We start from the raw sequence: 57,076 nt of genomic DNA on the forward strand, positions 1-57,076 counted from the left end.
GGCCCGGTCGAGTGTCGCTCACGCGGCTCTCTATGATTTCTCCAACAAGGCCGAACCTCAGCGCCGCCAGCGGCGTGCCGCCCTCGTTGGTGAGGCGTATATAGGCCGGACCCAGTTCGACTGTCAACGAGGAATTTGCAAGTTTTGTGAATTTCTTTGCCGCCCCCGGAAACCGCGCCCCTAATATGATGGCAAGACATTGATTTATAATCATTATAGACTTTCATTCACAGGCCCGATTTCGCTCGAAAGCCTTCGTTTTCAGGGGTTTTCCAGAGCATGCCGGCAAAATTTCTTCAGTTCCTGTGACGACCGGCCCGCGCGGTCGTCCGAGGGTCCCCAGCGCCCGGTCGAAGCACCCCTTGGCCGCGGCCAAAACCGGCCTTATTCAAGCCCAGCCAGCCGCCTTTCCAGAAATCGGCGCTCTGCCGACTGGCGTGCAAGGGCCATTGCGCGACGGTAGGCATTCTTCGCCTCGACGTCCCGTCCCAGACGGCGCAGCATGTCGGCGCGGGCTGCATAGGCCAGGTGATAGGCATCGAGACCACCGTCAGCCATCGCAGCTTCAATGGCGGCAAGTCCTGTCTCCGCTCCATCGCGCATGCTGATCGCGGCGGCCCGGTTGAGTGCCACGACGGGAGATGGATCAACCAATGCCAGAATATCGTAGAGTGACACGACCTGCCGCCAGTCGGTGGATTCGGTACTGGCTGCCGCAGCATGCTCGCCTGCAATGCCCGCCTGCAAAAGATAGGGGCCGAGCCGCCCAGCCTTGAGCGCCCGGTCGATCAGCGCCCGCGCCTCGTCAATCATGGCACGATCCCAGCGCGAACGGTCCTGCTCTTCCAGAAGAACGATGTCCCCCGCCGCATCAACCCGGCTTTCGCGTCGTGCTTCATGAAGAAGCATGAGAGCGAGAAGACCTTTCACCTCGGGGTCATCCATAAGCCCGGCCACCAGCCGACCCAGCCTGATTGCTTCCGCTGAGAGGTCTGCGCGCGTCAGCTCCGCCCCGGATGTGGCCGCGTAGCCCTCATTGAAGATGAGATAGATCACGCGCAGGACGCTCTCGATCCGCGCAGGCAGTTCGGCCGGTGGCGGGATTTCGAAGGGTATGGCCTCGTCACGGAGTTTCGCCTTTGCGCGGACGATCCGCTGCGCGATCGTCGGGGCGCGGGTGAGGTAAGCGCGGGCAATCTCCTCGGTCGTCAGCCCACCGACCTCCCGCAATGTGAGCGCAACGCGGGCATCGGCTGGAAGATCCGGATGGCAACAGATGAAAATCAACCGCAATTCGTCGTCGCGGATATGCTCGGGAATGGCCGGTTCCGATGCGGGGTCAGCGAGCAGCGCCAACTGCGGCAGGGCGTTTGCAAGCCGCGCCAGTCGCCGCCAGCGATCCACGGTCTTGAAACGGCCGGTGGAGACCAGCCAGGAATAGGGATTGGCCGGCAACCCCTCGCCCGGCCATCTCTTCGCCGCGGCGGCAAAGGCCTCGTGGAGCGCCTCTTCCGCCGCGTCGAAGCTGCCGAGCAGGCGAATGAGCGTGGCAAGCACGCGCCGCTTCTCATTGCGGTAAACCGCTTCAAGGGCGGCGCGTGCCTCCACCTCGGTCACAGCTGCGGCGGCGGGCTCGAGAAGTCCACGAGCGGGCGGACTTCGATGGAACCGATCTTCGCCAGCGGATGGCCGCTGATAGCGCGCACGGCGTCGTTGAGGTCCGGCGCCTCCACGAGCACGATGCCGCCAAGCATGTCCCGCGTTTCCATGAAGGGGCCGTCCACCGCCGACATCTTGCCGTCGCGCATTGTCACCGTCATGGCCGTCTCGGGCAGTTCCAGCGCCTCGCCCATGACAAAATGGCCCGTTTCCTTCAGCTTCTCGTCATAGCCGGCGCATTGGCCCAGTGCTGCATTCGCTTCCGGGCTTCCGCCGAAAAGCACCTTCGGATCGTAATAGATAAGGCAGGCATAGCGCATGGTGTCTCTCCTTGATGAGCGCTTCGAACGCCCATGGTCGTTCTCGTACGACCGGATTCGACACCACCATGCGAAATTTTCTGCGCCGTGTCGAAACGAACCTCAATCCATCAGGCTTGGCAGTCCGGTTGCCAGAATGGGGAACGCGCAGACCAGGATGAGCACTGCAAATGGCGGGATGAGCCAGGGCAGGATCGCCTTGGCCAGCCGGTGGTAGGGCACATTGCCCACCTGCGCCACCACGAACAGCGCCATGCCCATGGGCGGGGTGAGGATCGAGATCATCAGGTTCAGCACCACGATGATGCCGAAATGGATCGGGTCGATGCCATAGCCCATCGCCACAGGCACGAGGATCGGCACCACGATCAAGAGAATCACCAGCGATTCGATGAAGCAGCCGAGCAGGAAGATCATCAGATTGACCGCGATCAAGAAGCTGAGCGGCCCATCGGTCAGCGTCAGGAAAAGCTGTGTGATCTGCTGCGGCGCCTGCTCGCGCGCGAGGATGAAGCCAAGGAGCCCCACGCCCGCGACGATCGTTGCGATCGAGGCGGAGGTGGTTGTCGTCTCGTAGATTGCATCCCAGAGCCGCTTCAGCGTCAGCTCGCGATAGAAGGCGAGATCGATCAGGATGGCATAGAGCACGGTCACCGCCGCCGCTTCTGTGGGCGAGAAGAGGCCGCTGAAAATGCCACCGACGATCACGAAGGGTGTGGCGAGCGCCGGGAACGACTTCACGAACAGCACGCCGACATTGCCCACACCCTGCCATGCGTCACGCGGATAGTTGCGCCGCCGCGCGATCACATAGACCATCACCATCAGCGAGACGGCGCAGAGCACACCCGGCACGATGCCGCCAAGAAAGAGCCGCCCGATGGAGGTGTTCGACACCACACCATAAAGCACCATGGTGATGGAAGGCGGCACCAGCGGGCCGATCATAGACGAGGCGGCGGTGACGGCTCCGGAGAAGTCGTCGTCATAGCCGGCCTCGCGCATCGATTCGATTTCCATCTTGCCGAGCCCGCCCGCATCGGCAAGCGCCGAGCCGGACATGCCGGAGAAGAAGAGCGAGGCGAGCACGTTCACATGGCCGAGCCCGCCCGTGATGTGCCCCACCAGCGCGCGCGCAAATCCGAAGAGATGGCGCGTGATGCCTGCCGAATTGAGGATCGCCGCCGCGAGGATGAAGAGCGGAACCGCCAGCAGCGGAAAGCTGTTCAGCCCGTCCACCATGCGCTGCATGGCGAAGGAAATGCCCATGCCCGAATAATAGAAATAGCCCATCGAGACGAAGATCATGGCCACGCCGATGGGCACACCCACCAGCACCATGACGAGCCAGGCGGCACCAATCGTTGCAAGGATCATTTGTGGACCTCCCCGGCACCCCCGCCGCGCACCAGCATGGCAAGCCGCCGCGCAATGCGATGCAGAATGAGGACCGCAGCCACCAGCCCCGATGCATAGAGAACCGCATCGCTCATGGGCAGTGTCACCGCTTCATTGTTCCAGGTCCGCAGAACGGTCTTGTAGGAGATCCAGACGAGGTGGGCGACGATCGCCAGATAGACCACGTCAATCAGGATAAAGAGCAGGCGGCGCCAGGAGAGTGGCAGGGCGTCCGCGATAAAGCCCATGCGCAGCTGGCCGTTCTGGCGCTCCACCTCGGCGATGCCGATGAAGGCCATCCACACCCAGAGCCAGCGCGCCGCTTCCTCGGTCCAGACCGGCCCGGTGAAAAGCGGTGTGCGGCCAAAGATCTGGATCAGGAGCACGCCAAACAGAATGATGAAGAGAATGGAAGCGACACAGCCTTCCAGGCTGTATCTGCGCAGAAACGACATCCGATGACCCCACCTATCGAGGGAAAAGTGGCGGGGCCGGCGCCCCGCCCCATGTTTCAGTCGCCGATGACTTCGGCAATCGACCCTTCGCCGAACTCGGCTTCGAGTTCGTCGTAGTAAGGCTTCATGGCTGCCCGGAAGGGCTCGAGATCAGGCTCGGTGATGGTCAGGCCACGCTCCTTGAAGGTTTCCAGCAAGTCCTTTTCGGCCTTGAAGGTCAGTTCGTCGGAGACATCGCCGCCAGCCTCGACAGCCGTCTGCACCCATTCCTTCTCCTGATCGGACAGGCCATCCCAGACCGATTTGGAGATCTGCACCGCCGAGGACGCCACGAAGTGATTGGTGAGCGCAATGTGGCTCTGCACCTCGTAGAATTTCATGGCCTCGATGGTTGGCAGGGGGTTTTCTTCGGCATCCACCTGGTTGGTCTGGAGTGCGAGATAGACCTCCTGAAATGCAACCGGCGCCGGCGTCGCGCCCACATTCTCGGCATAAGCGATGAGGAACGGCACATTCGGCGTGCGCATGCGCAGGCCCTTCATGTCGTCCATGGATTCGATCGCCTTGTTCGAGGTGGTCTGGCGCGTGCCGTAGTACCAGGTGTCGAGCAGCTCTATGCCCTGAGCTTCAAACTTCTCGTCCATCTTTTGACCCCAGGGCCCGGCGACGATCTTTTGCAGATGATCGAAATCGCGCACAACATAGGGCGCGCCGATCAGCTTCAGCTCGGGGATGACATAGCTCATGTCCGGATAGCCGGTCATGACCATGTCGAGCTCGCCGGCCTGCACCTGCGCCACCATGGCCTTGAAGTCGCCCAGCTGCGAAGACGGGAAGATTTTCACCGTCATTTCGCCGCCCGAAATCTCGGCAAGTTTTTCCTGAAACGCCTGCGCGCCGCGGTAGACATTCGACACCTCGTTGTCCTGCATGCCGAAGGTCAGTTCCTTCGCCTGCAGTGCAGCGGAGCTGAGGGCGAGCGCTGCCGCGCCGAGCATCAGTTTCGAAATCAGTTTCATGCAATCCTCCCTTGGAATGTTGAACAGGCTTCCCGGCCTGCCAAGTCAGTCAGTTTTGTCTTCTTCTTTCTGGAAGTAGTCGGAGACCTTCCGCGGGCTTTTCAGCCGCGCGCGATAGGAGCGCGCCAGATGTCGGTCCATGACATCCGTCGCGGTGATCATGTCGCCATCGATGATGGCCTGATAGATCGCCCGATGCTCCTCATAGGCGACCGTGTCGTGCTTGGCCGGGTCATCCGTCGGCGGTCGTTGCGCAAGCATGGCGCTGACGAACATGTCGTGCAGGCTGAGAATCACCGGATTACCCACCACCGAGACCAGCACACGGTGAAAAGCGCTGTCCGTTCGGGCAAAATCGCTCGTGCCGATTGCCTCGAAATTCTCCTCCAGCGCCGCGCGCAGCTTCGCGATCTGCACATTGTCGGCGCGTTTGGTGGCTTCGCGGGCTGCACCGGCCTCGATGAACTGGCGCATCTGCTCCAGATGTGCGCCGCTTTCCGCATCGCCAAAAATGTCGCGGATGTGATCGCCTGCCAGTTGCAGCACGGTTTGCAGGGAAGGGCGCGCCACACGTGGACGACGGCCCGCACCTGCCTCAGCATAACCGCGCGCCTGCATCTGCTGCAGCGCTGCACGCACCGTGGGGCGCGAAGCGGAGAAGCGCTCACAGAGCTCCCGTTCGGTCGGCAAAAACGTCCCGGTTTCCAGAAGGCCCTCGCGCGCTTCCTCGATCAACGCTTCGGCGATCTCGTCGGAGACGCGCCGCGTTTCGACAATGTCTTCCGGTTGGGCAGCGGACACGTTTCTCAACTCCCATATAGCCCTGCCTCCCTCACTGAACGGCAGGTCTGCTTGTCCAAACTCATTTTTTGGTATTACCAAATATAATTCTTGTCAAACAAAAATCCCCTTCTATGCTGATGCAGCCTGCCAAAGGGACGATTCCACGGCAGACAGGACAAGAACGCCGCTTCCAGAACGCAAGGAACAGCCGCATGACCAATCCGCTGGCGGGCATGTATGCCGCCCTCCTCACCGGCCTCAGCGATACGGGCGATTTCGATCCCGGACGCCAGAAGGCGATCGATGCCTATGTGCTGGGGCAGGGGCTCGACGGGCTATATGTGGGCGGCAGCAGCGGCGAATCGGGTCTCCTGGGCGTTGATGAACTTCTGGCGCAGCAGGCGATCGTCGCCGAAGATGCGCAAGGCTCCGCCGCAACGCTGATTGCTCATGTGGGCGTTCCCAATCTTCGCGATTCGACCCGGCTCGCACAGAATGCGCAGAAGCTTGGCTATCACGGTCTTTCGGCCCTGCCGCCGCATTCCTACCCTTTTTCGGATCGCGAGATCTTCGCCTATTACGAAGCGCTGTCAGCCGCCACCGACCTGCCGCTCATTGTGTATGAAGTACCAGTCCGCACGGGACGTCCTTTCAGTCTTGACCTGCTCGGCCGCATTCTCACCCTCCCCGGCGTCGGTGGCATCAAGTTCACTTCGATGGACCTCTTCAAGTTTGCCACACTGCGGCGGCGGTTTCCCGAGAAGACGTTTTTCTTCGGTTTCGACGAAGTCTATCTCTCAGGCGCGGTCATGGGCGCGCATGGTGGCATAGGAACCACCTACAATCTGCTCGGCAAGCTTTACGCCGCGCTCAACGAGGCGGTGAAGAAAGGTTCGCTGGAGCGCGCCCAGGAACTGCAGACGATCTCGCAGCGCTTCGTGGAAACCCTGATGGAAACCGGCGTGCTGCCGGGCATGAAGGCCGCACTCCGCCTGCGCGGGGTCGACTGTGGCCCAACGCGCCTGCCGCTGGCCCCGCTGGTTGACGATTGCGAAGCGCGCATGAGTGCCATTCTCGCCGATCCGGAAATCGCCGCCTGGGTGGGGTGATTTTCGCTCTCTCCGCGCCTTGCCGTTTCCAGCCCGACGGTTAGAACAATCGGCACTGTTTTCGGAGAGGCGGGAGTATCATGATCGTGACAATCGAAATCACCGATACACCGGATGAGGCGGCGCTCGCACGGGTGGAAACCGAACTTGCCACATTCAACGACGCCGATGTCGGCCCTTCGGAAAAGGCCACACTTGCCATCCTCGTGCGCGATGAACGCGGTGCGGTGGTCGCCGGCATCTCCGGCTACACCGCATGGGGCTGGCTTTACGTTCAGAAACTGTGGGTGGATGAAAGTCTGCGCGGGCAGGGCATGGCCGGGCGCATGCTGACTGCGGCGGAAGAAGAGGCAGAGCGACGCGGCTGCCACGGAGCCTACATCGACACGTTCAATCCCGGCGCGGAAAAGGCCTATACGCGCCAGGGCTATAAAGAGTTCGGCCGGATGGATGACTTTCCGAAAGGCCGCAGCCGCATCTTTCTGCAGAAACGGCTTGGCCCAGCGGCCAGCGATTAACGGGCGATCTTTCCGCCGCGCAGCGGCTCGGGCGCACCCGTTGTCGTGGGGAAGCTGATCGGCAGATCGCGCAGCACGCGCACCGCCAGAAAAGCGAAGCACTCGGCCTCGATGGCGTCACCACGCCAGCCAACCGTTTCGGCGGGGGCTGCGTCCACCCCGGCGCGTTCGCCCAGCATCTTCATGATGGTCGGGTTGTGCCGGCCACCGCCGCACACAAGAAGCCGCTTGGGCCGAACCGGCAGAAGATCGAGCGCCTTGCCGACCGCCGATGCGGTGAAGGCCGTCAGCGTCGCAGCGCCCGTGCTGGCGTCGAGACCATCGGCCATGGACGCGCCGAAGTCGAACCGGTCGAGCGATTTCGGATAGGGCGCGGTGAGATAGGGATGCTTCAAAAGCTCCGCCAGCCGCGCCTCGTCCACCGTGCCGGAAGCGGCAAGCGCGCCGTCGCGGTCCATGTCGCCAAGGCCCTGCGCTTTGACGAAATCGTTGATCGGCGCGTTTGCCGGGCCAGTGTCGAACGCGATCACCCGGTCCGCACCATCCCACCAGGTCACATTGGCCACGCCGCCCAGATTGAGCACCGCCGTCTCGCCGCACGCATCCACATCGCGCAAAAGAGCCGCGTGGTAGGCTGCCGAAAGCGGCGCGCCCTGCCCGCCGGCGCGCATGTCCGCCGAGCGGAAATCATAGACCACCGGACAGCCCAGAATGGAATGCATCAGGTCGCCGTCGCCAAGCTGCCGCGTCTCGCCGAGACGCCCTTGCTGCGGCGCACGGTGAAGCACGGTCTGCCCGTGAAAGCCGACAGCGCCGATATCGCCCATGGTCAGACCATGGCTTTCCACCAGCTCTCGCACGGCGTGCGCCTGTGCGCGCGTCAGAACCTCTTCCGCCTCTGCAAAGATCGCCGGTTCATCGCCCTTAAAATTCCAGGCCCGCGCCTGCTGCAGCGTTTCTTCCAGAAGGTCGCGCGTCGATTGTGGATAGGGCGCCAGCGTGTAGGCGCCAAACGCCTCGATGCGCTCGCCATCCGTTTTCAGAAGCGCCACGTCGATGTTTCCGTCGAGCACGGTTCCGGTCATCAGGCCGACGGCCCAGATCGGTTCGAATCCCTCAGCCATGTGCGCTCCTATCCTGCGTTCATGCAATCGCCGACCGCCTGTCGCAGCGCAGCGATGCCGCTGTCGAAATGCCGGGTCGGATGTATGCGGTTGGTGAGAAGGGTCCACGCAAGGCCATTGTCGAAATCGACCCACAGCCCTGTTCCCGTGAAACCCGTATGCCCGATCGTGCCGGCGCTGGCCAGCGCCCCGCCGGGCCAGTTTTCATAGGGCCGTTCCCAGCCATGGGTGCGTTTTTCGGAAAGCGGCGTGCGCATCAGCGCCACCGTCTCATCCCCATCGGCGTCGCCTGCAAAAAGCCCTGCCGCGAAATCGAGCACGGCGTCGGCCGTGCCGAAAAGCCCGGCATGCCCCGCGCCCTCAAGCGCTGAACAATTGTCGTCATGCACCTCGCCGCAAAGCACCCGGTGCCGCCATGTGCAGTCCTCGGTCGCCGCCGTCTTTTCTGGATCGGCGGCAAAGGCGAAGCCCGGCCCCGGATCGAAATCGCGCAGCCGCTTGCCTTCAAGCCGCTCCAGCGCGAAACCGAGCAGAATGAAATTGATGTCGGAATAAACAGGCGGACCTTTTTCCCAGCGCCGCTGGAGAATGAAGGCGCGCAAAAGGTCCGCATCACGGCCATAGGTGTAAATCGGCTCCACCGCCGGAAACGGCGTCTGGTGGCCGAGGCACTGGCGAAACGTCACCTGCCGTTCCCACGCGCCCGGATCATATTGGCGCAGATCCGGCAGGAGCGTGGTGAGCGGCGCATCGAGATCGATCACGCCCTCTTTCGCCAGTTCGAGAATGCGCGTGGTGGTGAAGATCACCTTGGTCAGCGATGCGAGGTCGAACCAGGTGTCGGTGCGCATTTCACGCTCATGCGGCACGCGCTGCGCGAAGCCGGTGGCGCGCACCATGCGCCCGCCATCCCGGTCGATCACACCGAGCACCCCGCCGGGAATGCGCCCTGCCCCCACCGAAGCGTTCAGCAGGTCAAAGGCGCGCTCGAAGCGCGGCGCAAAGGCAGGCATATCCGTCATGCTCATGCCTCCGCCCGCGCCATATGGTCGGGACCAAAACTCTGCCAGTTGGCCGGCTCCGGCTCAAAGCTCAGTGGCCGCACCAGCGAGGGCACCTGCCGCGTGTCGACCTCGAAGGTTTCCTTGCGCCGGTCGACGCTCGGCACCGCCGAGATCAGCCGTTTCGTATAGGCGTGTTTCGGGTCGGAAAGAACCGATGCCGCATCGCCGATCTCAACGATCTGCCCCGCATACACCACCGCAATGCGGTGCGCGATGCGCTCCACCACCGCCATGTCGTGCGAGACGAAGAGATAGGCAAGGCCGAACTCGCGCTGCAGGTCTACCAGAAGTTCCAGCACCTTGGCCTGCACCGAAACGTCGAGCGCCGAGACGGCCTCGTCCAGCACCACCACAGACGGGTTCAGCATCAGCGCGCGGGCGATGCACAGGCGCTGGCGCTGGCCGCCGGAAAACTCGTGCGGATAGCGCTCCAGCGCATTCTCCGGCAGGCCCACCCGGTCGAGCAGCATGCGCATGCGCGCCTGCGTTTCACCATTCAGCCCGCGGCCGGCGGCAATCACCGGCTCGGCCAGAATGCTGTCCACCCGAAGCCGCGGATTAAGCGAGGCATAGGGGTTCTGAAACACCATCTGCACCGGCTTGCTTCTCTGCCGCGCCGCGCCATTCGTGTTCGCGGAGAACGTGCCGCGCGTCGGCTCGACCAGCCCCAGAATGGCGCGTGCCGTGGTCGATTTGCCCGAGCCGCTTTCGCCGACAATGCCCAGCGTCTCGCCCGGCATCAGGTCGAAATCGACCCCGTCCACCGCATGAACCGCGCTGGTCTGCCGGCGCAGGAGACCGCCGGTCACAGGAAAGCGAACCGTCAGCCCTTCCACTTTAAGCGCAGGCGTGGCCTTTGGCTTGTCGGCCCGGCGATAATCGGTGCGCGTGGCGCGCCCGGCCTCGAAATGCGGCACGGCGCTCAGAAGATGCTTCGTATAGGGATGCTGTGGCGCGTCGAGCACAGCGTCGAGCGGGCCCTGCTCCACCGCCTCGCCGTTCTGCATCACCATCACCTTGTCGGCGATGCCGGCCACCAGGCCGATGTCATGGGTGATGAAGATCATGCCCATGCCGGTCTCGCGCTTGAGCTCGGCCAGCAGCGCCATGATCTGCGCCTGCACCGTCACGTCGAGCGCCGTGGTGGGCTCATCCGCGATCAGAAGACGCGGATTGCACGACAGGGCCGTGGCAATCATCACGCGCTGAAGCATGCCGCCGGAAAGCTGATGCGGACAATATTTCAGCCGTCGCGCGGCATCGGGAATGCGCACCCGGTCGAGCGCATCCTTCGCCGCTTCCCGCGCCTGCCTTCCGGTCATGCCACGATGCAGGCGGAACGATTCCTCGATCTGCTCGCCAATGGTCAGAACCGGGTTGAGCGAGGTCATCGGCTCCTGGAAGATCATGCCGATCTCGCCGCCGCGGATCTTCGTCAGCTCCGGCTCGCCGGCTGCTTCCAGATCGAGCGTGCTGCCGTCCTGCCGTGTGAACTGGATGGAGCCATCCAGAATGCGCCCACCACCGAAATCCACCAGCCGGTTGATCGACAGCGCGGTGACGGATTTGCCCGAGCCGCTTTCGCCGACAATGGCGAGCGTCTCGCCGGCTGCGAGATCGAAGCTCACGCCATGGACAATTTCATTGTCTTCGGGCTTGCGGCCAAAACCGACGCGCAGGTTTGAAACGGACAGAAGCGATGTCATGCGACCGACCTCCGCGTTCTGGGATCGAGAATGTCGCGCAGCGCATCCCCCAGAAGGTTGAAGCCGAGAATGCCGATCATGATCGCAATGCCCGGGAAGATCAGGAGCCATGGCGCCATCTCCATCAGATTGCGGCTGTCGGCGAGCATCAGGCCAAGCGACGAGGCCGGCGGCTGCGTGCCGAGACCGAGAAAGCTCAGGCCTGCCTCCGTCAGAAGCCCCCATGCGAGCGCCAGCGTCACCTGCACCGTCAGCGGCGCGACGAGGTTCAGCATCAGATGGCGCGTCAGAATGTAGTTGCGGCTCGAACCGAAAGTGCGCGCGGCGTCCACGAAGTCGCGCGTCTTTAAGGAGAGCGCCGGCCCACGCACCACGCGGGTGAAGATCGGCGTGTAGACGATGGCGATGGCCATCACGCTGGTCCAGGTGCCCGGCCCCACAATGGCGATGATGAGCAGCGCCAGAAGGATCGCCGGGAAGGCCAGAAGCACGTCCATGAAACGCATGATCGTGCCGTCCCACCAGCCGCCGAACCATGCGGCGGCAAGACCGAGAACGATGCCCGCCACGGCCGCCAATGCCACCGCGGCGAAAGCGACGATGAAGGACTGGCTGATGCCCAGCATCAACCGGCTCGCCACATCGCGGCCAAACAGGTCCGTGCCCATCCAGTAGGTCGCGTCGGGCGCATGCAGGCGGTCGACGCGGAACTGCATCAGCGGGTCATGCGGCGTGATGCCGAGAAGCCCGAGAATGGCGATGATGATGTAAAGGCCAACGATGGCGCCGCCGATGCGGCCGCTCGAATGGCTGAAAATGGCGCGCAGCAACTGCATCACTTGGCCCCCAGCCGAATGCGCGGGTCGAGCATCGCATAGGCGAGATCGACCAGAAGATTCACGATCATGAAGTTGAGCGCGATGAACAGGACCGAGCCCTGCACCAGCGCGTAGTCACGCTGCAAAATGGCGTCGAGCACCATGCGCCCAAGGCCCGGCAGCGCAAAAATCTGCTCCACGATCACAGCGCCGCCCAGCAGATAGCCGAACTCGACGCCGCTCAGCGTCACCACCGGGATCAGCGCGTTGGGCAGCGCGTGCCGCCAGATCACCTTGCGCGCCGGCACACCCTTGGCACGCGCGGTGCGGATGTAATCGTCGCTCAGAATGTCGAGCATGGCCGAGCGCGAAATGCGCGTCACGGCAGCCGCGAAGGCAAAGCCCAGCGTTAGCGCCGGCAGGATCATCTGCCCCAGATTGCGCAGCGGATTTTCAAGGAAGGGCGTGAACTCGCCCATGGCCGGCAGCACCCCGAAGCCCACCGACAGCACATAGATCGCCAGAAGCGCGAACACGAAATTCGGCGTCGACTGGCCGATCATCGCGAAGATGCGCACGGCGAGATCGGAAGGCTTTTCATTGCGCGTGGCGGCAAATATGCCCGCCGGCAGGCCGATAGCGAGCGCAATCAGCATGGAAAGAAGGGCGAGTTCCAGCGTCAGGGGAAAGCGTTCGAGGATCACGTCGAGGACCGGCTTGCCAAAGGTCACAGACACGCCGAGATCGCCCTGCACCGCACCCGCAAGCCAGCGCCAATATTGGGTGAACCAGCCCTGATCGATGCCGAAATAGGCCTCGAGCGCCGCGCGCTGGTCGGGCGTCAGAAGCCCGGCCTCTGTTCCCAGCATGGCGGTAATGGCGTCTCCCGGCACCAGCCGGATCGAGACGAAGACGAGGATGGACACCCCGAGCATGACCAATGGAAAGGTCATCAGCCTTCGGGCCAGGTAATTCATGAAGCTTTCACTCCGTGTCCTTCCAGATGCAATCGTCTTGTGCGGTTGGTGTTAAAGGCCGCGCCCTTCATGCCGCCCCGTGGTTCGACAAGCTCACCATGAGGGCTGGGGATGGCGCCTGCCCGGGCTGGCAGGTTCAACCAGTCTGAAGCGCTCCAACACCCCTCATGGTGAGCTTGTCGAACCACGAACCACGAGGGCGCTGGGAGCAAACGGGGCAACGCTTCCAAGCGCAGCCCCACATCACAATCACTCGCCCACACTCACCTCGGTCAGGCCAAACAGCGTGCCGGTCGGGGAAGGCACAAAGCCTTTCACGTTCTTCTGCTGCGCGGTGTAGGTGTAGCCCGTATAGAGCCAGATCCACGGCGAAACCTCGGCAAGATGCGTCTCGAATTTCGCGAAGATCTCCTTGCGCTTGTCGAAGTCGGTCTCCACGCGGCCTTCCTGCATCAGGCTGTCGAGCGTGTCGTCGATATAATTGGCGACATGCTGGAGATTGCCGTCCTTGGTCCAGTAGCGGTTGTACATGGAATAGGGGTCGGCGCGGCCACCGTTCAGCGCCACCGCCATGTCGAAATCACCCTTCAGCCAGGTGTCGACATAGACATTGAGCTCCATCATCTTGATGTCGAGCTTGATGCCGATCTCGGCAAGCTGCGACTGGATGACCTGCGCCTCGGCCGCGGCTGTGGGCGGCTCGCCCGTGGCGGCGATCACCGTGGCGGAGAAGCCGTCTTCATAGCCGGCATCGGCCATCAGCGCCTTGGCCTTCTCCACGTCGCGCTCATAGCAGAACAGCGCGCCCGGATCAGAGCGGTAAGCCGGCATGGTCAGGGGGCCGGTCACCGCACCCTCGCCCAGAAGCGCGGTGTCGAGCACATCCTGACGGTCGATGGCGCAGGAGATGGCCTGACGCACGGCCAGTTCCGTCATCGGCTCGCGCGACGGATTCAACTGCAGCACGTGATAGGCGAGCACCGGCGTGCGGCTCAGCTCAAGGCTTGCCTCGTTCGGCACCAGCGTCGCCACGAGCGGATCGTTGATCAGGGCGAAATCCACCTGCTTGGTGCGCAGCGCCGCCAGAATGGCGGTCTCGTCCGGCAGAACGGAAATGTTGATGCCGTCCACCTTCACCTCGCCGCCGGCCCAGTCCGGATTGGCGCTCAGAACCTCTTTCTGGTTCGGCTCCCAGCTGTCCAGCTTGAACGGGCCGGAGCCGATCGCCTTCGTGCCGATCGTGCCGGCCTCGATCTCGCTTGCCGGAGCAACGGCGGCGTTGATGCTCGTCATCGCCGTCAACATCGGAACGTCCGGCTGCGACAGGTTGAAGACAACGGTGGTCTCATCCGGCGTGTCGATGCTCTCGATGGAGGTGAAGTTGGCGCGTGCGGCTGCACCCGTGGCCTCATCCAGAACGCGCTCGAACGATGCCTTCACATCCGCTGGCGTCACCTTTTCCCCGTTCTGGAATTTTGCATCAGCATCAAGCTTGAAGGTCAGCGTCTTGCCATCCTCGGAGAACTCCCAGGATTCGGCAATGGCAGGAATGATCTCCAGATCCGCATTGAGACGCACCAGCGGCTCATAAACCAGCTCCAGAAGACGCAGCGAGGAAAACGCCGTCTGCTTGTGCGGGTCTAGGCCGGTCGCATCCTGCGACCAGGCCATGCGCAGCGTCTCCGCCGATGCCGGCACCACCGCCGAGGCCGCGCCAAGCGCGGCTGCGAATGCCACCGAGGTGGCGAACTTCTTCATCAAAGACTGTCCCATGATCTTCTCCCTCCGAGAGCGTTTGATGCCTGCAACCGCCCAATGAACGGTCGCACAAATGGCTGCTTCACCTGTTTGCAGCTTGCTGCTGCCTTTCGTTTATTGCCTTGCGCAAGAACCCGCCAGCCCTTGCAAGGGCGGCGCGCGCTTCCTCCACGTCCATATCCGTCAGCGCGATGAAGATGGCGAGCTTCACATCATTGCCGCTGCGTTGAAGCAGCGTCTCGGCCTCATCGGCAGAACACCCCGTTGCTTCCATGACGATGCGCGAGGCGCGCGCCATGAGCTTCTGGTTGCTGATGTTAACGTCCACCATCAGGTTCTGATAGATCTTGCCCATGCGGATCATGCTCGCCGTGGAGAGCATGTTGAGGATGAGCTTCTGTGCCGTTCCCGATTTCATTCGCGTCGAGCCGGTCAGGATTTCCGGTCCCACCACGGGCGCGATGGCGATGTCGGCAATAGCGCCGATGGCCGAATCCGGATTGCACGAAAGTGAAACGGTCGTCGCGCCAATCTCTTTGGCGTAATTCAGCCCGCCGATCACATAGGGCGTGCGGCCGCTCACAGCGATACCAACCACGACGTCCTCGGCCGTCAGACCGCGCTCTTCCAGCGCCTGCCGGCCCTGTGCCGGGTCGTCTTCCGCGCCTTCAACGGCATGTCGCAGCGCGTGGTCGCCGCCAGCGATCACACCGGTCACCATGTCTTCGGGCACGCTGAAGGTGGGCGGGCATTCGGAAGCGTCGAGCACACCGAGCCGTCCACTCGTGCCCGCGCCCATATAGATCAGCCGTCCACCATTCTGAAACGCCTCGACAATCCGGTCGACCGCCTCGGCGATCTGCGGGATCACCTTTTCGACAGCCAGCGGTACGTCCCGGTCGGCGGCGTTGATGAGTTTCAGGATTTCGGTCGTCGGCTGCAGATCGATCTGCATCGTGTCCGGGTTGCGGCCCTCCGATACAAGCTTTTCAAGCTCCGACATCAGCGTCTGCGCGTTCATGGACACTCCGAAATAACCACACTGCCTCTGGCGGGGCCCGCATCCCGCGATGCCTGACGCCTTACGGAAGTGTTAAAATTGATAATTCCAAGAGTCAATTCCAATCAAGAATAATATATTCCATTTCGGATAAGCCGCCACCGTGCGGGCACGTGCTGCGCCCGCCAAATTGCGATCAGGGTTGGAGTTGAAAACGACGGCGGCGGCTCTCTCAGCCCTTGCGGAGCTCCATCACCCGGTTCACCATGCCCGCCGTCGCTGCATCACGGCTATCGGCGCCCGCCTTGCCTTCCACCACGGGCAGAAGCTCGGTCGCCAGTTCCTTGCCCAGCTCCACACCCCATTGGTCGAAGGCATTGATGCCGAAGAGCTGCGCTTCCACGAAAACCCGATGCTCGTAAAGCGCGATCAGGCGGCCAAGCGCAAACGGGTCTAGCTTGCGATAGAGAAGCGTGAGCGAGGGTCTGTTGCCGGTGAACACACGATGCGGCGCAAGGCGCTTCGCCTCGGCTTCGGGCACGCCCTTCTCCAGAAGCTGCGTCTCGGCTTCTTCCAGCGTGCGCCCTTTCATCAGCGCTTCCGCCTGCGCCAGGCAATTGGCGACGAGCAGGTCGTGGTGGTGCCCCAGCCCAGCCTCATGTCCTTCCGCCGCCAGCATGAATTCGACGGGGATGATGTCGGTACCCTGATGCAATAGCTGGAAGAATGCGTGTTGCCCGTTCGTGCCCGGCTCGCCCCAGACCAGCGGGCCCGTGGGCGTGATCACCGGCGAACCGTCAAGCTGCACGCCTTTGCCGTTCGATTCCATGTCGAGTTGCTGCAGATAGGCGGGCAAACGCTCCAGCCTCTGATCGTAGGGAATGATGGCCCGGGCCGGATAGTCACACACGACGCGATGCCAATAGCCAATCAGGCCGAGCATCACCGGAAAATTCTCTCTCAGCGGCGCCGATTTGAAATGCCGGTCCATGGCCTCCGCGCCCGCGAGCAGACGGCGGAAATCGTCAGCGCCGATGGCGATCATGATCGGCAGGCCGATGGCAGACCAGAGCGAATAGCGCCCGCCGACCCAGTCCCAGAAACCGAACACGCGCTTTTCGTCGATGCCGAAATCCGCAACCTTGTCGAGCGCTGTGGAAACGGCTGCAAAGTGATCGCCCGTGGCCGACTGGCCAAGCTTTGCCGCGATCCATTTCTGCGCGGTGCGCGCATTGGTCATCGTCTCGATGGTGGTGAAGGTTTTCGATGCGATGATGAAGAGCGTGGTCTCGGGATCGAGCCCGGCCAGTGTGTCGGCGACATGCGCGCCATCAACATTGGACACATAATGAAGGCGCGGGCCGTCACGATAGGGGGAGAGCGCCCGTGTCACCATCACCGGGCCGAGATCGGAACCGCCAATGCCGATATTCACCACATCGGTGAAGGCCTTTCCGGTCGCACCGCGAATCGTGCCGCGACGCACGCCATCGGCGAACGCATCCATCGCCTCCAGCACCTCACGCACCTCGGGCATGACATCGTAGCCGTCATTCTCGATGGCCCCGCCCGAAAGCGCCCGCAGAGCGGTGTGCAGCACGGCGCGATCTTCGGTGACATTGATGCGCTTGCCGGCAAACATGTCGTCACGTGCTCTCTCCAGCGCGGCCACTTCGGCCAACCCGATCAGCAGGCTGATTGCGGTCTCGTCCACCGCCGTGCGCGAAAAATCGAGTGTCAGATCATCCAGTGAAAGCGAGAAACGCTTGAACCGCTCGGGATCTGAAGCAAAGGCGGATCGCATGTCCATGGGATCGGTTTTTGCGCGATGCTCGCGAAGGGCAGCGAGTGCATTCTGAAAATCCGTGTCCATGGAGAACCTCCTGCGAAAAGAAACGGTGTTCTTTTAGCAAACAAAACGAGGCGAAACAGGGGTTTGCTGGCATTCATCAATTTTCTTGTTGGAACAATCAATTGTACCAGGGTTGACATGCATTGACCCAAGGGTAGGCTCCCCCGCCGGAGAGGAAAGCCAAATGCCAGCCAGAAATGATACCGCCCTGTGGACGGGCCTGTTCAAGATTTCCCCCGAATCGGGACAGACCCTTCAGGCTCAGATTCGTCAGGCCATCGTGTCGGCCATTCTCGACCGTCAGATCGCGCCTTCCATGCCGCTTCCGTCTTGCCGCATTCTCGCGGAAAAACTCGGCGTCGCGCGTGGGACGGTGGTGCTCGCCTTTCAGCAGCTCGTTGATCAGGGGTTTCTGATTGCCCGCGAACGCCGCGGTCATTTCGTCAATCCCGAAGTGCTGGCCGCACCTCCGCGCCCGCCCCGCAAGCAGGATCACGTCAACGGTGTGAACTGGAACAGCCGGTTTCAGGTTCTGGCGAGCGAAATGCCGGAACCGCGCAAGAACGAAGACTGGATGAAGGCCTCCTACCCCTTCGTCTACGGCCAGTTCGACCCCTCGCTCTTCCCCACCGCCGAGTGGCGGGAGTGCAACCGCATGGCGCTGGCCGTTCTGGAAATCCGCAACTGGGCGGCAGACATGGTCGATCGTGACGACCCGCTGCTTGTCGAGCAGATCCAGGCACGGCTCCTGCCCCGGCGCGGCATCTTCGCCAATCCCGATGAGATCCTCGTCACGCTCGGTTCGCAGCACGCGCTCTACATGCTCGCCACGCTCCTCATGGCCCGTGGCAAGAAGGTCGCGGTGGAAAACCCCGGCTATCCGGATGCACGTTCCATCTTCCAGCTTGCTGGCGCGCAGATCGCTCCCGTTCCCGTTGACCGGCAGGGCATCGATGTCGCGCAGATCCCCGCCGACGCCGATTTCGTCTTTGCCACGCCCAGCCATCACTGCCCGACCATGGTGCCGCTCAGCCAGGCGCGGCGCGAGGCGCTGCTGGAAGCGGCAGAGCGCAATGACTGGATCGTCATCGAGGATGATTACGACAGCCAGCTCGCCGACGAGCGCCCGCAGGCCGCTCTCAAGGGGCTCGACCGCAATGGCCGCGTGGTGCATCTGGGCTCCATGTCCAAAACGCTCGCGCCCGGCCTGCGCATGGGTTACATCGTGGCACCGGCGGACCTGATTGCCGAGCTGCGCGCGCTGCGCCGGTTCATGCTGCGGCATCCGCCGGCCAACAACCAGCGCGCCGTGGCCCTGTTCCTGTCGCTCGGCCATCACGATACGCTGGTGCGGCGCATCTCCTCAGCCTTCGAGGAGCGGCGCGAGAAGCTTTATCAAGCCGTTGGCGAAATCCTGCCCGACTGGAAGGCCGCGGACATTCGCGGCGGTACCTCGCTCTGGCTCGAAGGCCCGCCCGGTCTCGATTCGGCGGTGCTTGCAAAATCAGCGGCTCGCCGCAGCGTGCTGATCGAGCCTGGCGCGCGCTTCTTCCTCGGACGCACCCAGCCAACGCCCTTCATGCGGCTTGGAATCTCGTCCATCGCGGCGCAGCAGATCGAGCCCGGCATCCGCGAGCTTGCAGCAGCGGCCTCCGAATACCGGCGCGTGGCGGCATAAAGGCAGACAGCGTCAAAACGCAGCCAGCCCCACGCCCGATACCGCACAAAGCGCCACCACCACCCATGGTGGCGCCTTCCATATGCTGAGCAGAATGAAGCCGACCGCCGCCACGGCAAAGTCAGCCGGCGCAAGAATGGCGGTCGTCCAAAGCGGATCATAAAGGGCCGCCCCCAGAATGCCGACCACGGCGGCATTTGTGCCCATCATAGCAGCCCGGGCGGCATCGAATTGCCGAAACCGGTCCCAGAAGGGCGCGACGCCCAGGAGCAGAAGAAACCCCGGCAGGAACACGGCGATCAGCGCAATGGCAGCGCCGGCAAGCCCATTCGGCGCAGGCCCCAGAACCGCACCCAGATAGGCCGCGAATGTGAAAAGCGGGCCGGGCACGGCCTGTGCCGCGCCATAGCCTGCCAGAAACGCGTCGCGCGTCACCCAGCCGGGCTCGACCACCCCCGCCTCAAGGAGCGGCAGCACAACATGCCCGCCACCAAACACCAGCGCGCCGGCACGGTAGAACGTGTCGAACACGGAAAGCCCCTGCGCCATGGGCGCGACAAGCGGCAGGCCGAGGAGCAGAATTGCAAAGAGGATCAGGCAGGTAATACCGGCGCGTTTCGACAGGCCGAACGCGACAACTGCCCCATCGCCGCCTGCCTTTCCGCGACAGAGCAACCAGCCAAGCAGCGCACCGATCGCGATGGCACCGATCTGCGCAAACGCGCTTGCTGAGACCGTAACGAGCACAAGCGCGGCAAGGGCAATGCCGGCGCGCTCGCGATCCGGGCATAGCGAGCGGGCCATGCCCCAGACCGCCTGCGCCACCACCGCTACGGCCACGATCTTCAGCCCATGCAGCAACCCCTGACCGAGCGGATTGTCGAGTGCGGAAGCAAACAACGCAAAAGCGAAGAGCAGAAACGCGGATGGCAGTGTAAACGCCGTCCATGCCGCCGCCGCACCCAGCGGCCCCGCGCGCATATAGCCCAGCGCGAAACCCACCTGACTGCTTGCCGGACCCGGCAAAAACTGGCAGAGCGCCACGAGGTCGGCATAGGCCTTTTCATCGAGCCATCTGCGCCGCAGGACGAGGGCGTCGCGAAAATAACCAAGATGCGCGATCGGGCCACCGAAGGAGGTCAGGCCCAGACTAAGAAATGCGCCGAAGACCTCCGCGGGTGTCCCCGACCTCTTTTCATCTTGCGTTCCGCTCCCCGTCATTGCCCGCCTCACCCCGAAACCGATTCGTGTCGAATAAATGCGACACATGTCACGCACAAGACAACCATGCTGGCCGCCACACGGATGGACAAGACGCCATGGCTGGGTTAGCCAGATGGCAGACACCGTCTCAGGAGGAACGTGCCATGGCCATGGTCATCGAAGGTGAGGAACGCATCGAAGCGCCGGTGGAAACGGTCTGGCAGGCGCTGAACGATCCCGAGGTCCTGAAGGACTGCATTCCCGGTTGTCAGGAGCTGAACAAGACGTCCGACACCGAGTTCGAGGCTGTCGTTACCTTGAAGATCGGCCCCATCAAGGCGAAGTTCAACGGTGCGGTGGAGCTTACCAATCTCAATCCGCCGCACTCCTACACGATCACTGGCGAAGGCAAGGGCGGCGTGGCCGGCTTTGCCAAGGGCGGGGCAGATGTTTCGTTAAAGGAAGACGGTCCCGATGCCACGATCTTGAGCTATAGCGCCAAGGCAGATGTCGGCGGCAAGATGGCCCAACTGGGCAGCCGCCTCATCCAGTCCACGTCGAAGAAGCTGGCTGGCCAGTTCTTCTCCGATTTCAACGCCCGCGTGACCGGCGGCGATGCCGAGGAAGCCGCAGCCTCCTGACCTACCCCTTGAAGACGGGCTTACGCTTTTCGAGAAATGCCGAGACCCCCTCGCGGTAATCGTCCGAGCGGCCGGCCTCGCGCTGCAACTCGCGTTCCAGTTCAAGCTGCGCATCGAGCGAGCTTCCAGGTGCGGCGTGGATCGCCTTCTTGATCAAGCCATAGGCGTGGGTCGGGCCACCGGCAAGCTTCTCCACCAGCGCCTCCGCCTCGCTCATCAGGGCGTCGTCCTCGACCGCACGCCAGATCAGTCCCCAGTTTGCAGCATCCTCCGCCGAGAGCGGCTCGCCCGTCAGCGCAAGGGCCTTGGCGCGCGGCTCTCCCAGAATGCGCGTCAGAAACCAGGTGCCCCCCGAATCGGGCACCAGCGCGATCTTCGCAAAGGCCTGAATGAATTTTGCGGATTTGGCGGCCAAGACGATGTCACAGGCCAGGGCAATGTTGGCGCCAGCGCCGGCAGCCACGCCATTCACCGCGCAGACAATAGGCTTGTTCATGCCGCGAAGCTTGCGCACCAGCGGATTATAGAAGTTTTCGATTGTATAGCCGAGGTCAGGTTTTTCCTCGAGCTTCGCCGGGTCGCGATCCCCCAGGTCCTGCCCGGCGCAGAAGCCTCGCCCCGCACCGGTCAGAAGCACGGCGCGGCATGTTTCGTCTGCAGAACAGGCTTCCAGTGCTTCGCGCAATGCCGTGTGCTGCTCTTCGTTGAAGGAGTTCAACTTTTCCGGCCGATTGAGCGTGATGCGGTGCCATCCATCGTGGCGTTCGTGAAGCACGGTCTGCGAGGTCGCGGCGCTCATGGAAATCCCCTTTGATTGAATGCAGCGCTTTTTACACGCGCCGCACCATCAATCAATTGCCGCAACCATTTTATTCGAAAACGATGGCCGGCGCCTCGTCCGCCGCGTTCTGCATTGCAGCTTCCAGATGGGTCCGCACCTTTTCAGCAATCTTCCTGTAAACCTTGGCCTGTACTCCGTCCGGGTTGGACGCAACGACCGGGGTCCCGGCATCCGAGGTCTCGCGAACATCCATGGTCAACGGCACCTCGCCAAGGAAGGGCACACCCAGCCGCTCCGCCTCCGCCTTCGCGCCACCATGGCCGAAAATGTCATAGCGCCTGCCCGTGTCGGGGGCCACGAAATAGCTCATGTTCTCGACAATGCCGAGCAGTGGCACATCCACCCGCTTGAACATGTTGAGCCCCTTGCGTGCGTCGATCAAGGCCAGATCCTGCGGTGTGGAAACGATCACCGCACCGGCCAGCGGCACCTGCTGCGCCATGGTGAGCTGCGCGTCTCCCGTGCCGGGTGGCATGTCGACCACGAGCACGTCGAGTTCGCCCCAGGCAACATCCCGCAGCATCTGGCGAAGGGCCGAGACGACCATCGGCCCGCGCCAGATCATCGGCGTCTCTTCCTCCACGAGGAAACCCATGGACATGACCTTCACGCCGAACGCCTCCATTGGCTTCAGCGTTTTGCCATCGGCGGTTTCCGGCTTGCCCTTCAACCCCAGAAGGCGCGGCATGGAAGGTCCGTAAATGTCCGCGTCGAGAATGCCGACCTTCAGCCCCAGCGCCTTCAGTCCCAGAGCCAGATTGACCGCCGTTGTCGACTTGCCGACGCCACCCTTGCCGCTCGCCACAGCTATGATCGCCTTGATTCCCGGCACATCCTGCTTGGCCGGTTGCTGGCCGGCCTGTGCGGCAGGTCCGCCCGGCGCGGGGCGTTGAGATGTCGGGCGTGGCGGAGCAGGATTCGGGCGCGGCGGCGGTGTCGCGCCCATGCCGCCGCCGGCCTTTTCAGCCGTCAGTGCGACCATCGCGCCCTTGACGCCCGGCAGCGATTTCACCGCGTTCTCCGCCGCCTGGCGCAGCGGCTCCAGTTCCTGCGCGCGTTTTGCCGGAACCGTGATCGAGAAGAACACCTTATCGTCCGCGATAAAGATCTCGGAAACCAGCCCCCGCGAAACAATATCGCCTTCCAGGTCCGGGCCCTTCACGGACCTTAAGCGGTCGATGACGGTCTGTCTGTCGAGAGTCATGTGCACGTGCCTTTTGCGTTTTCTCTCAGATAATGCAGATGGGGGCGCGGGCCAAGAGAGGCAAATTGGCCAACCCTCATTCTCGGTCTTGCACGTTGCCGGTAGCGCATCAGCGATGTAGCGTCACGCCATGATCGACAAGCTGGAATTTTTCATCGCGCTCGCCAGGGAGCAGCATTTCGGGCGGGCCGCCGCCGAGCTCGGCATCACGCAGCCCACCCTGTCTGCCGCCATCAAGCAGCTTGAGGACCAGCTTGGTGTCATGCTGGTCCAGCGCGGATCACGCTTTCAGGGGCTGACGCCGGAAGGCCAGCGCGTGCTGGAATGGGCGCGGCGCATCGTTGGCGACACACGCACCATGCGTGCCGAGATGAAGGCCGCGCGGCGCGGTCTTGCCGGCCATGTGCGCATCGCTGCCATTCCCACGGCGCTTGCCATGCTGCCCGAGCTCACCACGCCCTTTCGTGAAAAACACCCGGATGTCACCTTCTCCATCATCTCACGCACCTCGCTGGAAGTACTCTCGCTTCTGGAGAATTTCGAGATCGATATCGGCATCACCTATCTCGACAATGAGCCGCTCGGTCACGTGGCCTCCGTGCCACTTTATTCCGAGCGCTATCAGCTCATCACCGCCGCCACAAACCGTCTCGCAGACCGCGATACGGTGACATGGAAGGAGGTGGCCGAACTGCCGCTCTGCCTTCTCACGCCCGACATGCAGAACCGGCGCATCATCAACAAGCATCTGGAAGAGGTGGGCGCGACAGCGCACCCCACGCTCGAATCCAATTCGATGATCGTGCTCTTCTCCCATATCCGCACCGGCAAATGGGCCTCCATCATGCCGCTTAATCTGGCCGAGGTCCTTGGCTTTGCCGAGCCGATCCGCGCCATCCCCATCGTCGAGCCGGATGCCAGCCATCTCGTCGGGCTGGTGGCGGTCAAGCGCGAGCCACACACCCCGCTTGTCTCCGCATTGCTATACGAAGCAAGGCAGCTCGCCGAACGCTACGATCTGCAACGATAGATTTTTTCTATCGTATGACGAATATGCTATATTGATCCTTCGTGGAGGATTTGTTCCCCTTCAGAACGAGCATCGTTAGGGAGGGCGCTGCGAGATGCAGCAAGCACGTACCGAAATTGCGTCCGCCGTCGAGCCGATCATCGATCGGTGGAAAGACGAAGAGGGCCCGTTGTTACCCATTCTCAATGGGATTCAGCGGGAACTCGGTCATGTGCCGCGCGAGAGTCTCCCCATTATCGCCGAAGCGCTCAATCTTTCACGGGCCGAAGTCTATGGCGTTGTCTCGTTCTATCACGACTACCGCGAAAAGCCGGCTGGCCGTCATGTGCTGAAGCTTTGCCGGGCCGAAGCCTGCCAGTCCATGGGCGGCGATGCGATTGCCGAAAAGCTGCAGAATCTGCTCGGCATCAAGTTTCATGAAACCTCTGCCGATGGCGCGGTGACGCTGGAGCCGGTCTATTGCCTTGGCCTTTGCGCCTGCGCCCCATCCGCCATGCTGGATGGCGAGGTGATTGGCCGCATCGATGATGCGCGGGCCGAGGAGATCGCTGCGGAGGTGCGGGCATGAGCGTGAAGATCTACATTCCGCGCGATGCCGGTGCGCTGGCGCTGGGCGCCGAAAAGGTCGCCGCGGCCGCGCGTGAGGAAATCGAGAAACGCGGTCTGGACGCGAAGATCGTCCGCAATGGCTCGCGCGGCATGTTCTGGCTTGAGCCAATGGTCGAAGTGGAAACCGCCGAGGGCCGCGTGGCCTATGGTCCGGTGAAGCCCGGCGATGTCGCAGGCCTGTTCGACGCCGGCCTGATCGAAGGCGGCGCGCATGACCTCTCCCTCGGCAAGCCCGAGGAAATCCCCTTCCTTGCAAAGCAGACGCGTCTGACCTTCGCCCGCTGCGGCATCATCGATCCCGTCTCGCTTGAGGACTATGAGGCGCATGGCGGCCTGCGTGGCCTGCGCAACGCGCTGGCAAAAACGCCGCTCGGCATCGTCGAGGAAATCACCGAATCCGGCCTGCGTGGCCGTGGCGGCGCGGGCTTCCCTACCGGCATCAAGTGGAAGACGGTGCACGACACCGAGGCAACGCAGAAATACATCGTCTGCAACGCCGACGAAGGCGATTCGGGCACCTTCTCCGACCGCATGATCATGGAGGGCGATCCCTTTGTTCTGATCGAGGGCATGGTGATTGCCGGCATCACCGTGGGCGCGACCAAAGGCTATGTCTATCTGCGTTCGGAATATCCCAATGTTCACCGCATCCTGAACGAGGCGATCAACGCCGCACGCGCCGCCGGCATACTCGGCAAAAGCGTGCTGGGCTCGGAACACGCTTTCGACATGGAAGTGCGCGTGGGTGCGGGAGCCTATGTCTGCGGTGAGGAAACGGCGCTGCTCGACAGTCTGGAAGGCAAGCGCGGCCAGGTGCGCGCCAAGCCGCCGCTGCCGGCGCATGAGGGCCTGTTCGGCAAGCCCACCGTCATCAACAATGTGATCTCGCTCGCCTCCGTGCCAATCATTCTCGACAGGGGCGGAGCCTATTACCGTGATTTCGGCATGGGCCGTTCGCACGGCACGATTCCGATCCAGATCACCGGCAATGTGAAGCATGGCGGGCTGTTCGAGACTGCCTTCGGCGTTACCCTTGGCGAGCTGGTGGACGATATCGGCGGCGGCACCGCCACGGGTCGCCCCGTGCGCGCCGTGCAGGTGGGTGGTCCGCTCGGCGCTTACTGGCCGCGCGACCTGTTCGACACGCCCTTCGACTACGAGGCGTTCGCCGCCAAGGATGGTCTCATTGGTCATGCCGGCATTGTGGTCTTCGACGACACGGTTGATCTCTTGAAGCAGGCACGCTTCGCCATGGAGTTCTGCGCCGTGGAAAGCTGCGGCAAGTGCACACCCTGCCGCATCGGCTCGACGCGCGGCGTCGAGGTGCTCGACCGGCTGAAGCAGGGCATCGCGCCCGAAGAGCAGATCGAGACCGTGACCGATCTCTGCAACACGATGAAGTTCGGATCGCTGTGCGCGCTGGGCGGCTTCACGCCCTACCCTGTCATGAGCGCGCTGACCCATTTCCCGGAAGATTTCCGCCCCGCGCCCGTGCGCGAAGCGGCGGAGTAGGAGAACACCATGTGTGGAACCGACAAGCGTTTCGTAGAAGAAATCGACTACGGCACCCCCGCTGTCCGCTCTGACAAGACGGTAACACTGACCATCGACGGCCAGTCAGTCACCGTGCCGGAAGGCACCTCGATCATGCGCGCCGCGCGCGAAGCCGGCATCGCGGTGCCGAAGCTCTGCGCCAACGACATGGTGAAAAGCTTCGGCTCCTGCCGCCTCTGCCTTGTCGAGATCGAGGGCAAGGGAGGCACGCCCGCCTCCTGCACCACACCGGCCATGGACGGCATTTCCGTCAACACCCAGACCGACCGCCTCAACACCATCCGCCGCGGCGTGATGGAACTCTACATGTCCGACCATCCGGAAGACTGCGCGGCCTGCGCCATGGGCGATTGCGATATGGCCAACATGGCCGAGACCGTGGGCCTGAAGCAGAATCGCTATGGCGATGACGGCGCAAACCATCTTGCGCCCTCGCCCATTGGCGAGCACGGGGTGAACTTCAAGGAACTGGACGTTTCAAACCCCTATTTCGCTTACGATCCGGCGAAGTGCATCGTCTGCTCGTTGTGCGTTCGCGCCTGTGAAGAACAGCAGGGTACCTTCGCCCTGACGGTGGAAGGCCGTGGCTTTGAAAGCCGCATCACCGCCGGCATGGACGAGCCCTTCCTGCAGTCGGAATGCGTGTCCTGTGGCGCCTGCGTGCAGGCCTGTCCCACCGGCGCGCTTCAGGAAAAGTCCATCATCGAGATGGGCATGCCCGATCATTCCGCCGTCACCACCTGCGCCTATTGCGGCGTCGGCTGTTCATTCAAGGCCGAGATGAAGGGCGAGGAAGTCGTCCGCATGGTGCCCTACAAGGATGGCAAGGCCAATCGCGGCCATTCCTGCGTGAAGGGCCGCTTCGCCTATGGCTACGCCACCCACAAGGACCGCATCCTCAACCCGATGATCCGCGAGAAGATCACCGACCCGTGGCGCGAAGTGTCCTGGGAAGAGGTCTACGCCCATATCGGCAGCGAGATCGGCCGCATCCAGCAGAAATATGGTCGGGGCTCGGTCGGCGGCATCACCTCGTCGCGCTGCACCAATGAAGAGACCTATCTCGTCCAGAAACTGGTGCGACAGGCGTTTGGCAACAACAATGTCGACACCTGCGCCCGCGTCTGCCACTCGCCCACCGGTTACGGCCTGAAGACGACATTCGGCACCTCCGCCGGAACGCAGGATTTCGATTCGGTCGAACATTCCGACGTGGTTCTCGTCATCGGGGCGAACCCGACAGACGGCCACCCCGTCTTCGGCTCCCGTCTTAAAAAACGCCTGCGCGAAGGCGCAAAGCTGATCGTCATCGATCCGCGCCGCATCGACCTTGTCCGTACGCCCCATGTGGAGGCGAGCTATCACCTGCCCTTGAAGCCCGGCACCAATGTCGCCGTGCTGACCGCCCTTGCCCATGTGATCGTTTCCGAAGGCCTGTTCGATGAGACCTTCATCCGCGAGCGCTGCGACTGGGACGAGTTCCAGGACTGGGCGAGTTTCGTGCTCCAGCCGGAAAACAGCCCCGAGGCCATCGAGAAAATGTCCGGCGTTTCCGCCGATCTGATCCGGGGTGCTGCACGCCTTTATGCAACGGGCGGTAACGGCGCGATCTATTACGGACTCGGCGTCACCGAGCACAGCCAGGGCTCCACCACCGTTATGGCCATCGCCAATCTTGCCATGGCAACCGGCAATATCGGCCGGCCAGGCGTGGGCGTGAACCCGCTGCGCGGCCAGAACAATGTGCAGGGCTCCTGCGACATGGGCTCCTTCCCGCACGAGATGCCGGGCTACCGCCACATCTCCGACGATGCGACCCGTGCGATCTATGAGAGCCTGTGGGGCGTGAAGCTCGACAATGAGCCGGGCCTGCGCATTCCCAACATGCTCGACGCCGCCGTCGATGGCTCCTTCAAGGCGCTTTACGTGCAGGGCGAGGACATTCTCCAGTCCGATCCCAACACGCATCATGTGGCCGCCGGTCTGGAAGCGATGGAATGCGTCATCGTTCACGATCTCTTCCTGAACGAGACCGCCAACTACGCCCATGTGTTCCTGCCGGGTTCGACCTTCCTTGAGAAGGACGGCACCTTCACCAATGCCGAGCGCCGCATCAACCGCGTCCGCAAGGTGATGGAGCCCAAGAACGGCTATGCCGACTGGGAGGTCACGCAGGACATGGCCCGTGCGCTGGGTCAGGACTGGAACTACACGCATCCTTCCGAGATCATGGCCGAGATCGCGGCCACCACGCCAAGCTTCGCCGGCGTGACCTATGAGCTTCTGGAAAAGGAAGGCTCGGTGCAATGGCCGTGCAACGAGAAGGCCCCCACCGGCACACCCGTCATGCATATGGACGGCTTTGTGCGCGGCAAGGGCAAGTTCGTGCGCACCGCCTATGTCGCCACCGACGAGAAAGCCGGCCCGCGTTTCCCGCTGCTGCTCACCACCGGGCGCATCCTCTCGCAATACAATGTCGGTGCACAGACGCGCCGCACGGAGAATGTCGTCTGGCACGACGAGGATCTGCTTGAGATCCATCCCTTCGACGCCGAGACACGCGGCATCCGCGAGGGTGACTGGGTGAAACTCAAGAGCCGCTCCGGCGAGACCAGCCTGCGCGCCACCATCACCGAGCGCGTTGCGCCGGGTGTCGTCTACACCACCTTCCACCACCCGGCCACGCAGGCCAATGTGGTGACGACCGAATATTCCGACTGGGCCACCAACTGCCCCGAATACAAGGTCACGGCGGTGCAGGTTTCGCCCTCCAACGGCCCCACCGAGTGGCAGGAAGACTACGAAGAGCACGCCCGCCAAAGCCGCCGCATTGTGCATGTGGAGGCGGCGGAGTAGTGTGATGTTTGCTGGCGGTGCCCTGATCTCCAACCCGTCATCCCGGAAAGCCGCAGGTTTATCCGGGACCCATTGCAAGAGAATGGCGAGCAAAGCCCGGTTCTCACCCGGGCATTCACCCTACTGCCTTTTGCGGACACCGGCCGCGCTTCTCAATGGGTCCCGGCTCTCGCTTTGCTTGGCCGGGATGACGACGGTGTAGAGCGATGACCCAACCTCCCGCCACAGCCCGCGTTTCAAGAACGGCCCGCCGCACCGGCGGGACGAAGGTCACCCCGCGCACCGTGCCCGAGGAAACGCCCGTCGCGCTTTCCTATGGCGGCACCACCCATGCGGTGATGATGGCAACGCCAGCCGATCTGGAAGATTTCGCTCTCGGCTTCAGTGTCACCGAGGGCATTGTTTCCAGTGCCGGGGAGATCGAAACGATCACCGTTCAGGAACTCGGCCCCGGTATCGACCTGCAGATACGCCTGCGCGATGCGGCCAACACGCGCTTCGAGGCGCGGCGCAGGCGGCTTGCCGGTCCAGTCGGTTGCGGGCTTTGCGGCATCGAGAGCATTGAGGAAGCGATGCGCTCCGTGCCGGAAACAGCGTCGGAGCTGCGTTTTACGGCTGCCGAGATTACCGGTGCTGTCGGCGAGCTTTATGAATTTCAGGAACTCCACAAGGCCACTGGCGCCGTCCATGCAGCCGGTTTCTACATACCCGGCAAGGGCGTTGTTGCCGCACGTGAGGATGTGGGCCGGCACAATGCGCTCGACAAGCTGGCAGGCGCTCTCGTCAAGGCCGGTATCGAACGCGACACAGGCGCGGTGATCGTTACCTCGCGCGTCTCAGTCGAGATGGTGCAGAAAACTGCCGCCATCGGCGCACCGCTCATTGCTGCCGTTTCAGCGCCCACAGCCCTTGCCATCCGCACGGCGGAAACCGCAGGCATGACCCTCGTCGCCCTCGTGCGCGGTGAGGAGTTCGACATTTTCACCCATCCCGAACGCGTGACCATTGGAGCGGCCAGACATGTCGCATGAGGAAAAGTTCAAATCCGGCGATGAGCATCTCGTCTACATGGCCAACCAGATCGCGACGTTCTTTACCTCGCAACCGGAAACCGAGCGTGTGGCAGGCGTCGCCGATCACATCAACAAGTTCTGGGAGCCGCGCATGCGCGGGCGTCTTTTCGAAATCATCGAGATGGGCGGCGATGGGCTTTCCCCGCTCGTTCTGGAAGCATCGCAAGCGATCAATCGGCCCAAGGCCGCCTGATGTCAGCCGGCCGGCTGGTTCTCTACCGCCCAATGCAACGGGAACATGGGATCAAACACGGTGATCGTACCGTCTGAGCTGTAGACGGATTTGGGGAACTCCACCGGCTCATCACGGCGCACCAGTGTGATCGTGTCTTCATTGGCAGGCAGACCGTAATAGGCAGGGCCGTTGAGGGAGGCAAAGGCCTCCAGTCTGTCCAGCGCGCCCTCTTCCTCGAACACATGCGCCAGGCAGGACATGGTGTTGATGGACGTAAAAATGCCGGCACAACCGCAGGCCGATTCCTTGGCCGGATCAAGATGCGGCGCCGAATCGGTGCCGAGGAAAAAGCGGCTGTCGCCCGATGTCGCCGCCTTGCGCAGCGCCAGCCTGTGCTCCTCGCGCTTGGCGACGGGCAGGCAGTAGTAGTGCGGGCGAATGCCGCCAGCCAGAATGGCGTTGCGGTTGATGATCAGATGATGCGTGGTGAGTGACGCAGCGAGGTTCTTCTTCGCGCTTTGAACATAGTCGACCCCGTTTTTCGTGGTCACATGCTCCATGATCACCTTGAGCTCAGGCAGACGCTCACGCAGCGGATTGAGAACCCGCTCGATGAAGACGGCCTCGCGGTCAAAAATGTCGATGGAGGCGTCCGTCACCTCGCCATGCACGCACAGCGGCAGGCCAATCTCGGCCATGCGCTCCAGCACCGGCTGCACCTTCATGAGATCGCGCACGCCGCTCTGGGAATTGGTGGTCGCACCTGCCGGATAAAGCTTTACCGCGGTGATATGCCCGTCGCGGTGGCCGGCGGCGACGTCATCCGCATCCGTCTGCTCGGTCAGGTAAAGCGTCATCAGCGGCGCGAAGTCATGTCCTTCGGGCTTTGCCGCCATGATGCGGTCTCGGTAGGCCAGCGCGTCCTTCACCGTCACCACCGGCGGCACCAGATTGGGCATGATGATCGCGCGGGCGAAATCGGCGGAAGAATGCGGCAGAACCGCCTCCAGAACCGCGCCATCGCGCAGATGCAGATGCCAGTCGTCGGGGCGGCGGATGGTCAGGGTTTTCACGGAACGTCTACTCCGGAGAGGGAAAATCGGTGCGCACGGTCTGCGCTTCCCTTTCCTTCGCCCATGCCGCCTTGGATTTCAAGGGTGTGCTAAAAGAGACGGGCACCGGGCCGCGCCGGGGAGGAGGCCGGCGCGGCGCTGCCTCACGCCACCTGATAATCAGGCGCGGAGCGCAGATAGCGCGCATAGGCATCGGCATCCGGAGGCGAGAGATTTTCCGCCAGCGGGTTGCGGCGTTTCACCCGCGCGCCCATGTCGTCGATCAACTCGTCGAAATGCTTGAAGTGATAGGGCGCCACGCACAGGCCGCCATAGATCTTCGCGGCCGGTCGCTCGTTGCGTCGCCAGTGGAGCATCATGTCCATGTTGGCGCGCATTTCGTCCGGGGTCGGTTGTTTCGCCAGTCTTCCATCCGCATAGCGCACCAGCCATTCGGCGGCGAGGTCGGCACACAACACGGTGCAGAACGACGAGTTGAAACCGACAAAGCCGAGATCGGGAATGTCCGGATTGGCAATCAGGCGATAGAGTCGGTACTGCCCGTCCGGCTCCACCAGCTTTTCGCGGTATTCCGCCGGCAGGTAGGGAACACCGAGTTTCCAGCCAACGGCCAGGATCGCCATGTCGGATTTGATGACTTCACCACCAGTCAGCCTTATCGCGCCGGGCTCATAGCTCGCAAAGGTACCCTGCACGGCCTTGATGCGCCCGTCTGCCACCATCTCGAAAAAGCCCGGCGTGGCGATGGGGACCGAGCAGTTCACGCCGCCTTCGATGGGATCTTTCGGCTTCAGCCCGGTCTTGTTGAGCTTGAGCTGCACGGTCAGAAGCGCTTCCAGCGCGCGCCAGTGGGCCCAGATGAAGGGGCGGGCAACGACATGGTTGAAGCGGGCGAAGCCACTCCGGCTCCAGCCTGGAAACATCTTCTCCTGCGCGCGGATATAGAGGATGCGCTTGAAGTTGATCAGCCCGCCGACAAAGTAGGGAATGCGCCAGACCGATTCCAAATAGACGATGGTGACGGAGCGAGCACCCGATTTCACCGCGCTCACGGCAATGTCGGTCGCCGATTTCGAGAAACCGAGAACCGTGACGTCCCTGCCCTTCACCATGGCCGGATCGGTGTATTCGGAAGAGTGGATTAGCGTGCCGCCTTCTGCCTCGAACTCTTCCTGACCCGGATGGGTGAGAATGTTCTTCTCACTGAACTGGCCGGTGCAGACAGCGACAAAATCGAAGGTTTCGCTGGCTTTCTCGCCATTCGCCGTTTCGAGATCGAGCTCCCAGCCGGGTTTGCCATCGTCGCGCCGACGCATGGCAGAAACGGAGGTGTTGAAGCGGATCAGAGGGCGCAGACCGTGGTCGTCTGCATAGTCCGACAGGTAGGAAAAAACCTGCGGGCCCTTCGGCCATTCGGGAAAATCCTTCGGCATCGCCTTGTCGGTGTACCGATAGAGATCCTTTGGGCTCTGCGTCTGGACATCCGGATAGGAGCGTGAGGGCTCCCAGACGCCGCCCAGTTCGTGGCTGCGTTCAAGAACGGTCACCCGGTGCCCGCGCTTCTTGAAGGAGCGGGCGGCGGCAAGACCGCTGACGCCGGCGCCGATCACGCAGACATGCTTTCGTTTTGTCATGACGTTGTTCCTCCCGTCCGGCAAATTCTGGACGCGCGCCTCCCCGCGCCGCGTGTCGCCACGTCGCCAAAGGTCCCTTGCCGGCCTTGATTGTTATCGGGTTCGGCCGGCTCCCTTCAGGACCCGGCCAAAGCGCCTGGCGCTAGTCGTTTGCTTCCGGTGGCAGGAAATCCACTTCGTGAAGGGCCGAGACCTTCACCACCTCTTCCGGGTCGGTCATGTTGTGCAGCGTCTCGAACAGCGCTTCGAGCTTGCGCGCCGGCGAAACCCAGAAGAGCGCGCGGGCCGGCTTGTCGGACTTGTTGAAATAGCCATGCGGAACGCCGCGCGGCATGCGTACCAGATCGCCCGCCTTCGCCTTCATCCACTTGCCGTCGAGCTTCAGATCCAGCTCGCCTTCCTGCACCAGAATGAACTCTTCCTGCGTGGGATGAACATGAACCGGCACGAACTGGCCCGGGTCGCTGTTGGTCTCAAAGGCGAAGGTGGAATCGCATGTGGCCTTGGGAAAATAGACCTGGCCGAGAATGTTCCATTCCTTGCCGGCATAGCCCTCACCGTTTGCGGTGACGCCTTTTTCGAGTTCTTTTTCCATGAGTTTCCTCCCTTTTTCACGGAGTTTCATGGTGCCTGGAAGCGCTCCGGGAAAATATCCGGAAACTGAACCAAATATCCGAAAAGCGAAAAAAACAGACCGGTTTTGGCGAGAAACCAGGACAAATCTTGGAGAAACCAAAACAGCTGCTAAACTCGGGGAATGGTGATCGCCCGGGAGGAGTGGGGCGACCGCCCGTTGTCCAGCCACGCTCTTTTTCAAACGGACGATCTGGACTGTGCACGGGAGAAGGTTGCCCGAAAATTCTGCAACCACCGGCTGGAAGTGGTCGGTGGCGGACGGTTTCGCGCGGTGCAAAACCACCAGCCGGGCCTCCTCGTTTCCCTCAACTATATCAGTTACGGTGCCGATGTTCTGATCGACCCCGGCGCGCTCGAAACCTTCTATCTCATACAGATTCCCATTTCCGGCTGCGCGACGATCAAACACAACCGGAAGGAATTCCTGAGTGATGGCGACAGGGCGGCGCTGCTCAATGCCGACCGCGAAACCTCCATGCGCTGGTGGGCCGGGTGCGAGCAGGTTCTGGTGCAGATCCCCAAAGCCTCGTTCATGGGTTTCGCCGAGCAGCTCTGCGAGCGCCCGCTGCCGGGACCTGTGGTGTTCGATCCGGTGATCGATTTCACCCGGCCGGAACTTGCTTCATGGCGCAATCTGGTCAATGCGATGTTCCGCGCCGCCAACAAACCCGAAAAGCAGGTGCTGAACCTTTGCGCCGCGTTCCACGAGCAGCGCATTCTCGAGGCGCTTCTGAGACTCCAGCCGCACAATCTCTCCGCTTTCTTTGGCACAAGGCAGGAGGCCGCACCACGGCAGGTGAAGCGTGCCGACGCGTTCATCAGGGAGAATGCGCACCGCCCGATCACCCTGACCGACATCGCGGCGGCATCGGGTGTCGGCGCGCGGGCGCTGCAGCTTGCCTACAAGCGCACGCACGGTCTTTCACCCATGCACGCGCTGACGCTTGAGCGTCTGCGCCGCGTGCGGTTCGATCTGGAAAATGCTCAAGGCGAGATTTCGATAACGGAAACAGCGTTGCGCTGGGGGTTCAGCCATCTCGGGCGCTTTGCCGCCGACTACCGCAAGACCTTCGGTGAGCGCCCCAGCGAAACCGCCCGCAAAGCCACCTACTGATCTTCTATTTTGCCGCCGGCATCTTCAGTGCGGACACCGACGCTTCGCTGTCGTGGACATAGTCGTTCGCATCCGGCTGGCGCTGCAGGATGAGGATGAACAGGAAGTCCATCAAAGTGAGCTGCGCATCGCGCGACGTGATGGCGGAGGAGCGCACGCGTTCCTCGTCTGCGACCGTGTGCAGGCGAATGTCGGCAACGCGCATCAGCGGATTCTGCTGCAAGCCGGTGACGGAGATGACAGTCGCTCCGCGCGCCTTTGCAAGCTCGGCAATGCGCACCGTCTCGATGCTGGTGCCGGAGTAAGACAGTGCAAAAAGCACATCCTCTTCGCCCAGAGAGGAAACATTGGCCATCTGCACGTGACTGTCGCTGTCATGCAGGGCATTGCGGCCAAGCTTTTGCAGCTTGTAGGAAAAGTCGCGCGCGACCAGTGAAGACGCACCGACACCTGCGATGTGAATGCGGCGCGCGGCATCCAATGACTCAAGCGCTCGCGCTATCTCCGGCTCGTGATTGGCGGCGATGGTCTGCTGCATGGAGAGAAGTTTGCTTGAGATCAGCTTTTGCGAAATGGTGGCGTGGCTGTCGCCAATCTCGATGGTGGAGTGGATCATGCCCGGCGGCACCTGCCATTCCTGCGCCTTGGCCTTGCTGACCGCCAGCTTCAGATCCTGATAACCGGAGAAGCCGAGTTTCTGGCTGAACTTCACCACGCTCGACTGGCTGCGGCCGGTCTCTTCCGCCAAGGCCGCGGAGGAGAGCCTGAGCACGCGGTCGGGATTGTCGACGATGAACTGGCCGATCTGCCGGTCGGCCGGAGCCATGGTCTCAAGCTGCGCGTCGATGATCTTCAGGACAGACATGGCTTCCTTTCGGGGAACGGGATAGCGAAACTAAATGAGTTTCGCCGCCAGGGGAATCCCGCAGGAATTAAAGGCTGGAATAATATATTCCCAAGAGGGCTTGATCAAAGGAATTCACCAATAGAGACTGCGCTCCGACAATCGGTGTTTCCGGAACCACCATCATGGACAGACTGAGAATAACAGGGGGCCAGCCGCTTCAGGGCGCCGTCACCATTGCCGGGGCAAAGAATGCTGCGCTGCCGCAGATTGCCGCCGCGCTTTTGAGCCCGCATCCGCTTGAACTGTCGAACCTGCCACTGGTCTCCGATGTGGAGAACATGCTCCAGGTCGCCGAGCTTTACGGGGCGTCGGTGACGCGCAACGCCCACACGGCGGTGATCGACGCCAGCGCGATGGTTTCATGCGAAGTCTCCTATGAAACGGTGCGGCGGATGCGGGCCACGGTCCTGTTTCTCGGGCCATTGCTTGCGCGGTTTGGCGAGGCGCGGGTTTCGCTGCCGGGTGGCTGCGCCATCGGGGCACGGCCGGTAGACATGCACCTGAAAGCGCTCGAAATGCTGGGCGCGGACATCGGCATTGAAGGCGGGCTGATCGTCGCCCGCGCAACCGATGTGCTCAAAGGTACACGGGTGATCCTGAGTTCGCCTTCGGTGGGCGCGACGGAGACGGCCATGATGGCGGCCACTACCGCACGCGGCGAGACCGAAATCCTGAATGCCGCGCGCGAACCCGAAGTGGCGGACCTCGCCGCCTGTCTCAACGCCATGGGCGCGAAGATCGAGGGAGCTGGAACGCATCGCATCATCATCGAGGGCGGCACCGACTGGAAGGCTGCTGCGCATCACGTCATCCCCGACCGCATCGAGGCAGGCACCTATGCGGTGGCTGCGGCCATCACCGGTGGCGCGCTGGAACTGGTGAATGCGCGGATGGAAAACCTCGCCGCCGTGATCCAGGCGCTGGAGGTGATGGGCGTGAATGTGTGGCCGAGCGACCGGGGCCTGGTGGTTTCGAGAAGCGGCACCCTGCGCACGACCGACCTCACCACAGAACCCTATCCGGGCTTTCCGACAGACCTTCAGGCGCAGTTCATGGCGCTCGCCTGCTGCGCCGACGGAACATCGCTCATCCGCGAGACGATTTTCGAGAACCGGTTCATGCATGTGCCGGAACTGGCGCGACTCGGCGCCGACATCACCCTACAGGGCACGACTGCCGTGGTCCGGGGTGGTAAGCCGCTCAAAGGGGCGCAGGTGATGGCAACCGATCTGCGCGCCTCGGTCTGCCTTGTGCTTGCAGCGCTTGCCGCGAAAGGCGAAACCATTATCAACCGCGTCTACCACATCGACCGCGGTTATGAGCAGCTCGACCGAAAACTGGCGCAATGCGGCGCGGCAATCGAACGGTTGCAGAAATGAGCGACGGGGAGAGCCATTTTTATCTCGGCGTCGATGGTGGTGGCACGGGCTGCCGGGCCCGCATCGAGGATGCAGCAGGTGCCGTGCTCGGTCAGGGCCTTTCCGGCCCGGCCACCACGAGGCTCGGCGTTGAGGCCGCATGGGGGTCGGTCCGGCGCGCAGTGGACGCTGCAATCGAGGAAGCGGGCTTTGGCGAGGCAGAGATCGCCCGCATTCATGCCGGGATCGGCCTTGCCGGCATGCGCCGCAAGGGTGCCGTCGAGGCGTTTCAGGCGCTATCGCACCCCTTCGCCAGCATCGTCTTTGCCAGCGACAGCGACACGGCGTGTCTCGGCGCGCATTCGGGTCTCGATGGCGCTATCGCCATTGCCGGAACAGGTTCGGTGGGGCTTGGCATCGTGGATGGAAAGCATCTGCGCATTGGCGGCTACGGTTTTCCGATTTCCGATGAGGGAAGCGGCGCGGATATCGGCCTCAATGCCGTGCGTGCCGCACTGCAGGGCCATGACGGACGCATTCCGCAAAGCGCGCTTCTGACCGAAGTCATGCGCCGCTTCGACGATGACCCGGCAGAGGTGGTGGCCTGGATGGACCGGGCAAGTGCCACGGACTATGCCACCTTCGCGCCCATGGTGCTGCGCCACGCCGACCAGGGCGACGCCGCCGCGCGGCGCATCGTGCAGGACGCGGCTGCGCAGATCGACATGCTGGTGCGCACGCTTTTCGACCAGAACGCGCCGCGCGTGACACTGCTTGGCGGACTTTCAGGCCCTCTGGAGCCCTGGCTCTCGCCCGATGTGCGCCGGCGCCTGAAGCCCGCCGACGGCGATGCGGTGGACGGCGCAATCATCCTTGCGCGCCGGGCGGCGGAGGGGCGGGTGGGGCTTTAAATGAACGGGACAACCGCGTTGCATCAACGCTGTGCGTGGTTCGCCCTTCGACAAGCTCAGGAAGCTCACCATGAGGAATGGAATGGCTGGCACGGCGGGGTGTGTAATCTAATCCCTCCTTCATGGTGAGCTTGTCGAACCACGCACAGCGCCAGAGGCTGGAAAACAATGGCCCGCGCAACCTTAAGGGTCAATTCAAACCGGGCGCGGGCCTTTCCGTTTCAGCGTAGTTCCTTGCGCAGGATCTTGCCGACATTGGATTTCGGCAGTTCGTCGCGGAACTCGACATATTTCGGGCGCTTGTAGCCGGTGAGGTTCTCCTTGCAGAACTTCTTGAGGTCCTCTTCCGTCAGGTTCGCGTCCTTGCGGACCACAAAGAGCTTCGGCACCTCGCCGGAATGCTCGTCCTCGACGCCGACAATCGCTGCTTCCAGAACACCCGGGTGATTGGCGATCACGTCTTCCACCTCGTTGGGGAAGACCTTGAAGCCCGACACAACGATCATGTCCTTCTTGCGGTCGACGATCGTGACCTGGCCGGTCTCATCCATCGTGCCCATGTCGCCGGAGCGGAAAAAGCCGTCCTCTGTCATGACCTTGGCGGTTTCGTCCGGCCGGTTCCAGTAGCCCGCCATCACCTGCGGGCCACGAATGCAGATCTCGCCGACCTTGCCAAAGGGCAGGTTCTTGCCCTTGTCGTCACGGATGACGACGTCGGTGGACGAAATCGGATAGCCGATCGTGCCGGTGAACTCCTTCGCCGCAAAGCTGTTCACCGTGGCCACGGGTGAGGTTTCCGAGAGACCATAGCCCTGCGAGATCACGCAGCCAGTGAGCTTTTGCCAGCGCTCGGCGACCGCACGCTGCACCGCCATGCCGCCGCCGAAGGTGACAAGCAGGCTTTTGAAGGGAAGCTTGCAGAAATCCTCATTGTTCAGGAGCGCGTTGAACAGCGTGTTGAGCCCCGGGAAAATGTGGAAGTCGTATTTCTGCAGCTCCTTCACGAAGGCAGGAATGTCGCGCGGATTGGGGATCAGCACATTGTTGCCACCGAGCTTCATGCCCATCAGCGCGTTCACCGTGAGCGCGTAGATATGATAGAGCGGCAGGGCGCAGATCAACACCGGCGCTTCCGGCTTCGGCTTTCCGATATAGGCGCTGCGGAACCAGAGTTCGTTCTGGATTACATTGGCCAGAACATTGCTGTGCGTGAGCGTCGCTCCCTTGGAGACACCTGTCGTGCCGCCCGTATATTGCAGAAAGGCATTGTCGGATAGCGCGATCTCAACCGGCCTGTAGCCCGTGGAAGCGCCTTTCTTGACCGCCTCCCTGAAGGACACATGCCCCGGCAAAGACCAGGCTGGCACCATTTTCTTCACGCGCCGTACGACGAAATTGACGATGTGGCCCTTGAGCCCCAGAAGTTCACCCATCGAGGCAACGACCACGTGTTTGACCGAGGTCTTCGAAATGATGGCTTCCAGTGTGTGGGCGAAATTTTCCAGTATGACGATGGCTTCCGCGCCCGCATCATTGAGCTGGTGTTCCAGCTCGCGCGGCGTGTAGAGCGGATTGACATTGACCACCACATAGCCGGCCCGCAAAACCGCCATCATGGCGACGGGATACTGCAGGACATTGGGCATCATCAGTGCGACACGTGCGCCGCGTTCAAGCCCGAGCGACTGCAGATAGCCTGCGAAGTGCCGCGACATCTCCTCAAGGTCGCTGTAGCTCAGTGACTTGCCCATGCATGTGAAGGCAGGGCGATCACCGAAGCTCTTGCAAGCATCCACCAGCAATTCGCCAAGCGAATTGTTGGGAAAATCCCCCATCTCGGCGGGAATGCCCTTGGGGTAATGCTCCACCCAGGGCCGGGCGATCTCGGATTTGCGGGATCCCGACGCCTTTTTCGGCGCAGTCTTGCGGGGGGACGCCGCCGGCTTCGCCGCTGCTTTGGGTGCTGATTTCTTTGATGAACCGGCTGCCGATTTCGGGGCCGTTTTTTTTGCCGTAGATGCCGCCTTCTTGGCTGACGTCTTGCTGCCCGATCCGCCCTTCACGGTGCGCGCCGCTTTCTCTTCACCCTTGGCGGGCGTCTTTGCGCTTTTTGCCAACTGCTCCTCCCAGAAAGAAAAACCAGTTATAACGTTTACGTTCACGTAATACCAGACGCAACACAAACCGTCATTCGACGTTTGAGCAGGCGCACGGCATCATGACAATCTCCCCCTTCAAAAGGTGAGTGTAGGGCTTGATCCCCAACCTTCACAAGTGTGTTTACGCACCGGGACCGTATCATTTCAGGCAGGCAGCGTTGCAGGATCTACTGGCCGTAGCCTTCGTGTTCTTCCAGAAAGGCACGTTCCTCCGGCCCGCTCTCCCGGCCAAGCACACGGTTGCGATGCGGAAAACGGCCAAAGCGGGCAATGATATCCCGGTGTTCGATCGCGTATTTCAGAGATTCTTCCTGCCCCAGCGATTTGAACAGCATGACAGCACGTTCCTGGTCGGCAAGCACTTCCGAGTGCATATAGGGCATATAAAGGAACTGCCGTTCGGGAACGCTCATCCCTTCATCCAGCCCCTTCTCAATCGCCTGGCCTGCCACACTCAGCGCAAGCTCATCAGAAGCGAACGCGCCTGGCTGCCGACGATAGATGTTGCGCGGAAACTGATCGAGCACGATGACCGCGGCTAGAGCCGCTTTCGGCTCACTAAACACTTCCGGCGGGAGCTCACGCACCAAACGCTCGTGCAACGCCCCGAAACGGTCGCGGATCAGCGTGTCCGTTTTCTCGCTCACGGTGAACCAGTCCTTCGGGGTCAGGGTTTCAAACCAGAACTCCAGAACCTCGCTATGCCATGTGCCGCTCATACGCTTTTCTCCTCGAAACTATGACCTTTGATGCTGATATGGTTCCCCTATCAATGACAGTACAAGAGCGCGCGTGGTGCTTTATTGCATTAATCGGATCAAATTCGACAAATAATTGCATTTGCGGCGGCAAAGTGATCGAGGGTGTTCCCTCTCAATTCGATCTTTGCTTATATGCCAGCTTCCAGGGCTTCGGGAGTAAGCCCATGCGAGAATCAGGGAGACCTCAATGAAAAGCAAATTGACCTTTGCGGCTGCTCTGCTGGCCGCTACGGTGCTGAGCGGCGCGGCGGGCGCGAAGACGCTTGTCTACTGCTCGGAAGGAAGCCCAGAAGGCTTTGACCCGGCGCTCTACACCGCTGGCACCACGTTCGACGCATCGTCGAAACCGGTCTACAACCGCCTCGTCCAGTTCGAGCCGGGCACCACCAAGACCGTGCCGGGCCTGGCGGAGAGCTGGGAGATTTCCGACGACGGTCTCGAGGTCACCTTCAAGCTGCGTCAGGGTGTCAAGTTCCACACGACCGACTTCTTCACGCCGAGCCGCGACTTCAACGCTGATGACGTGCTGTTCTCCTTCAACCGTCAGCTTCAGGAAGACCATCCCTACCACGCCTATGTGGAAGGCGCTTCGTGGGAGTATTTCAACGGCATGTCCATGCCGGACCTCGTGAAGTCCATCGAGAAGGTTGATGATTACACTGTGAAGTTCGTGCTGAACCGTCCGGAAGCGCCGTTCATCGCCAACCTGGCCATGGATTTTGCCTCCATCTTCTCGAAGGAATATGCCGACAAGCTCGCTGAATCCGGCAATCTTTCGGACCTCAACCAGAAGCCGGTCGGCACCGGCCCCTTCCAGTTCGTGGCCTACCAGCCTGACGCCGTGATCCGCTACAAGGCGCATCCCGACTACTGGAACGGCAAACAGCCGATCGACGATCTGGTGTTCGCCATCACCACCGAGGCATCCGTGCGCCAGCAGAAGCTGATCGCCGGCGAGTGCCACATCACGCCTTACCCGAACCCCGCCGACATCGAGAGCCTGAAGGCGAACGATGCGCTGAAGGTTGACGAGCAGGAAGGCCTGAATGTCGGTTATCTCGCTTACAACACCAAGGTTGCGCCCTTCGACAATGCGAAGGTCCGCAAGGCGCTGAACATGGCGATCAACAAGGAAGCCATTCTCGACGCCGTGTTCCAGGGTGCCGGTCAGGCCGCCAAGAACCCGATCCCGCCGACAATGTGGTCGTATAACGACGCGGTGGAAGACGATGCCTACGATCCGGAAGCAGCCAAGAAGATGCTCGAGGAAGAGGGCGTTTCGGACCTTTCCATGAAGGTCTGGGCGATGCCCGTGCAGCGTCCCTACAACCCGAATGCGCGCCGCATGGCCGAGCTGATCCAGGAGGATTTCTCCAAGGTCGGCGTCAATGTCGAGATCGTCTCCTATGAATGGGGTGAGTATCTCGAGCGCTCCAAGGCGGAAGACCGCGATGGCGCGGTGCTGCTCGGCTGGACAGGCGACAATGGCGATCCGGACAACTTCCTCGCCGTTCTGCTCGGCTGCGACGGTGTCGGCGGCTCCAACCGCGCCCAGTGGTGCAACGAAGAGTTCGACGGCCTGATCCAGAAGGCCAAGACGCTTTCCTCGCAGGAAGAGCGCGCCAAGCTCTATGAAGAGGCTCAGGTCGTCTTCAAGCGTGAAGCCCCTTGGGCAACCATCGCTCACTCGGTCGTCCACATGCCGATGCGCAAGGAAGTGACCGGCTACAAGATGGACCCGCTCGGCGGCCACGCCTTTGAAGGCGTCGACATCGCCGAATAGGCCCCTTCACCAGAAACAGGAACCGGCGGCAGCGCGAGCTGTCGCCGGTCGTGTATTAGATGCTCCGTTTCTTTCTCTCCAGGCTGGCGCTGCTGATCCCCACCTTCATCGGGGTGTCCATCGTCGCCTTTTCCTTCATTCGCCTCCTGCCCGGCGATCCGATCATGCTTCTGGCCGGCGAGCGCGGCATGACCGAGGAGCGCTACCAGCAGCTCCAGGCGCTCTATGGCTTCGACCAGCCGCTGTTCGTCCAGTATTTCAACTACATGACGGATCTGCTGCAGGGTGATTTCGGCACATCCATCGTCACCAAACGGCCGGTGCTTCAGGAATTCCTGACGCTGTTCCCGGCAACGATCGAGCTCTCGCTCTGCGCGATCATCGTGGCGGTTGCCATTGGTGTTCCGCTTGGCGTCATCGCCGCTGTCCGGCGCGGTTCGTGGCTTGATCAGACGGTGATGGGTGCTGCCCTTGTAGGCTATTCCATGCCGATTTTCTGGTGGGGCCTGCTTCTGATCATCTTCTTCTCCGGCATTCTGGGCTGGACACCGGTTTCAGGCCGCATTTCGCTGCTTTATTTCTTCCCGCCCGTCACCGGTTTCATGCTGATTGACAGCCTTCTGTCGGGACAGGCGGGCGCGTTCAAATCGGCGCTGTCGCATCTCATCCTGCCGACCATCGTGCTGGCTACAATCCCGCTTGCGGTGATCGCCCGCCAGACGCGCTCGGCCATGCTTGAGGTGCTGGGCGAGGATTATGTGCGCACGGCGCGCTCCAAGGGCCTGCCGCCGCGCCGGGTGATCGGCCTCCATGCGCTGCGCAACGCGCTGATCCCCGTGGTGACCACGATCGGTCTCCAGGTGGGCGTGCTGCTTGCCGGTGCGATCCTCACCGAGACGATCTTCTCGTGGCCGGGCATCGGCAAGTGGATGGTCGATAGCGTTTTCAAGCGCGATTATGCCGTGGTGCAGGGTGGGCTTCTGCTCATTGCCGCCATCATCATGATCGTGAACCTGATCGTGGACGTTCTCTACGGTCTGATCAATCCGAGAATCAGGCACTGACCATGAGCTCGACAAAAACAAAAGATCCGAATGCCGCCGTCGGTCTCGAAGGCGGCACGGTCATCGCGGTCACGCGGCGCGCCCGCCTCGCGGAGTTCTGGTACTATTTCAGCCAGAACCGCGGCGCCGTGATCGGCCTCTACGTTTTCCTCACAATCGTGGTCATCGCGCTTCTGGCGCCCGTGATTGCACCGCACAGCCCCAGTTTGCAGAATCGCGGCTTCTTCCTTCTGCCTCCGGCATGGCAGGAAGGCGGGAACTGGTCGTTCGTCCTCGGCACCGATGCTGTGGGCCGCGACGTGCTCTCACGCCTGATCTATGGCGCGCGCTTCTCGCTGTTCATCGGCGTGGTGGTGGTCTCGGTCGCCGTCTCCGTGGGCATTCTGATCGGCTTGATAGCCGGCTATTTCCGCGGCGCGGTCGACACGGTCATCATGCGCGTGATGGACATCATCCTCGCCTTCCCGTCACTGCTTCTGGCGCTGGTTCTGGTCGCCATTCTGGGGCCGGGCCTCGTCAACGCGATGATCGCCATCGCGCTCGTGCAGCAGCCGCACTATGTGCGCCTGACGCGCGCGGCAGTGATGTCGGAGAAGGGGCGCGACTATGTGACGGCGGCACGCGTTGCCGGCGCGAGCAATATAAGGCTGATGTTCAAGACCATCCTGCCGAACTGCACCGCACCGTTGATCGTGCAGGCGGCGCTCTCCTTCTCGACCGCGATCCTCGATGCCGCCGCGCTGGGCTTCCTCGGCATGGGTGCACAACCGCCCACACCCGAATGGGGCACGATGCTGGCCGAAGCGCGCGAGTTCATCCTGCGTGCGTGGTGGGTCGTCACCTTCCCCGGTCTTGCCATCCTGATAACCGTTCTCGCCATCAACCTGATGGGCGACGGTCTTCGAGATGCGCTCGATCCCAAGCTGAAGAGGTCGTGACATGAGTGATGCTCTTCTCGACATCCGCAATCTGAGCGTCGAATTCGAGACGGCGGGCGGCACCCTGCGCGCGGTGGATGGCGTTTCGCTGTCCGTCGAGGCGCGCGAGGTGCTCGCCATTGTCGGCGAATCGGGCTCCGGAAAATCGGTTTCCATGCTGGCGGTGATGGGGCTTCTGCCCTGGACCGCCAAGGTCACGGCGGACGCCATGACCTTCCAGGGCCGCGACATCCTCAACCTGTCGCCATCCGAACGGCGCAAGATCGTCGGCAAGGACATTGCCATGATCTTCCAGGAGCCGATTGCCAGCCTCAACCCGTGCTTCACGGTCGGCTTCCAGATCGACGAAACACTGAAGATGCACACCGATCTTTCGGCCCGCCAGCGGCGTGACCGGACGGTGGAGCTCTTCGAGGCAGTGGGCCTGCCCAATGCGGCGGACCGGGTGAATGCCTATCCGCATCAGATGTCGGGTGGCCAATGCCAGCGTGTGATGATCGCCATGGCGATTGCCTGCAATCCCAAGCTCCTGATCGCCGACGAACCGACCACCGCGCTCGACGTGACGATCCAGAAGCAGATTCTCGATCTTCTGGTGTCGATCCAGGCCGAGAAGAACATGGGCATGATCATGATCACCCATGACATGGGCGTGGTGGCGGAAACGGCTGACCGCGTGATCGTGCAGTACAAGGGCAAGAAGATGGAGGAGGCCGACGTGCTTTCGCTCTTTGAAAAGCCCCAGCACCCCTATACCAAGGCGCTGCTTTCGGCCCTGCCGGAGAATGCGACGGGCGACCGCCTGCCGACCGTCTCCGACTTCGTGTTCGATGAAGCGCCACAGACGGGAGCCCGCCCATGAGCGAGATCGTCCTGGAAACGCGCGGCATCACCCGCGACTATCACATCGGCGGCGGCCTTTTCGGCAAGGGCCGCATCATCAATGCTCTGAAAGGCATCGACCTGAAGGTCGAGAAGGGCAAGACGCTCGCCATTGTCGGCGAATCGGGCTGCGGGAAATCCACGCTTGCCCGAATCATGACAATGATCGATGCACCCACCTCCGGCGAGCTGCTGATCGACGGCAAGCCGGTGGAGATCGGCAAGAAGGGTGTGGATTCGGAAATGCGCCGCAAGGTGCAAATCGTCTTCCAGAATCCCTATGGCTCGCTGAACCCGCGCCAGAAGATCGGCGATGTGCTGATGGAACCGCTCATCATCAATGAAAAGGTTCCCGTGAAGGAGCGGCGCGAACGCGCCATGGAAATGCTTTTGAAGGTCGGGCTGCAGGCCGAGCACTTCAATCGCTATCCGCATATGTTCTCGGGCGGCCAGCGCCAGCGCATCGCCATCGCGCGTGCGCTGATGCTAAGACCGCGCCTGCTGGTGCTGGACGAGCCGGTCTCGGCGCTCGACCTTTCGGTGCAGGCGCAGGTGCTGAACCTTCTGGCGGATCTGCAGGAAGAGTTCGGCCTCACCTATGTCTTCATCAGCCACGACCTTTCGGTGGTGCGCTATATCGCCGACGAAGTGATGGTGATGTATTTCGGTGAGGCGGTGGAGTACGGCACCCGCGATGCGGTGTTCTCCGATCCGCAGCACGAATATACGCGCACGCTCTTTGCTGCCACGCCGCGCGCCGATGTGGAGAGCATCCGGAAGAGGCTGGCGGAGAAGGCAGCGTAAGCCTGACACCTGGCAGTGTGAACGCGCCGCGCTGAAAGCCACGCGACAGCGTCATTCCGGAAGCCCGAAGGGCTATCCGGGACCCATTGGAAGACTGTCATGGAGCGCAGCCCGGATGCGCTTCGGGCGCGTGTTGGGCCATTGGCTCCTTCTGTGGAGATCGGCCGTGCCTCTCAATGGGTCCCGGCTCGCGCTACGCTTGGCCGGGATGACGAAGGCGGATAGATCGCGCCAACCCGTCATCCCGGAAGCCGCAGGCTGTCCGGGACCCATTGGAAGATTGTCATGGAGCGGCGCCCGGTTTTGATTCGGGCGCGGGTTGGGCCATTGGCTCCTTCTGTGGAGACCGGCCGCGCCCCTCAATGGGTCCCGGCTCTCGCTGCGCTCGGCCGGGATGACGAGTGTGTAGCCTCCCAACCCCGCGTTCATTCACCCCTCTTTCGGCAGCGCGTAGCCTGTCTCTTCTGCCCAGCGCACATGCTCGGCGGCCTTTTCCAGAAGCCATGCGCGCATGGCCATCGCCGAAGGGCTGACGGGTCCGCGCGACACGGACGATAGGTAATAGCTGTTGCGCCCCGCCACCGCGGGACCACAGGGGCGCACCAGCCGACCATCGCGCAACATGGCAGCCGCGGATACATCGTCGCCCAGCGCCACGCCAAGCCCGCGCGCAGCCGCCTCCAGACAAAGCTGCGTGCGGTGAAAAATGAGATGCCCCGATGCGGCGCTGAGGCTCGTGCCCTGCCGCCGCAAAAGCTCGTCCCATGTGTTCACCCCGCGATCATAGATCAGCTTGTTGGCGATGAGCCCGTGCGTGCGCACATGGTCGGCGCGATCGGGCGCGCAGACGGGAAAAATGGTGAAGTCCAAAAAGGGTTCGCGCGTATACCCCGGCACATCCAGCCGCCCCCAGGTAATCGCCAGATCCGTGTCGGGCGCAATGGTGCGGGGCGGCTCGGGATAGGAGCGCAGTTCAAGCTCGATGCCCAGATCCTCCAGCACCTGATCGGTCAGAAGCGGCATGAGCCAAAGCGCAGCCAGATCAGAATCCGACTCCAGCACCACCCGCCCTTTGGCGTTGCGCGTGGCGCGCGTGCCCGTGTCCAGCGAGATCAGCATCAATGCATCGGCGACGATCTCCGCATAGCGCGCGCCCCCCGGGGTGAGCGCCACCTGCCGGTGCCGCCGCTCAAAAAGCGGCATCCCAAGCTCGGCTTCCAGGTTCTTGATGTATCGACTGACAGATGCATGCGTCACGCCCAGCTCCTTCGCAGCGCGCGAAAAACTCTGGTGGCGCGCCGCCGCATCGAAGGCTCTGACTGCATTGAGATTGGGCAGGCGGTGTCTCATCGCTTTAGCGTAACATAAACGCACACAACGGGAAGAATAATTTCTATTGTGTAAACCAGCCAAAGAGACCAAATAGGAATCGTAGCGATGGGTTGACCAGCCGAGGCTGGCGGCACAGCGCTTCAGACTCTCTACATTGCCAACCCTCTCAAGGAGGTTCTGATGTCACACTACACAGTGGGCGTTGGTTCCAGCCCTGAATTGCAGCGCTATGCGCGGCAGGCGAACAAGGCCCGTTCCACGGCGCTGAAGTACGCTATGTCCGCTCTCGGCACACGACTCGGGCATATCTGGCGCAGGCCGACAGGTACGCCGCCAATCGGTGGAGCTGACCCGGTTTGAGACCGCCTGGAAAGAGCGCCTTTACGCTTCAGGAACCCAAAGATTAAGGGCCGGACCCGACAGCGGATCCGGCCCTTTTTGCATCTGCAGTCTTGTTTCGATCACACCACCATCACAGGGCAATTGGCGAGGCTCGTGACCTTGTGGGACACGCTCCCCAGAAGATAGCCCTCCAGGTCGCCCAGCCCGCGGCTGCCAAGCACAATCAGGTCCACCTCCCGCTCTTTGCCAAACTTCACGATGGTGCGTGCCGGTTGGCCGCTTTTCACGAAGGCGCGCGGGCTTTCAGCTCCCATCTCCAACGCCGCTTTCTTGGCGGCGTCAGCAATCTCCTTGGCATGCTCACGCATGACATCATCAATGTTCTGCGGTTCATCTGGGCGCACCATGGACATGGATGCCTCCAGCAGGCTGTGATGACGAAAGACCGTGAGCGTCATCAATTCTGCGCCAGTGGCCTTCTGCATATCGACGCCCATCTTCAGCGCCTTCACCGAGTTTTCCGAACCATCGACCGGGACAAGAATCCGCTTGAACATCAGGTCTCTCCTAATCGAATGCCAGGCTGGGCAGGAACAGGGCGATCTGCGGAATGAAGATCAGCGCAGCCGACACACCCAGCAGAATGAGAGTGAAGGGCGGAATTCCCCGTATCACATCCATATAGGGTCGCTTGAAGATGGCGATCGCCGTGAAGATGTCACACCCGAAGGGTGGCGTGGCTGAGCCGATGGCCACCTGCAGCGTGATGATCGTGCCAACGAGAACCTTGTCGAGGCCGACCGAATCCACCACCGGCGCGAAGATCGGCACCAGAACGAGAATGACCACGATCGGATCGACAAACATGCACCCGACGAAGAAGGCGATCGAGATGACGGCGAGCACCATTTTCGGGCCCATTTCATCAATACCGATGGCGCCGAGAATCTGCTGCGGGATCTGCGCAAAGGAGATCACCCAGGAGAAGGCCGTGCCGGCAGCGACAAGGATGAACACCACGGCGGTGATGAGGCCGGTGGATTTGGAGATCTTGTAGATGTCGGACAGACTGAGCGAACGGAAAATCACCAATTCCAGGAACAAGGCGTAAGCTACGCAGATGGCCGCAGCCTCGGTAGGGCTGACAAAACCGCCATAAATGCCGCCGACGATGATCACCGGGAAGAACAGGGGCCAAATGGCGGCGCGCACCGCAGCCACACGCTCCGACCAAGGTGCCTTGGGCTCGGTCGGCACGCCCTTCACGATGGCGTAGACAATGCAATAGGCCGAGAACAGCACCAGCAGCAAAAGCCCGGGGCCGATGCCGGCAATGAAGAGCTCTGCAATCGAAGTCTTGGAGACGACGCCATAGATGATCATGCCGATGGAGGGGGGGATCAGAAAGGCGATGTCGCTCGCATTGATAATGAGCGCCAGCACGAAGGAATCGTTATAGCCGGCCTTCAACATGCGCGGGCGCAGCGGCGAGCCGACGGCAACCACCGTTGCCTGCGTCGAGCCGGAGACGGCACCAAAAAGTGTGCACGCCGTGGCAGTCGAGACTGCCAGGCCGCCCTTGATGTGGCCGATGAACTTCATGACCATGTCGATCAGCCGGTCTGCCGACTGGCCGCGCGTCATGATGTCGGCGGCGAGGATGAACATCGGCACCGCGATGAGTGAGGCCGGGCGAATGCCCGCCAGCATCTGCTGCACCATAAAGTCCATACGGTCGAAGCCGCCGAAAAGACCGTAAAAGCCATAGGTCGCGCCCAGAATGAGCGGGATCATCATCGGGAAGCCGAACAAGAGCAACACGATCATGATGGTGGAGATTTTGAGTGTCATGGTCGTGGCCCCGCTCAGATCTCGATTTCGTCTTCTTCATATCCCTCCAGCACATGGGTGGAGAGATAGATGTCCTTCTGGACGACATTCTTCAGCGCGGTGAGCGCATATTGCACACCGGTGATGAAGAAGCCGACCGGGACCCAGAGATAGATCCAGTAGACGGGGATCTGCATGGCCGGAAGCACGCGGCCGGACTTGGCCACCTTGCCGATATAGCCGATGGCGAAATAGCACAGCGCAAACATGGTGAGCGCGGTGATCACCGTGATGATGATCATCAAGACCTTGCGGGTCTTGCCGGGCAGCGCATCGTAGAGCGCCGACATGCGGATGTGACGGCCATGACGCGCGGCATAGCCGATGCCGGCAAAGGTGATGAGAATGATGAGGATGCGGTTGAGCTCCTCGGAAAAGAAGATCGTGCTGCCGATCGCGCGGCTGACCACATTGGCGATCGTGTTGACCGCCATGAGCATAACGCCGAGCGCGAGCATCACGGATTCTATGCGGCTGATGGCATTGTCGAATATGCCTATGACGCCGGGCAGTGTGGATTCGTAGTGTTCGCTGTGCGGGTCAGATTTGTCGTCTTCACTGCCCATCTTCATTCCCCTCAATGAGATGACGGAACCCCGCGACCGGGAATGGCCGCAGGGTCCTGCTTATTGTTGCTCAAGGCAGCGGCTTATTGCGTGGCCGCCTTCAGGTCTTCCTTCATCTGGTCAAGGATCTTCTTGCCGCTGTCACCCGTCATCTCGATGAACTTGGCCTCCACCTGAGCTGCGGCTTCCTTGAAGGGAGCGCGCTGCTCTTCAGTGAGATCGCTGATCGTCATCTCGGGCTTGGCTTCCTTGATCTTGGCAAGCGACTCTTCGCTCAGTCCCTTCTGGTATTCGAGAATATGCTCGAATGCCGCATCGGCGGCATCCTGGATCACCTTCTTGTCCTCGTCGCTCAGGCCGTCATAAAATTCCTTGTTGGCCATCACAGCGGTGGTGAAGTTGTTGTGGCCGGTGAGCGTGATGGCGCCGGTCACCTCATACATCTTCGTGGACTCGACCCAGAACAGCGGGTTTTCCTGGCCCTGGATGATGTTGGTCTGGAGACCGCCATAGACCTCACCCCAGGGAAGCGGCGTCGGCGTCGCGCCGAATGCCTTGTAGCTTTCCACCAGAAGCGGGTTGGTCATGACGCGGAATTTCACCTCGTTGAGGTCTTCAGGTGATTCCACCGGCTCCTTGGTGTTCATCACCACTTCGCCCTCGGGGAACATCTTCAGAAGTTCGAGGCCCTGTTCCGCATAAAGCTCCGGGAACATCTCGTTGATGGCCTTCGAATTGCGGAAGAAGTCTCCGAGATCTTCCGACTTCGCCGGAAGCAGGTAAGGAACGAAGAAAACCTGCGCCTCGGGGATCAGCGCACCGGTGAAGCCCGGAGACTGGTCGACGAACTGGAGGATGCCGGCCTGGGCCTGCTCCATGATGTCGGCGGATTCGCCCAGCGTACCGAACGGGAAGAGCTGGATTTCGTGATCCGAATTGGCCTCAACTTCTTCCTTGAACTTCTGAGCGTAAACGCCCTGAACGTCCGTCATCGCTTCTTCGAAAGCGTATTTCCAGGTTTCCGCCTGAGCTGCAACGGCGCCTGCAAGCACGATCGCGGTGCTGGCAAGGCCTGCCATTAAGCGGGTTTTGATGGAACGCATTCTGTTCTCCTCTGGTCATTTAACAAACTGGTCAGGCAAAAATATAATCAAGCCCCGCGCCGCCCATGCGGCTCGGGCAGACGGTCTCAAATGAGCGTCGTCAGCTGGCCGGGAACCAGCCAGGCACAGTCGCGATACCGCGTAAGCGTGCTTTTGCCGGGAACTTGCGACGCCGCTTCTTGCTGCGTCCGAGAAGCAAAGGGAATGAAAGGGCACTGGCCAGATCCGGGGCGATCACCGCCCTCAGCCGGCACAACGAACGCAAACGACCACACCGCGCCGGTGTGGCCCCATCGTTCAGGCCAATCATTTGGAGTGCGTTCAAACGCCCCTCCTTGCTCCCATTCGTCTTACGACCCGGCCAGCGTGAAACAGACGCGCAGCAGAGTCAATCGATTGTTAAATCGATTGTTTCCTTGGTGAGAACGAGCAGCGCCCAACAAAGTTCCACAAAATGTGAAACCTTTTGTTTTCTGAGGCAAACACACGTGAACGACAGGGCGAGTGGCCCCCCTTTTTCCCCAGGGCGGTCCACTTCAAATACTAGACGCGGGCTGCGGCCTGCCTGTTCAAAACTTCCCGGAGATTGAAAGCTGCTTCCATCAAATCTTTGGTGTATTCGCTCTGTGGATTGTCGAAGACTTCGCTGGTGAGACCCTCTTCCACGACCTGTCCCGACCGCATCACGATCGCATAGTCGGACAGCGCCTTTACCACTGCCAGATCGTGGCTGATGAAGATGAAGGAGAGGTCGTGGCTTTCCTGAATGCGCCTGAGCAGTGTGATGATCTGCTTCTGCACCGAACGATCGAGAGCCGAGGTGGGCTCGTCGAGCACGATGATGGTGGGCTTCAGGATCACCGCGCGGGCAATGGCGATGCGCTGGCGCTGTCCGCCCGAAAATTCGTGCGGAAAGCGGTTGCGCATGGATGGATCGAGCCCGACCTCCTCGAGTGCCTGAGTGGCCCGCCTATCGCGCTCGCGTGCTGACAGGCCCGGCTCATGCACCAAAAGCCCCTCAGTGATGATCTCTCCGACTGTCATGCGTGGACTGAGCGATCCGTAGGGATCCTGAAAGACCATCTGCAGATTGCGTCGATATGGGCGCATGGCCGCTCGGTCGAAGCCTTGAATGGGGGTGCCCTGGTAGACAACCCGCCCCTCGGAAGGCAGCAATTGCAACAGCGCGCGACCCAGCGTTGATTTGCCGGATCCGGATTCGCCCACAATGCCGATTGTCTGCCCGGCACGCAGTGTCAGCCCTACATTTTGAACTGCCTTGAGCTCGTAGCCCGGCCCTGAAAGGAACCCGCCCTTGATGGTGAAGGTCACGCACATATCCCTGGCATCGAGCAGGACAGGCTGATCATTGCCCACCGGTGGCTTGTGGCCCTCCGGCTCGGCCGCCAGGAGCATTTTCGTGTAGTCTTTTTCCGGGCGCTGGAAGATGTCCTCCGTAGAACCCGTTTCGACCACCAGCCCTTTCTGCATCACATAGACCCGGTCGGCGAAGGCTTCGACGATGCCAAGATCATGGGTGATGAAAAGGATGGCCATGCCGAGCTTCTTTTGAAGCTCCGCCAAAAGACCGAGGATCTCGGCCTGGATCGTCACATCCAACGCCGTCGTTGGCTCATCGGCGATCAGCAGGTCCGGATCGTTGGCGAGCGCCATGGCGATCATGACACGCTGGCGCTGACCACCCGAAAGCTCGTGCGGATAGGATTTCAGCCGCCGTTCGGGTTCGGGAATGTGAACGAGTTTCAAGAGCTCCAGCGCGCGCTTGCGCGCCTGCGAGGCGGAAAGCCCGCCATGCACGCGGATCGGCTCACAGATCTGCCGTTCGATCGTGTAGAGCGGATCGAGCGAGGTCATCGGCTCCTGGAAAATCATCGTGACCTTGGCGCCGCGGATCTTGTTGAGTTTCGCGCGCGGCAGACCGATGAGCTCCTGTCCGCGATAAGTCACGGAACCGGAGACGGAGCCATTGGTGGCCAGAAGCCCCATGGCGGCCATCATGATCTGGCTCTTGCCGGATCCCGATTCACCCACCACGGCGACCGTTTCGCCGGCGTTCACATGCATGTCCACGCCACGCACCGCCTCGACCGCACCGTCCGGCGTGTCGAAGGTGACGCGAATGTCGCGGATATCGAAGATGCGTTCTTCGTTCTGCTTCATCATGTCAGCGGTCCTTCGGATCGAGCGCGTCGCGCAGGCCATCGCCGAGGAAGTTGAGCGCGAAGAGAAGCGCGGTGAGCGCCAGCGACGGGTAGAGCAGCATATAGGCCGCGCCGCGCATGTTGCGTGCGCCCTCCGAGATCAGCACACCCAGGCTGGTGAGCGGCTCCTGCACACCAAGGCCGAGGAAGGAGAGGAAACTCTCCAAAAGGATCACCTTGGGCACGAGCAGCGTCATGTAGATGATCACGGGCCCGAGCGTATTGGGGATGATGTGGCGCTTGAGTATACCGCCTGAGCTGACGCCAAGCGCCTCCGCCGCCTGAACGAATTCACGCCGTCTCAGCGCTATTGTCTGCCCCCGCACGATGCGCGCCATGTCCAGCCATTCCACGGCACCAACCGCGATAAACATCAGGACCACGTTTCGCCCGAAGAACACCACGAGCAGAATGGCAAAAAAGGTGAAGGGAAGCGAGTACAGGATGTCGACGATGCGCATCATGATGTTGTCGATGCGTCCGCCAAGGAACCCGGCCGTAGCGCCATAGATCACGCCGATCAGCAACGCCACGCCCGTGGCGAGAGCCCCGATCATTAGCGATATGCGGATCGAGATCAGCACGCGTGCGAACAGGTCGCGCCCGTTGGCATCCGTCCCGAATATGAATCGCAGACGCTGAACATCAGCCTCCATCACGATCGATTTCTTGTCATCTGCCTGCTCGACAATCCTCGCGTTGGAGAACAGGTCAGAGCGGTCAAGATAACGCGTTACGCGCGGGTCGATCTCCCGGCGCGATGTCGCCTCGATGCGCACCGTATTTCCATCGAGCTCGATGGCGCCTGTCTCCAGCCGCGCCCGCGACAGCGCGGCTTCGGCCAGGGGCACGATCTCCGACTGACGCGGGTATGCTTCCAGGCTGGCCGGGACTTTCACGAAGTCCGAATAAACGCGCGCATAGGGATGCGGCGCCAGCATCGGACCAAAAATGCCGGCGAAGATGAACAGGATCAAAATGAACAGGCTGGCCATGGCGGCGCGATTTCTGCGCAACCGCATGAAAGCCGTTTCCCAGGCCGAGCGGCTCTTGGTCGTCGGCAGCTCGCCCTCGGGCGGCATTTGGCCGGTGGCGATGTCAGTCATAACGCACTCTCGGATCCAGCGCCGCATAGAGAAGGTCGACGATCAGATTGAAGACCACCACGAAGACGGCGATGATGATGACAGTGCCCATAACCAGCGTGTAATCGCGGTTAAGCGCACCTTGAACGAAATAGCGGCCGATGCCCGGCAGGCCGAAAATGGTTTCCACCACCACGGAACCTGTCAGCAGTGCTGCCGCTGCAGGCCCCAGATAGGAGATCACCGGCAGGCAGGCCGCCCGTAACGCATGCACAATGACGATCATGCGCTGCGGCAGGCCGTAGGCGCGCGCGGTGCGCACATGGTCGGAACGCAGCGCCTCGATCATGGAGCCTCTTATCAGGCGGGCGATGATCGCCACCTGCGGCAGGGCCAGCGTGATGACGGGCAGCACCATGGATTCAGGGCTGTTCCAGCCGCCGGCCGGCAGCAGGCTCAGCCACACACCGAAGATCAGCGACAGAAGTGGTGCGACCACGAAGTTCGGCACGGTAATGCCGAAAGTGGCAACCGCAATCACCGAATAATCGACCCAGGAGTTCTGGCGCAGCGCGGCGATGGTGCCGAGCACGCTGCCGATCAGCAGCGCGACAAGCAGTGCCATACCACCGAGCTGGATGGACACGGGCAGGCCATTGCCAAGCAATTGCTGAACGGAGAAATCGCGATAGATGAAACTCGGCCCCAGATCGCCACGGGCAAGGTTGCCGAGATAGTAAAGGTACTGTTCCCAGACAGGCTTATCGAGATGGAAAACACGGTTCAGGTTTTCCAGCACCTTCGCTTCCAGCGTGCGCTCGCGGTCGAAGGGACCACCCGGCGCCACCCGCATCAGGAAGAAGGCGAAGGTTATGATCAGGAACAGGGTTGGAATTGCGCCGAGGAGACGGCGCACGGCATATCCGAGCATCGTTACCAACTCTCATGCTGGTTCGATGCCGCCCGACCCTGAAAGGGACGGGCGGAAAAATCGAACGCTGTTGTTACTCGCTGATGCTCATGAAGCGTGTCCCATGAACATTCTGGATGTTGTCTTCCCAGCCCTTGAGCTTGGGCGACACCAGAGAAAGGGACGAATAGAAGAGAAGCGGGATATAGGGCATGTCTGCCATGAACGTCGCTTCGGCTTCACGCAGGATCTCGGCACGCTTGACCAGATCGGTCTCGGCTGCAGCCTTGTCCATCAGTGCGTCATAGTCCGGGTTCTCATACTGGGCGTAGTTGAAGCCGGTGTTGTCGCTCTCGACCAGGAACAGGAAGTTCTGCGGGTCGGAATAGTCGCCGATCCAGCCGGCGCGCGCCACGTCGAAGTCTTTCTGATCACGCAAGTTTGCGTAATGTGCGGACAAGTCGCGGACGTTGAATTCGACATTGACGCCAAGTGGCTTCCACATGTCGGCGATCGCGGTCGCCGTGTTCTTGTGGTTTTCGGAGTTGTTGTAGGCTAGTTCGATCGTCAGCGGATTGTCAGGGCCGTAACCAGCCTCCTTCATCAGCTCGATGGCCTTGTCTTCGCGGTCGAGCGGCGACATGTCGGCCCACTCTGCCTGCGCACCACCGCCTTCATAATTGCCGATGCCGGGCGGAACCAGCGAATAGGCAGGCAGCATGGAGCCAGCCCAGATTTCATCGCCAAGGAACTCGCGATCGATGGCCATGGCAAGCGCCTGGCGCACCTTCGAATCGGCCATGGCCTCGCGCTTCATGTTGAGCGCGTAGTAATAGGTGCCGAGATAGGGTGTGATCCGGACCTGATCGCCAAGACGCTCCTTGAGCGACTTGATCTGCTCGGTCGGCAGGTCGGAACAGCTGTGGACTTCACCCGCCTCGAAACGACGCACACAAGTGGCGCGGTCTTCGATCGGCAAATACTCGATCCGGTCGATCTGCACACTGTCGGCGTCATGGAAGTTCTCGTTCTTCTCCATGACGATCTTGTCACCCGGCTGGAAGGAGACAAGCTTGTAAGCGCCGTTGGTCACGATGTTTTCGGGCGCCACGAAATCGGTTCCGTGCGCTTCAACTGCCTTGGGGTTGACCGGCAAGCCCGTCTGGTGGGTCAGGAGC

Annotated in this window: 51 protein-coding genes (1 of these 51 cut by a window edge); 19 read left to right on the forward strand and 32 right to left on the reverse strand. The window is 61.7% G+C overall.

The window, feature by feature from the left end; translation table 11 throughout:
* Positions 1-384: 384 nt before the first annotated feature.
* The 6 genes from AC2CHD_RS14385 to AC2CHD_RS14410 all read right to left on the reverse strand — a co-directional run bounded on the left by AC2CHD_RS14385 (position 385) and on the right by AC2CHD_RS14410 (position 5,652).
* A complete protein-coding gene (locus AC2CHD_RS14385; RefSeq protein ID WP_484554258.1) occupies positions 385-1,617 on the reverse strand; it encodes an RNA polymerase sigma factor in 1,233 nt (410 codons plus the stop codon).
* Entirely contained in the window at positions 1,614-1,979 is a 366-nt protein-coding gene (locus tag AC2CHD_RS14390; protein WP_484554259.1) for a YciI family protein, read from the reverse strand. Before AC2CHD_RS14390 ends, AC2CHD_RS14385 begins: the two co-directional genes overlap by 4 nt.
* A 102-nt stretch (positions 1,980-2,081) precedes the next feature.
* Positions 2,082-3,356 (reverse strand): TRAP transporter large permease, encoded by a 1,275-nt coding sequence (locus AC2CHD_RS14395; protein WP_484554260.1) that lies wholly within the window; start codon positions 3,354-3,356, stop codon positions 2,082-2,084.
* Positions 3,353-3,832, reverse strand: a complete 480-nt coding sequence (locus AC2CHD_RS14400) for a TRAP transporter small permease (RefSeq protein WP_484554261.1) — start codon at positions 3,830-3,832, stop codon at positions 3,353-3,355. Before AC2CHD_RS14400 ends, AC2CHD_RS14395 begins: the two co-directional genes overlap by 4 nt.
* A 56-nt stretch (positions 3,833-3,888) precedes the next feature.
* Positions 3,889-4,851: a sialic acid TRAP transporter substrate-binding protein SiaP gene (locus tag AC2CHD_RS14405; protein ID WP_007010534.1), complete on the reverse strand. Its 963-nt coding sequence runs from the start codon at positions 4,849-4,851 to the stop codon at positions 3,889-3,891.
* A gap of 45 nt (positions 4,852-4,896) precedes the next feature.
* Positions 4,897-5,652 (reverse strand): FCD domain-containing protein, encoded by a 756-nt coding sequence (locus tag AC2CHD_RS14410; RefSeq protein WP_484554262.1) that lies wholly within the window; start codon positions 5,650-5,652, stop codon positions 4,897-4,899.
* A 194-nt stretch (positions 5,653-5,846) separates the two neighbouring features.
* Between AC2CHD_RS14410 and AC2CHD_RS14415 the strand changes: the two genes are divergently transcribed.
* Both AC2CHD_RS14415 and AC2CHD_RS14420 read left to right on the forward strand, forming a co-directional pair.
* Positions 5,847-6,743, forward strand: a complete 897-nt coding sequence (locus tag AC2CHD_RS14415) for a dihydrodipicolinate synthase family protein (RefSeq protein WP_484554263.1) — start codon at positions 5,847-5,849, stop codon at positions 6,741-6,743.
* Positions 6,744-6,823: 80 nt separating this feature from the next.
* Entirely contained in the window at positions 6,824-7,261 is a 438-nt protein-coding gene (locus AC2CHD_RS14420) for a GNAT family N-acetyltransferase (protein ID WP_007010537.1), read from the forward strand.
* On the opposite strand, the gene AC2CHD_RS14425 is transcribed toward AC2CHD_RS14420, so the two are convergent.
* From AC2CHD_RS14425 to pgi, 8 genes are all read right to left on the reverse strand, one after another.
* Entirely contained in the window at positions 7,258-8,385 is a 1,128-nt protein-coding gene (locus tag AC2CHD_RS14425; protein ID WP_464578936.1) for an anhydro-N-acetylmuramic acid kinase, read from the reverse strand. The two genes, AC2CHD_RS14420 and AC2CHD_RS14425, sit on opposite strands and share 4 nt — an antisense overlap.
* 8 nt (positions 8,386-8,393) lie before the next feature.
* Positions 8,394-9,407 (reverse strand): serine hydrolase domain-containing protein, encoded by a 1,014-nt coding sequence (locus AC2CHD_RS14430; protein ID WP_484554264.1) that lies wholly within the window; start codon positions 9,405-9,407, stop codon positions 8,394-8,396.
* 2 nt (positions 9,408-9,409) lie between these two features.
* Entirely contained in the window at positions 9,410-11,155 is a 1,746-nt protein-coding gene (locus AC2CHD_RS14435) for an ABC transporter ATP-binding protein (protein ID WP_484554265.1), read from the reverse strand.
* Positions 11,152-11,991: an ABC transporter permease gene (locus AC2CHD_RS14440; RefSeq protein WP_484554266.1), complete on the reverse strand. Its 840-nt coding sequence runs from the start codon at positions 11,989-11,991 to the stop codon at positions 11,152-11,154. Before AC2CHD_RS14440 ends, AC2CHD_RS14435 begins: the two co-directional genes overlap by 4 nt.
* Positions 11,991-12,950, reverse strand: coding sequence for an ABC transporter permease (locus tag AC2CHD_RS14445; RefSeq protein WP_065816584.1), 960 nt, complete (start codon positions 12,948-12,950; stop codon positions 11,991-11,993). The genes AC2CHD_RS14440 and AC2CHD_RS14445 overlap by 1 nt, the downstream gene beginning before the upstream one ends.
* Before the next feature lie 249 nt (positions 12,951-13,199).
* On the reverse strand, positions 13,200-14,723 hold the full coding sequence (locus AC2CHD_RS14450) for an ABC transporter substrate-binding protein (RefSeq protein WP_484554267.1): 1,524 nt from the start codon (positions 14,721-14,723) through the stop codon (positions 13,200-13,202).
* A gap of 67 nt (positions 14,724-14,790) precedes the next feature.
* Positions 14,791-15,729: an N-acetylmuramic acid 6-phosphate etherase gene (gene murQ / locus AC2CHD_RS14455; protein WP_484554268.1), complete on the reverse strand. Its 939-nt coding sequence runs from the start codon at positions 15,727-15,729 to the stop codon at positions 14,791-14,793.
* A 211-nt stretch (positions 15,730-15,940) separates the two neighbouring features.
* Positions 15,941-17,581, reverse strand: a complete 1,641-nt coding sequence (gene pgi, locus AC2CHD_RS14460; protein WP_484554269.1) for a glucose-6-phosphate isomerase — start codon at positions 17,579-17,581, stop codon at positions 15,941-15,943.
* 163 nt (positions 17,582-17,744) lie between these two features.
* On the opposite strand from pgi, the gene pdxR reads away from it, so the two are divergent.
* Entirely contained in the window at positions 17,745-19,238 is a 1,494-nt protein-coding gene (pdxR, locus tag AC2CHD_RS14465) for a MocR-like pyridoxine biosynthesis transcription factor PdxR (protein ID WP_229449277.1), read from the forward strand.
* A 12-nt stretch (positions 19,239-19,250) separates the two neighbouring features.
* Here pdxR and chrA read toward each other — a convergent pair whose 3' ends face one another.
* The gene (chrA, locus tag AC2CHD_RS14470) at positions 19,251-20,459 is read right to left on the reverse strand and encodes a chromate efflux transporter (protein ID WP_484554270.1); all 1,209 of its coding nucleotides are present in this window, start codon (positions 20,457-20,459) and stop codon (positions 19,251-19,253) included.
* A 146-nt stretch (positions 20,460-20,605) separates the two neighbouring features.
* Here chrA and AC2CHD_RS14475 point away from each other — a divergent pair, with 146 nt between their 5' ends.
* Complete coding sequence (locus AC2CHD_RS14475; protein ID WP_229449279.1) at positions 20,606-21,082, forward strand: SRPBCC family protein; 477 nt, start codon at positions 20,606-20,608, stop codon at positions 21,080-21,082.
* A gap of 1 nt (position 21,083) precedes the next feature.
* Here AC2CHD_RS14475 and paaG read toward each other — a convergent pair whose 3' ends face one another.
* Together paaG and AC2CHD_RS14485 are read right to left on the reverse strand one after the other, a co-directional pair.
* The gene (gene paaG, locus AC2CHD_RS14480) at positions 21,084-21,881 is read right to left on the reverse strand and encodes a 2-(1,2-epoxy-1,2-dihydrophenyl)acetyl-CoA isomerase PaaG (protein WP_229449280.1); all 798 of its coding nucleotides are present in this window, start codon (positions 21,879-21,881) and stop codon (positions 21,084-21,086) included.
* Between the two features lie 70 nt (positions 21,882-21,951).
* Complete coding sequence (locus tag AC2CHD_RS14485; RefSeq protein ID WP_484554271.1) at positions 21,952-23,127, reverse strand: Mrp/NBP35 family ATP-binding protein; 1,176 nt, start codon at positions 23,125-23,127, stop codon at positions 21,952-21,954.
* Positions 23,128-23,257: 130 nt separating this feature from the next.
* On the opposite strand from AC2CHD_RS14485, the gene AC2CHD_RS14490 reads away from it, so the two are divergent.
* From AC2CHD_RS14490 to AC2CHD_RS14515, 6 genes are all read left to right on the forward strand, one after another.
* Positions 23,258-24,157: a LysR family transcriptional regulator gene (locus tag AC2CHD_RS14490; RefSeq protein WP_229449282.1), complete on the forward strand. Its 900-nt coding sequence runs from the start codon at positions 23,258-23,260 to the stop codon at positions 24,155-24,157.
* A 94-nt stretch (positions 24,158-24,251) separates the two neighbouring features.
* Positions 24,252-24,725 (forward strand): formate dehydrogenase subunit gamma, encoded by a 474-nt coding sequence (locus AC2CHD_RS14495; protein ID WP_484554272.1) that lies wholly within the window; start codon positions 24,252-24,254, stop codon positions 24,723-24,725.
* Positions 24,722-26,278, forward strand: coding sequence for a formate dehydrogenase beta subunit (locus tag AC2CHD_RS14500; RefSeq protein WP_484554273.1), 1,557 nt, complete (start codon positions 24,722-24,724; stop codon positions 26,276-26,278). The genes AC2CHD_RS14495 and AC2CHD_RS14500 overlap by 4 nt, the downstream gene beginning before the upstream one ends.
* A 9-nt stretch (positions 26,279-26,287) precedes the next feature.
* Positions 26,288-29,176, forward strand: a complete 2,889-nt coding sequence (gene fdhF, locus AC2CHD_RS14505; protein ID WP_484554274.1) for a formate dehydrogenase subunit alpha — start codon at positions 26,288-26,290, stop codon at positions 29,174-29,176.
* Positions 29,177-29,382: 206 nt separating this feature from the next.
* Positions 29,383-30,207, forward strand: coding sequence for a formate dehydrogenase accessory sulfurtransferase FdhD (gene fdhD, locus AC2CHD_RS14510; protein ID WP_484554275.1), 825 nt, complete (start codon positions 29,383-29,385; stop codon positions 30,205-30,207).
* The gene (locus AC2CHD_RS14515) at positions 30,197-30,442 is read left to right on the forward strand and encodes a formate dehydrogenase subunit delta (protein ID WP_484554276.1); all 246 of its coding nucleotides are present in this window, start codon (positions 30,197-30,199) and stop codon (positions 30,440-30,442) included. Before fdhD ends, AC2CHD_RS14515 begins: the two co-directional genes overlap by 11 nt.
* Before the next feature lie 2 nt (positions 30,443-30,444).
* Here the strand turns inward: AC2CHD_RS14515 and pyrC are convergent, their stop codons facing one another.
* The 3 genes from pyrC to AC2CHD_RS14530 form a co-directional block, all read right to left on the reverse strand.
* Positions 30,445-31,497 carry a dihydroorotase gene (gene pyrC / locus AC2CHD_RS14520; protein WP_484554277.1) on the reverse strand — a complete coding sequence of 351 codons (1,053 nt, stop codon included), beginning with the start codon at positions 31,495-31,497 and terminating at the stop codon, positions 30,445-30,447.
* Positions 31,498-31,640: 143 nt separating this feature from the next.
* A complete protein-coding gene (locus tag AC2CHD_RS14525) occupies positions 31,641-33,131 on the reverse strand; it encodes a flavin-containing monooxygenase (RefSeq protein WP_484554278.1) in 1,491 nt (496 codons plus the stop codon).
* Positions 33,132-33,273: 142 nt separating this feature from the next.
* Positions 33,274-33,726, reverse strand: coding sequence for a cupin domain-containing protein (locus AC2CHD_RS14530; protein WP_007008783.1), 453 nt, complete (start codon positions 33,724-33,726; stop codon positions 33,274-33,276).
* A gap of 162 nt (positions 33,727-33,888) precedes the next feature.
* Here AC2CHD_RS14530 and AC2CHD_RS14535 point away from each other — a divergent pair, with 162 nt between their 5' ends.
* Complete coding sequence (locus tag AC2CHD_RS14535; protein WP_484554279.1) at positions 33,889-34,881, forward strand: AraC family transcriptional regulator; 993 nt, start codon at positions 33,889-33,891, stop codon at positions 34,879-34,881.
* Between the two features lie 4 nt (positions 34,882-34,885).
* On the opposite strand, the gene AC2CHD_RS14540 is transcribed toward AC2CHD_RS14535, so the two are convergent.
* Complete coding sequence (locus tag AC2CHD_RS14540) at positions 34,886-35,746, reverse strand: MurR/RpiR family transcriptional regulator (protein WP_223019181.1); 861 nt, start codon at positions 35,744-35,746, stop codon at positions 34,886-34,888.
* A 164-nt stretch (positions 35,747-35,910) separates the two neighbouring features.
* Here AC2CHD_RS14540 and murA point away from each other — a divergent pair, with 164 nt between their 5' ends.
* Positions 35,911-37,167: a UDP-N-acetylglucosamine 1-carboxyvinyltransferase gene (gene murA / locus AC2CHD_RS14545; RefSeq protein WP_484554280.1), complete on the forward strand. Its 1,257-nt coding sequence runs from the start codon at positions 35,911-35,913 to the stop codon at positions 37,165-37,167.
* Positions 37,164-38,057, forward strand: a complete 894-nt coding sequence (locus AC2CHD_RS14550) for a glucosamine kinase nucleotide-binding domain-containing protein (protein ID WP_484554281.1) — start codon at positions 37,164-37,166, stop codon at positions 38,055-38,057. The genes murA and AC2CHD_RS14550 overlap by 4 nt, the downstream gene beginning before the upstream one ends.
* A 221-nt stretch (positions 38,058-38,278) precedes the next feature.
* Here AC2CHD_RS14550 and AC2CHD_RS14555 read toward each other — a convergent pair whose 3' ends face one another.
* Entirely contained in the window at positions 38,279-40,174 is a 1,896-nt protein-coding gene (locus AC2CHD_RS14555) for a long-chain-fatty-acid--CoA ligase (protein WP_484554282.1), read from the reverse strand.
* 209 nt (positions 40,175-40,383) lie between these two features.
* Entirely contained in the window at positions 40,384-40,935 is a 552-nt protein-coding gene (locus AC2CHD_RS14560; protein ID WP_229449295.1) for a DUF924 family protein, read from the reverse strand.
* Between the two features lie 229 nt (positions 40,936-41,164).
* Between AC2CHD_RS14560 and AC2CHD_RS14565 the strand changes: the two genes are divergently transcribed.
* The 5 genes from AC2CHD_RS14565 to AC2CHD_RS14585 are packed head-to-tail and all read left to right on the forward strand — an operon-like array spanning position 41,165 to position 46,448.
* Positions 41,165-42,760, forward strand: a complete 1,596-nt coding sequence (locus AC2CHD_RS14565) for an ABC transporter substrate-binding protein (RefSeq protein WP_229449296.1) — start codon at positions 41,165-41,167, stop codon at positions 42,758-42,760.
* 59 nt (positions 42,761-42,819) lie between these two features.
* The gene (locus tag AC2CHD_RS14570; RefSeq protein ID WP_484554283.1) at positions 42,820-43,824 is read left to right on the forward strand and encodes an ABC transporter permease subunit; all 1,005 of its coding nucleotides are present in this window, start codon (positions 42,820-42,822) and stop codon (positions 43,822-43,824) included.
* Between the two features lie 2 nt (positions 43,825-43,826).
* Positions 43,827-44,762 (forward strand): ABC transporter permease subunit, encoded by a 936-nt coding sequence (locus AC2CHD_RS14575; RefSeq protein WP_484554284.1) that lies wholly within the window; start codon positions 43,827-43,829, stop codon positions 44,760-44,762.
* Position 44,763: 1 nt separating this feature from the next.
* A complete protein-coding gene (locus tag AC2CHD_RS14580) occupies positions 44,764-45,624 on the forward strand; it encodes an ABC transporter ATP-binding protein (protein ID WP_484554285.1) in 861 nt (286 codons plus the stop codon).
* On the forward strand, positions 45,621-46,448 hold the full coding sequence (locus tag AC2CHD_RS14585) for an ABC transporter ATP-binding protein (protein ID WP_484554286.1): 828 nt from the start codon (positions 45,621-45,623) through the stop codon (positions 46,446-46,448). Before AC2CHD_RS14580 ends, AC2CHD_RS14585 begins: the two co-directional genes overlap by 4 nt.
* A gap of 429 nt (positions 46,449-46,877) precedes the next feature.
* Here AC2CHD_RS14585 and AC2CHD_RS14590 read toward each other — a convergent pair whose 3' ends face one another.
* On the reverse strand, positions 46,878-47,798 hold the full coding sequence (locus AC2CHD_RS14590) for a LysR family transcriptional regulator (protein WP_484554287.1): 921 nt from the start codon (positions 47,796-47,798) through the stop codon (positions 46,878-46,880).
* A 162-nt stretch (positions 47,799-47,960) separates the two neighbouring features.
* On the opposite strand from AC2CHD_RS14590, the gene AC2CHD_RS14595 reads away from it, so the two are divergent.
* Positions 47,961-48,140 (forward strand): hypothetical protein, encoded by a 180-nt coding sequence (locus tag AC2CHD_RS14595; protein ID WP_229449302.1) that lies wholly within the window; start codon positions 47,961-47,963, stop codon positions 48,138-48,140.
* Between the two features lie 101 nt (positions 48,141-48,241).
* Here the strand turns inward: AC2CHD_RS14595 and AC2CHD_RS14600 are convergent, their stop codons facing one another.
* From AC2CHD_RS14600 to AC2CHD_RS14635, 8 genes are all read right to left on the reverse strand, one after another.
* On the reverse strand, positions 48,242-48,679 hold the full coding sequence (locus AC2CHD_RS14600) for a universal stress protein (RefSeq protein WP_229449303.1): 438 nt from the start codon (positions 48,677-48,679) through the stop codon (positions 48,242-48,244).
* Positions 48,680-48,689: 10 nt separating this feature from the next.
* Positions 48,690-49,973, reverse strand: coding sequence for a TRAP transporter large permease (locus AC2CHD_RS14605; protein ID WP_229449304.1), 1,284 nt, complete (start codon positions 49,971-49,973; stop codon positions 48,690-48,692).
* Between the two features lie 14 nt (positions 49,974-49,987).
* On the reverse strand, positions 49,988-50,578 hold the full coding sequence (locus AC2CHD_RS14610) for a TRAP transporter small permease (protein WP_229449305.1): 591 nt from the start codon (positions 50,576-50,578) through the stop codon (positions 49,988-49,990).
* 83 nt (positions 50,579-50,661) lie between these two features.
* Positions 50,662-51,681 (reverse strand): TRAP transporter substrate-binding protein, encoded by a 1,020-nt coding sequence (locus AC2CHD_RS14615; protein WP_484554288.1) that lies wholly within the window; start codon positions 51,679-51,681, stop codon positions 50,662-50,664.
* Between the two features lie 543 nt (positions 51,682-52,224).
* Positions 52,225-53,865: an ABC transporter ATP-binding protein gene (locus tag AC2CHD_RS14620; RefSeq protein ID WP_484554289.1), complete on the reverse strand. Its 1,641-nt coding sequence runs from the start codon at positions 53,863-53,865 to the stop codon at positions 52,225-52,227.
* A gap of 1 nt (position 53,866) precedes the next feature.
* On the reverse strand, positions 53,867-55,009 hold the full coding sequence (locus AC2CHD_RS14625; protein WP_484554290.1) for an ABC transporter permease: 1,143 nt from the start codon (positions 55,007-55,009) through the stop codon (positions 53,867-53,869).
* A complete protein-coding gene (gene oppB, locus AC2CHD_RS14630; protein ID WP_229449309.1) occupies positions 55,002-55,919 on the reverse strand; it encodes an oligopeptide ABC transporter permease OppB in 918 nt (305 codons plus the stop codon). The genes AC2CHD_RS14625 and oppB overlap by 8 nt, the downstream gene beginning before the upstream one ends.
* Positions 55,920-55,992: 73 nt before the next feature.
* Positions 55,993-57,076, reverse strand: the 3' portion of a protein-coding gene (locus tag AC2CHD_RS14635) for a peptide ABC transporter substrate-binding protein (RefSeq protein WP_229449310.1). The gene runs 503 nt beyond the window's last position; the window shows 1,084 of its 1,587 coding nt (coding positions 504-1,587); its start codon lies beyond the right edge, outside the window; its stop codon occupies positions 55,993-55,995.

Source organism: Nitratireductor sp. ATLC21 (genome assembly GCF_057196525.1).

Bases quoted from the DNA above. Each gene is read 5' to 3' on its own strand.
- AC2CHD_RS14390 (WP_484554259.1), bottom strand. From the start codon at position 1,979: ATGCGCTATGCCTGCCTTATCTATTACGATCCGAAGGTGCTTTTCGGC.
- AC2CHD_RS14395 (WP_484554260.1), bottom strand. From the start codon at position 3,356: ATGATCCTTGCAACGATTGGTGCCGCCTGGCTCGTCATGGTGCTGGTG.
- AC2CHD_RS14400 (WP_484554261.1), bottom strand. From the start codon at position 3,832: ATGTCGTTTCTGCGCAGATACAGCCTGGAAGGCTGTGTCGCTTCCATT.
- AC2CHD_RS14405 (WP_007010534.1), bottom strand. From the start codon at position 4,851: ATGAAACTGATTTCGAAACTGATGCTCGGCGCGGCAGCGCTCGCCCTC.
- AC2CHD_RS14415 (WP_484554263.1), top strand. From the start codon at position 5,847: ATGACCAATCCGCTGGCGGGCATGTATGCCGCCCTCCTCACCGGCCTC.
- AC2CHD_RS14420 (WP_007010537.1), top strand. From the start codon at position 6,824: ATGATCGTGACAATCGAAATCACCGATACACCGGATGAGGCGGCGCTC.
- AC2CHD_RS14425 (WP_464578936.1), bottom strand. From the start codon at position 8,385: ATGGCTGAGGGATTCGAACCGATCTGGGCCGTCGGCCTGATGACCGGA.
- AC2CHD_RS14430 (WP_484554264.1), bottom strand. From the start codon at position 9,407: ATGACGGATATGCCTGCCTTTGCGCCGCGCTTCGAGCGCGCCTTTGAC.
- AC2CHD_RS14435 (WP_484554265.1), bottom strand. From the start codon at position 11,155: ATGACATCGCTTCTGTCCGTTTCAAACCTGCGCGTCGGTTTTGGCCGC.
- AC2CHD_RS14440 (WP_484554266.1), bottom strand. From the start codon at position 11,991: ATGCAGTTGCTGCGCGCCATTTTCAGCCATTCGAGCGGCCGCATCGGC.
- AC2CHD_RS14445 (WP_065816584.1), bottom strand. From the start codon at position 12,950: ATGAATTACCTGGCCCGAAGGCTGATGACCTTTCCATTGGTCATGCTC.
- AC2CHD_RS14450 (WP_484554267.1), bottom strand. From the start codon at position 14,723: ATGGGACAGTCTTTGATGAAGAAGTTCGCCACCTCGGTGGCATTCGCA.
- murQ (WP_484554268.1), bottom strand. From the start codon at position 15,729: ATGAACGCGCAGACGCTGATGTCGGAGCTTGAAAAGCTTGTATCGGAG.
- pgi (WP_484554269.1), bottom strand. From the start codon at position 17,581: ATGGACACGGATTTTCAGAATGCACTCGCTGCCCTTCGCGAGCATCGC.
- pdxR (WP_229449277.1), top strand. From the start codon at position 17,745: ATGCCAGCCAGAAATGATACCGCCCTGTGGACGGGCCTGTTCAAGATT.
- chrA (WP_484554270.1), bottom strand. From the start codon at position 20,459: ATGACGGGGAGCGGAACGCAAGATGAAAAGAGGTCGGGGACACCCGCG.
- AC2CHD_RS14475 (WP_229449279.1), top strand. From the start codon at position 20,606: ATGGCCATGGTCATCGAAGGTGAGGAACGCATCGAAGCGCCGGTGGAA.
- paaG (WP_229449280.1), bottom strand. From the start codon at position 21,881: ATGAGCGCCGCGACCTCGCAGACCGTGCTTCACGAACGCCACGATGGA.
- AC2CHD_RS14485 (WP_484554271.1), bottom strand. From the start codon at position 23,127: ATGACTCTCGACAGACAGACCGTCATCGACCGCTTAAGGTCCGTGAAG.
- AC2CHD_RS14490 (WP_229449282.1), top strand. From the start codon at position 23,258: ATGATCGACAAGCTGGAATTTTTCATCGCGCTCGCCAGGGAGCAGCAT.
- AC2CHD_RS14495 (WP_484554272.1), top strand. From the start codon at position 24,252: ATGCAGCAAGCACGTACCGAAATTGCGTCCGCCGTCGAGCCGATCATC.
- AC2CHD_RS14500 (WP_484554273.1), top strand. From the start codon at position 24,722: ATGAGCGTGAAGATCTACATTCCGCGCGATGCCGGTGCGCTGGCGCTG.
- fdhF (WP_484554274.1), top strand. From the start codon at position 26,288: ATGTGTGGAACCGACAAGCGTTTCGTAGAAGAAATCGACTACGGCACC.
- fdhD (WP_484554275.1), top strand. From the start codon at position 29,383: ATGACCCAACCTCCCGCCACAGCCCGCGTTTCAAGAACGGCCCGCCGC.
- AC2CHD_RS14515 (WP_484554276.1), top strand. From the start codon at position 30,197: ATGTCGCATGAGGAAAAGTTCAAATCCGGCGATGAGCATCTCGTCTAC.
- AC2CHD_RS14525 (WP_484554278.1), bottom strand. From the start codon at position 33,131: ATGACAAAACGAAAGCATGTCTGCGTGATCGGCGCCGGCGTCAGCGGT.
- AC2CHD_RS14530 (WP_007008783.1), bottom strand. From the start codon at position 33,726: ATGGAAAAAGAACTCGAAAAAGGCGTCACCGCAAACGGTGAGGGCTAT.
- AC2CHD_RS14535 (WP_484554279.1), top strand. From the start codon at position 33,889: ATGGTGATCGCCCGGGAGGAGTGGGGCGACCGCCCGTTGTCCAGCCAC.
- AC2CHD_RS14540 (WP_223019181.1), bottom strand. From the start codon at position 35,746: ATGTCTGTCCTGAAGATCATCGACGCGCAGCTTGAGACCATGGCTCCG.
- murA (WP_484554280.1), top strand. From the start codon at position 35,911: ATGGACAGACTGAGAATAACAGGGGGCCAGCCGCTTCAGGGCGCCGTC.
- AC2CHD_RS14550 (WP_484554281.1), top strand. From the start codon at position 37,164: ATGAGCGACGGGGAGAGCCATTTTTATCTCGGCGTCGATGGTGGTGGC.
- AC2CHD_RS14560 (WP_229449295.1), bottom strand. From the start codon at position 40,935: ATGAGCGGCACATGGCATAGCGAGGTTCTGGAGTTCTGGTTTGAAACC.
- AC2CHD_RS14565 (WP_229449296.1), top strand. From the start codon at position 41,165: ATGAAAAGCAAATTGACCTTTGCGGCTGCTCTGCTGGCCGCTACGGTG.
- AC2CHD_RS14570 (WP_484554283.1), top strand. From the start codon at position 42,820: ATGCTCCGTTTCTTTCTCTCCAGGCTGGCGCTGCTGATCCCCACCTTC.
- AC2CHD_RS14575 (WP_484554284.1), top strand. From the start codon at position 43,827: ATGAGCTCGACAAAAACAAAAGATCCGAATGCCGCCGTCGGTCTCGAA.
- AC2CHD_RS14580 (WP_484554285.1), top strand. From the start codon at position 44,764: ATGAGTGATGCTCTTCTCGACATCCGCAATCTGAGCGTCGAATTCGAG.
- AC2CHD_RS14585 (WP_484554286.1), top strand. From the start codon at position 45,621: ATGAGCGAGATCGTCCTGGAAACGCGCGGCATCACCCGCGACTATCAC.
- AC2CHD_RS14590 (WP_484554287.1), bottom strand. From the start codon at position 47,798: ATGAGACACCGCCTGCCCAATCTCAATGCAGTCAGAGCCTTCGATGCG.
- AC2CHD_RS14595 (WP_229449302.1), top strand. From the start codon at position 47,961: ATGTCACACTACACAGTGGGCGTTGGTTCCAGCCCTGAATTGCAGCGC.
- AC2CHD_RS14600 (WP_229449303.1), bottom strand. From the start codon at position 48,679: ATGTTCAAGCGGATTCTTGTCCCGGTCGATGGTTCGGAAAACTCGGTG.
- AC2CHD_RS14605 (WP_229449304.1), bottom strand. From the start codon at position 49,973: ATGACACTCAAAATCTCCACCATCATGATCGTGTTGCTCTTGTTCGGC.
- AC2CHD_RS14610 (WP_229449305.1), bottom strand. From the start codon at position 50,578: ATGGGCAGTGAAGACGACAAATCTGACCCGCACAGCGAACACTACGAA.
- AC2CHD_RS14615 (WP_484554288.1), bottom strand. From the start codon at position 51,681: ATGCGTTCCATCAAAACCCGCTTAATGGCAGGCCTTGCCAGCACCGCG.
- AC2CHD_RS14620 (WP_484554289.1), bottom strand. From the start codon at position 53,865: ATGATGAAGCAGAACGAAGAACGCATCTTCGATATCCGCGACATTCGC.
- AC2CHD_RS14625 (WP_484554290.1), bottom strand. From the start codon at position 55,009: ATGACTGACATCGCCACCGGCCAAATGCCGCCCGAGGGCGAGCTGCCG.
- oppB (WP_229449309.1), bottom strand. From the start codon at position 55,919: ATGCTCGGATATGCCGTGCGCCGTCTCCTCGGCGCAATTCCAACCCTG.